Source organism: uncultured Zoogloea sp. (assembly GCF_937894855.1).
Taxonomy (GTDB): Bacteria; Pseudomonadota; Gammaproteobacteria; order Burkholderiales; family Rhodocyclaceae; genus Zoogloea; species Zoogloea oryzae.
This window is the reverse complement of the sequence record NZ_CALAYQ010000049.1, coordinates 1-53,862: the sequence shown is the minus strand read 5'-3', so window position 1 is coordinate 53,862 and position 53,862 is coordinate 1. Positions and strand designations below refer to the sequence as shown.

At 67.0% G+C, this 53,862-nt stretch carries 61 protein-coding genes (1 of these 61 only partly in view); 27 read left to right on the top strand and 34 right to left on the bottom strand.

Translation table 11 applies throughout. The features are described 5' to 3' along the window. The 6 genes from Q0672_RS06840 to Q0672_RS06815 all read right to left on the bottom strand — a co-directional run. Positions 1-616 carry the 5' portion of a GGDEF domain-containing protein gene (locus Q0672_RS06840; protein WP_194271221.1) on the bottom strand. 362 nt of this gene lie to the left of the window's left edge, so the window shows 616 of its 978 coding nt (coding positions 1-616); it begins with the start codon at positions 614-616; the stop codon falls past the left edge of the window. Between the two features lie 242 nt (positions 617-858). Further along, a complete protein-coding gene (locus Q0672_RS06835; RefSeq protein ID WP_298621021.1) occupies positions 859-2,139 on the bottom strand; it encodes a dihydroorotase in 1,281 nt (426 codons plus the stop codon). A gap of 17 nt (positions 2,140-2,156) precedes the next feature. After that, a complete protein-coding gene (locus Q0672_RS06830; protein WP_153161750.1) occupies positions 2,157-3,116 on the bottom strand; it encodes an aspartate carbamoyltransferase catalytic subunit in 960 nt (319 codons plus the stop codon). Continuing rightward, entirely contained in the window at positions 3,109-3,609 is a 501-nt protein-coding gene (pyrR, locus tag Q0672_RS06825; protein WP_153161749.1) for a bifunctional pyr operon transcriptional regulator/uracil phosphoribosyltransferase PyrR, read from the bottom strand. The genes Q0672_RS06830 and pyrR overlap by 8 nt, the downstream gene beginning before the upstream one ends. Further along, entirely contained in the window at positions 3,596-4,024 is a 429-nt protein-coding gene (gene ruvX, locus Q0672_RS06820) for a Holliday junction resolvase RuvX (protein WP_284186234.1), read from the bottom strand. Before ruvX ends, pyrR begins: the two co-directional genes overlap by 14 nt. Further along, entirely contained in the window at positions 4,021-4,587 is a 567-nt protein-coding gene (locus Q0672_RS06815) for a YqgE/AlgH family protein (protein ID WP_153161747.1), read from the bottom strand. The genes ruvX and Q0672_RS06815 overlap by 4 nt, the downstream gene beginning before the upstream one ends. A 79-nt stretch (positions 4,588-4,666) precedes the next feature. On the opposite strand from Q0672_RS06815, the gene Q0672_RS06810 reads away from it, so the two are divergent. Then, positions 4,667-6,103, top strand: coding sequence for a deoxyribodipyrimidine photo-lyase (locus tag Q0672_RS06810; RefSeq protein ID WP_298621017.1), 1,437 nt, complete (start codon positions 4,667-4,669; stop codon positions 6,101-6,103). On the opposite strand, the gene Q0672_RS06805 is transcribed toward Q0672_RS06810, so the two are convergent. From Q0672_RS06805 to Q0672_RS06790, 4 genes are read right to left on the bottom strand one after another with little or no spacing between them, the layout of a single operon-like run. Beyond that, positions 6,100-6,942: a class I SAM-dependent methyltransferase gene (locus tag Q0672_RS06805; protein ID WP_298621015.1), complete on the bottom strand. Its 843-nt coding sequence runs from the start codon at positions 6,940-6,942 to the stop codon at positions 6,100-6,102. The two genes, Q0672_RS06810 and Q0672_RS06805, sit on opposite strands and share 4 nt — an antisense overlap. Then, positions 6,939-7,514 (bottom strand): YqiA/YcfP family alpha/beta fold hydrolase, encoded by a 576-nt coding sequence (locus Q0672_RS06800; protein WP_298621013.1) that lies wholly within the window; start codon positions 7,512-7,514, stop codon positions 6,939-6,941. The genes Q0672_RS06805 and Q0672_RS06800 overlap by 4 nt, the downstream gene beginning before the upstream one ends. Then, positions 7,511-8,449, bottom strand: a complete 939-nt coding sequence (locus tag Q0672_RS06795) for a hypothetical protein (protein WP_298621011.1) — start codon at positions 8,447-8,449, stop codon at positions 7,511-7,513. Before Q0672_RS06795 ends, Q0672_RS06800 begins: the two co-directional genes overlap by 4 nt. Further along, complete coding sequence (locus tag Q0672_RS06790; protein WP_284186240.1) at positions 8,434-9,258, bottom strand: undecaprenyl-diphosphate phosphatase; 825 nt, start codon at positions 9,256-9,258, stop codon at positions 8,434-8,436. Before Q0672_RS06790 ends, Q0672_RS06795 begins: the two co-directional genes overlap by 16 nt. 158 nt (positions 9,259-9,416) lie before the next feature. Here Q0672_RS06790 and Q0672_RS06785 point away from each other — a divergent pair, with 158 nt between their 5' ends. Further along, the gene (locus tag Q0672_RS06785; RefSeq protein ID WP_298621008.1) at positions 9,417-10,640 is read left to right on the top strand and encodes an HD-GYP domain-containing protein; all 1,224 of its coding nucleotides are present in this window, start codon (positions 9,417-9,419) and stop codon (positions 10,638-10,640) included. Here the strand turns inward: Q0672_RS06785 and Q0672_RS06780 are convergent, their stop codons facing one another. Beyond that, positions 10,641-10,877 carry a DUF2789 domain-containing protein gene (locus Q0672_RS06780; RefSeq protein WP_298621006.1) on the bottom strand — a complete coding sequence of 79 codons (237 nt, stop codon included), beginning with the start codon at positions 10,875-10,877 and terminating at the stop codon, positions 10,641-10,643. It abuts the gene before it with no gap. Between the two features lie 189 nt (positions 10,878-11,066). On the opposite strand from Q0672_RS06780, the gene Q0672_RS06775 reads away from it, so the two are divergent. From Q0672_RS06775 to Q0672_RS06765, 3 genes are all read left to right on the top strand, one after another. Then, positions 11,067-11,660 (top strand): DedA family protein, encoded by a 594-nt coding sequence (locus Q0672_RS06775; RefSeq protein ID WP_298621004.1) that lies wholly within the window; start codon positions 11,067-11,069, stop codon positions 11,658-11,660. 15 nt (positions 11,661-11,675) lie between these two features. Continuing rightward, a complete protein-coding gene (locus Q0672_RS06770; RefSeq protein ID WP_284186244.1) occupies positions 11,676-12,251 on the top strand; it encodes a DUF3365 domain-containing protein in 576 nt (191 codons plus the stop codon). Positions 12,252-12,333: 82 nt separating this feature from the next. Next, the gene (locus Q0672_RS06765; RefSeq protein WP_298621001.1) at positions 12,334-12,801 is read left to right on the top strand and encodes a cytochrome c; all 468 of its coding nucleotides are present in this window, start codon (positions 12,334-12,336) and stop codon (positions 12,799-12,801) included. Positions 12,802-12,862: 61 nt separating this feature from the next. Here Q0672_RS06765 and Q0672_RS06760 read toward each other — a convergent pair whose 3' ends face one another. Further along, a complete protein-coding gene (locus Q0672_RS06760; RefSeq protein WP_298620999.1) occupies positions 12,863-13,552 on the bottom strand; it encodes a cytochrome b/b6 domain-containing protein in 690 nt (229 codons plus the stop codon). Positions 13,553-13,668: 116 nt separating this feature from the next. Between Q0672_RS06760 and Q0672_RS06755 the strand changes: the two genes are divergently transcribed. Genes Q0672_RS06755 through Q0672_RS06735 form a run of 5 tightly spaced genes read left to right on the top strand, consistent with a single transcriptional unit; the run spans position 13,669 to position 17,996 of the window. Continuing rightward, positions 13,669-14,010: a hypothetical protein gene (locus tag Q0672_RS06755; RefSeq protein WP_153161735.1), complete on the top strand. Its 342-nt coding sequence runs from the start codon at positions 13,669-13,671 to the stop codon at positions 14,008-14,010. Positions 14,011-14,014: 4 nt separating this feature from the next. Continuing rightward, positions 14,015-14,680 carry a response regulator gene (locus Q0672_RS06750; RefSeq protein ID WP_298620997.1) on the top strand — a complete coding sequence of 222 codons (666 nt, stop codon included), beginning with the start codon at positions 14,015-14,017 and terminating at the stop codon, positions 14,678-14,680. Next, positions 14,677-16,050, top strand: a complete 1,374-nt coding sequence (locus tag Q0672_RS06745) for an ATP-binding protein (protein ID WP_298620995.1) — start codon at positions 14,677-14,679, stop codon at positions 16,048-16,050. Before Q0672_RS06750 ends, Q0672_RS06745 begins: the two co-directional genes overlap by 4 nt. 36 nt (positions 16,051-16,086) lie before the next feature. Next, on the top strand, positions 16,087-17,292 hold the full coding sequence (locus Q0672_RS06740) for an efflux RND transporter periplasmic adaptor subunit (protein WP_298620993.1): 1,206 nt from the start codon (positions 16,087-16,089) through the stop codon (positions 17,290-17,292). Continuing rightward, complete coding sequence (locus tag Q0672_RS06735) at positions 17,289-17,996, top strand: ABC transporter ATP-binding protein (RefSeq protein ID WP_153161731.1); 708 nt, start codon at positions 17,289-17,291, stop codon at positions 17,994-17,996. Before Q0672_RS06740 ends, Q0672_RS06735 begins: the two co-directional genes overlap by 4 nt. A gap of 80 nt (positions 17,997-18,076) precedes the next feature. On the opposite strand, the gene Q0672_RS06730 is transcribed toward Q0672_RS06735, so the two are convergent. Beyond that, positions 18,077-18,520 carry a CBS domain-containing protein gene (locus tag Q0672_RS06730; RefSeq protein ID WP_153161730.1) on the bottom strand — a complete coding sequence of 148 codons (444 nt, stop codon included), beginning with the start codon at positions 18,518-18,520 and terminating at the stop codon, positions 18,077-18,079. 145 nt (positions 18,521-18,665) lie between these two features. Here Q0672_RS06730 and Q0672_RS06725 point away from each other — a divergent pair, with 145 nt between their 5' ends. The 3 genes from Q0672_RS06725 to Q0672_RS06715 all read left to right on the top strand — a co-directional run bounded on the left by Q0672_RS06725 (position 18,666) and on the right by Q0672_RS06715 (position 21,640). Beyond that, a complete protein-coding gene (locus Q0672_RS06725; RefSeq protein ID WP_298620990.1) occupies positions 18,666-19,829 on the top strand; it encodes an FtsX-like permease family protein in 1,164 nt (387 codons plus the stop codon). Further along, a complete protein-coding gene (locus tag Q0672_RS06720) occupies positions 19,826-20,995 on the top strand; it encodes an ABC transporter permease (RefSeq protein ID WP_298620988.1) in 1,170 nt (389 codons plus the stop codon). The genes Q0672_RS06725 and Q0672_RS06720 overlap by 4 nt, the downstream gene beginning before the upstream one ends. Before the next feature lie 165 nt (positions 20,996-21,160). Beyond that, the gene (locus Q0672_RS06715) at positions 21,161-21,640 is read left to right on the top strand and encodes a hypothetical protein (protein ID WP_153161727.1); all 480 of its coding nucleotides are present in this window, start codon (positions 21,161-21,163) and stop codon (positions 21,638-21,640) included. A 69-nt stretch (positions 21,641-21,709) separates the two neighbouring features. Here the strand turns inward: Q0672_RS06715 and Q0672_RS06710 are convergent, their stop codons facing one another. From Q0672_RS06710 to pcnB, 7 genes are all read right to left on the bottom strand, one after another. Then, positions 21,710-23,221, bottom strand: a complete 1,512-nt coding sequence (locus Q0672_RS06710) for a hypothetical protein (RefSeq protein WP_298620986.1) — start codon at positions 23,219-23,221, stop codon at positions 21,710-21,712. A 78-nt stretch (positions 23,222-23,299) separates the two neighbouring features. Further along, complete coding sequence (panC, locus tag Q0672_RS06705) at positions 23,300-24,136, bottom strand: pantoate--beta-alanine ligase (RefSeq protein WP_298620984.1); 837 nt, start codon at positions 24,134-24,136, stop codon at positions 23,300-23,302. 7 nt (positions 24,137-24,143) lie between these two features. Beyond that, entirely contained in the window at positions 24,144-24,962 is an 819-nt protein-coding gene (panB, locus tag Q0672_RS06700; RefSeq protein ID WP_298620982.1) for a 3-methyl-2-oxobutanoate hydroxymethyltransferase, read from the bottom strand. A 103-nt stretch (positions 24,963-25,065) separates the two neighbouring features. After that, entirely contained in the window at positions 25,066-25,704 is a 639-nt protein-coding gene (locus Q0672_RS06695; RefSeq protein WP_153161722.1) for a deoxynucleoside kinase, read from the bottom strand. A 16-nt stretch (positions 25,705-25,720) separates the two neighbouring features. Further along, a complete protein-coding gene (locus tag Q0672_RS06690) occupies positions 25,721-26,062 on the bottom strand; it encodes a DMT family protein (protein ID WP_153161721.1) in 342 nt (113 codons plus the stop codon). Continuing rightward, entirely contained in the window at positions 26,062-26,568 is a 507-nt protein-coding gene (gene folK / locus Q0672_RS06685; protein WP_298620979.1) for a 2-amino-4-hydroxy-6-hydroxymethyldihydropteridine diphosphokinase, read from the bottom strand. Before folK ends, Q0672_RS06690 begins: the two co-directional genes overlap by 1 nt. Next, positions 26,565-27,911, bottom strand: coding sequence for a polynucleotide adenylyltransferase PcnB (gene pcnB, locus Q0672_RS06680; protein ID WP_153161719.1), 1,347 nt, complete (start codon positions 27,909-27,911; stop codon positions 26,565-26,567). Before pcnB ends, folK begins: the two co-directional genes overlap by 4 nt. A 135-nt stretch (positions 27,912-28,046) precedes the next feature. Here pcnB and hyi point away from each other — a divergent pair, with 135 nt between their 5' ends. The 9 genes from hyi to Q0672_RS06635 all read left to right on the top strand — a co-directional run bounded on the left by hyi (position 28,047) and on the right by Q0672_RS06635 (position 37,157). Continuing rightward, complete coding sequence (gene hyi / locus Q0672_RS06675) at positions 28,047-28,814, top strand: hydroxypyruvate isomerase (RefSeq protein WP_298620976.1); 768 nt, start codon at positions 28,047-28,049, stop codon at positions 28,812-28,814. Continuing rightward, positions 28,802-29,668, top strand: coding sequence for a helix-turn-helix domain-containing protein (locus Q0672_RS06670; RefSeq protein ID WP_298620974.1), 867 nt, complete (start codon positions 28,802-28,804; stop codon positions 29,666-29,668). Before hyi ends, Q0672_RS06670 begins: the two co-directional genes overlap by 13 nt. Before the next feature lie 155 nt (positions 29,669-29,823). Beyond that, positions 29,824-31,302, top strand: coding sequence for an amidase (locus Q0672_RS06665; RefSeq protein ID WP_298620972.1), 1,479 nt, complete (start codon positions 29,824-29,826; stop codon positions 31,300-31,302). A 77-nt stretch (positions 31,303-31,379) separates the two neighbouring features. Further along, positions 31,380-32,141, top strand: coding sequence for a FadR/GntR family transcriptional regulator (locus Q0672_RS06660; RefSeq protein WP_298620970.1), 762 nt, complete (start codon positions 31,380-31,382; stop codon positions 32,139-32,141). Further along, positions 32,141-33,655: an FAD-linked oxidase C-terminal domain-containing protein gene (locus Q0672_RS06655; protein ID WP_298620968.1), complete on the top strand. Its 1,515-nt coding sequence runs from the start codon at positions 32,141-32,143 to the stop codon at positions 33,653-33,655. Before Q0672_RS06660 ends, Q0672_RS06655 begins: the two co-directional genes overlap by 1 nt. Beyond that, complete coding sequence (locus tag Q0672_RS06650) at positions 33,655-33,816, top strand: hypothetical protein (protein ID WP_153161713.1); 162 nt, start codon at positions 33,655-33,657, stop codon at positions 33,814-33,816. Before Q0672_RS06655 ends, Q0672_RS06650 begins: the two co-directional genes overlap by 1 nt. Further along, positions 33,788-34,852 (top strand): glycolate oxidase subunit GlcE, encoded by a 1,065-nt coding sequence (gene glcE / locus Q0672_RS06645; RefSeq protein ID WP_298620965.1) that lies wholly within the window; start codon positions 33,788-33,790, stop codon positions 34,850-34,852. Before Q0672_RS06650 ends, glcE begins: the two co-directional genes overlap by 29 nt. Positions 34,853-34,855: 3 nt before the next feature. After that, positions 34,856-36,103 carry a glycolate oxidase subunit GlcF gene (glcF, locus tag Q0672_RS06640; RefSeq protein WP_298620963.1) on the top strand — a complete coding sequence of 416 codons (1,248 nt, stop codon included), beginning with the start codon at positions 34,856-34,858 and terminating at the stop codon, positions 36,101-36,103. A gap of 250 nt (positions 36,104-36,353) precedes the next feature. Next, a complete protein-coding gene (locus tag Q0672_RS06635) occupies positions 36,354-37,157 on the top strand; it encodes a protein phosphatase 2C domain-containing protein (protein WP_228111887.1) in 804 nt (267 codons plus the stop codon). Between the two features lie 54 nt (positions 37,158-37,211). Here Q0672_RS06635 and corA read toward each other — a convergent pair whose 3' ends face one another. Next, a complete protein-coding gene (corA, locus tag Q0672_RS06630) occupies positions 37,212-38,294 on the bottom strand; it encodes a magnesium/cobalt transporter CorA (RefSeq protein ID WP_298620959.1) in 1,083 nt (360 codons plus the stop codon). A gap of 169 nt (positions 38,295-38,463) precedes the next feature. On the opposite strand from corA, the gene Q0672_RS06625 reads away from it, so the two are divergent. The 3 genes from Q0672_RS06625 to Q0672_RS06615 are packed head-to-tail and all read left to right on the top strand — an operon-like array spanning position 38,464 to position 41,259. Continuing rightward, complete coding sequence (locus Q0672_RS06625) at positions 38,464-39,588, top strand: NAD(P) transhydrogenase subunit alpha (RefSeq protein WP_298620957.1); 1,125 nt, start codon at positions 38,464-38,466, stop codon at positions 39,586-39,588. 13 nt (positions 39,589-39,601) lie between these two features. Beyond that, complete coding sequence (locus Q0672_RS06620) at positions 39,602-39,886, top strand: NAD(P) transhydrogenase subunit alpha (protein ID WP_153161707.1); 285 nt, start codon at positions 39,602-39,604, stop codon at positions 39,884-39,886. Continuing rightward, on the top strand, positions 39,886-41,259 hold the full coding sequence (locus Q0672_RS06615; RefSeq protein WP_153161706.1) for an NAD(P)(+) transhydrogenase (Re/Si-specific) subunit beta: 1,374 nt from the start codon (positions 39,886-39,888) through the stop codon (positions 41,257-41,259). The genes Q0672_RS06620 and Q0672_RS06615 overlap by 1 nt, the downstream gene beginning before the upstream one ends. A gap of 66 nt (positions 41,260-41,325) precedes the next feature. On the opposite strand, the gene sixA is transcribed toward Q0672_RS06615, so the two are convergent. The 5 genes from sixA to moaC form a co-directional block, all read right to left on the bottom strand. After that, on the bottom strand, positions 41,326-41,778 hold the full coding sequence (gene sixA / locus Q0672_RS06610; protein WP_153161705.1) for a phosphohistidine phosphatase SixA: 453 nt from the start codon (positions 41,776-41,778) through the stop codon (positions 41,326-41,328). A gap of 71 nt (positions 41,779-41,849) precedes the next feature. Continuing rightward, entirely contained in the window at positions 41,850-43,358 is a 1,509-nt protein-coding gene (locus Q0672_RS06605; protein ID WP_298620951.1) for a CYTH and CHAD domain-containing protein, read from the bottom strand. Positions 43,359-43,453: 95 nt separating this feature from the next. Continuing rightward, positions 43,454-43,771, bottom strand: coding sequence for a thiosulfate oxidation carrier complex protein SoxZ (gene soxZ / locus Q0672_RS06600; RefSeq protein ID WP_298620948.1), 318 nt, complete (start codon positions 43,769-43,771; stop codon positions 43,454-43,456). Between the two features lie 11 nt (positions 43,772-43,782). Further along, complete coding sequence (gene soxY / locus Q0672_RS06595; protein ID WP_298620946.1) at positions 43,783-44,253, bottom strand: thiosulfate oxidation carrier protein SoxY; 471 nt, start codon at positions 44,251-44,253, stop codon at positions 43,783-43,785. After that, complete coding sequence (gene moaC, locus Q0672_RS06590) at positions 44,250-44,732, bottom strand: cyclic pyranopterin monophosphate synthase MoaC (RefSeq protein ID WP_298620943.1); 483 nt, start codon at positions 44,730-44,732, stop codon at positions 44,250-44,252. The genes soxY and moaC overlap by 4 nt, the downstream gene beginning before the upstream one ends. A gap of 41 nt (positions 44,733-44,773) precedes the next feature. Between moaC and Q0672_RS06585 the strand changes: the two genes are divergently transcribed. Further along, positions 44,774-46,222, top strand: coding sequence for a M48 family metalloprotease (locus tag Q0672_RS06585; RefSeq protein WP_298620941.1), 1,449 nt, complete (start codon positions 44,774-44,776; stop codon positions 46,220-46,222). Positions 46,223-46,225: 3 nt separating this feature from the next. Here Q0672_RS06585 and Q0672_RS06580 read toward each other — a convergent pair whose 3' ends face one another. From Q0672_RS06580 to Q0672_RS06550, 7 genes are read right to left on the bottom strand one after another with little or no spacing between them, the layout of a single operon-like run. Further along, positions 46,226-46,858 carry a hypothetical protein gene (locus Q0672_RS06580; protein WP_153161699.1) on the bottom strand — a complete coding sequence of 211 codons (633 nt, stop codon included), beginning with the start codon at positions 46,856-46,858 and terminating at the stop codon, positions 46,226-46,228. After that, complete coding sequence (locus tag Q0672_RS06575; protein ID WP_284186278.1) at positions 46,851-47,411, bottom strand: ATP/GTP-binding protein; 561 nt, start codon at positions 47,409-47,411, stop codon at positions 46,851-46,853. The genes Q0672_RS06580 and Q0672_RS06575 overlap by 8 nt, the downstream gene beginning before the upstream one ends. Beyond that, positions 47,401-48,747 (bottom strand): hypothetical protein, encoded by a 1,347-nt coding sequence (locus Q0672_RS06570; RefSeq protein WP_298620937.1) that lies wholly within the window; start codon positions 48,745-48,747, stop codon positions 47,401-47,403. Before Q0672_RS06570 ends, Q0672_RS06575 begins: the two co-directional genes overlap by 11 nt. 28 nt (positions 48,748-48,775) lie before the next feature. After that, positions 48,776-49,252 carry a hypothetical protein gene (locus tag Q0672_RS06565; protein ID WP_298620935.1) on the bottom strand — a complete coding sequence of 159 codons (477 nt, stop codon included), beginning with the start codon at positions 49,250-49,252 and terminating at the stop codon, positions 48,776-48,778. After that, positions 49,249-49,995, bottom strand: coding sequence for a phosphate/phosphite/phosphonate ABC transporter substrate-binding protein (locus tag Q0672_RS06560; protein WP_298620933.1), 747 nt, complete (start codon positions 49,993-49,995; stop codon positions 49,249-49,251). The genes Q0672_RS06565 and Q0672_RS06560 overlap by 4 nt, the downstream gene beginning before the upstream one ends. Before the next feature lie 2 nt (positions 49,996-49,997). Further along, entirely contained in the window at positions 49,998-50,462 is a 465-nt protein-coding gene (locus tag Q0672_RS06555; protein WP_298620931.1) for a PAS domain-containing protein, read from the bottom strand. A 24-nt stretch (positions 50,463-50,486) separates the two neighbouring features. After that, a complete protein-coding gene (locus Q0672_RS06550; protein ID WP_228111886.1) occupies positions 50,487-50,840 on the bottom strand; it encodes a roadblock/LC7 domain-containing protein in 354 nt (117 codons plus the stop codon). A 258-nt stretch (positions 50,841-51,098) separates the two neighbouring features. On the opposite strand from Q0672_RS06550, the gene Q0672_RS06545 reads away from it, so the two are divergent. Beyond that, positions 51,099-51,329, top strand: a complete 231-nt coding sequence (locus tag Q0672_RS06545) for a sulfurtransferase TusA family protein (protein ID WP_298620929.1) — start codon at positions 51,099-51,101, stop codon at positions 51,327-51,329. Positions 51,330-51,409: 80 nt separating this feature from the next. On the opposite strand, the gene Q0672_RS06540 is transcribed toward Q0672_RS06545, so the two are convergent. Then, a partial coding sequence (locus Q0672_RS06540; RefSeq protein ID WP_298620927.1) for a valine--tRNA ligase occupies positions 51,410-53,862 on the bottom strand: 2,453 nt, incomplete at its 5' end.

The window sequence follows — 53,862 nt, the reverse complement described above, 5'->3', positions numbered from 1 at the left end:
GCTTGAAGTGGTCGATGTCGAGCAGCGCGAGGTGGATCACCGGGCCCCGGTCGCTTTGCTCGAGGAACTGCGCAAGTTCCATATCGAAGGCGCGGCGGTTGAAGACGCCGGTGAGCTCGTCGTTCATCGCGTTCTGGCGCAGGGTTTCGAGCTCGCTGCGCAGGCGCCGGATTTCCTCGTTGGCTGCGGACAAGCGCTGCTCGAAGCGCGAGGTATTCTGCTGCATCGCGGTGGAGCCCTGGAGCAGCTTGTCGAGAGTGCCGAAGATGTCATCGACGCTGCCGGCGCCGGCGGTGGTGTTGCCGCGCAGGTCGCGGTTGCATTCGTCGAGGAGCGTCGAGAACGAGCGCGTGCCGGCGAGGGTTGCGTTGAGGTCGTGGTCGATGCCGCTGACCATCTGCTCGAAGCTGTCCTTCATCCGGTGGAGGGCGGTTTCGATGTCGCCGGTGGACGAGACGTGTTCGCGGAAGAGGTCCTCGGCCTTGGTGAGGGGGATCATCCCGTAGGCCGAGACGATCTCGTCGATGCGCTGGTTGAGCGTCGGATCTTCGTTGGAGACGTAGGTGTACCAGAGGGCGTAGTTGATCGGCGTCACCGGGATCTGGTGCTTCACCATGATCGGCACTGCCTTGCGAAGTCGTTCCGCCGCTTGTTCAACTGAACCGCTAATCACTCTGATCCTCCTGAAGGGGGGCGGGTGGCTGCCCGGAGAGGTGTCCTCCGGCTTTCCAGTCCGGCCCGCGGCCTTTTTAGCCACACCTGAGCTTATCGGCGGGCGCGGCCAAAACTTCATGGCCGGGCGGAATGAACAACGGCGCCCGCAGGCGCCGTTGTGCTCAAAATGGGCAGTCTGCCCGTTTATGAGGCTTCGTACATCAGCGTGCCTTCGACCAGGGTGTAGCGCACCTTGCCCGGGAGTTCGAGGCCCAGGAAAGGCGTGTTCTTGCCCTGGCTCTTGAGCATCGAACGGTCGATGAGCTGGTAGGTGTCGGGATCGAACACGCACACGTCGGCGCGAGCGCCGACCGACAGGTGGCCACCCTTGGCGATGCCGGCAATTTTTGCCGCCTCGGAGGTGATTCGGGCAACGGCGTCGATCAGCGGCAGCTTGTGTTCGGCTGCCCACTTGAGGGTGAGCGGCAGCAGCAGTTCGAGCCCGGTGGTGCCGGGTTCGGATTCGCTGAACGGAGCTTGCTTGGCGTCGTCGTCTACCGGCGTGTGGTCGGAGCAGATCGCGTTGATCCGGCCGTCGGCCAGGGCCTTCGAGAGCGCGATGCGGTCGCGCTGGCTGCGCAGGGGCGGGATCACGTGGCAGTGGGGGTTGAAGTAGCCGATGTCCATGTCGCACAGGTGCAGATGGTGGGCGGCCACGTCGCAGGTCACATCGACACCGTCCTTGCGGGCCTGCTCGATGAGGTCGAGGCTTTCGGCGGACGACAGGCGGGTGATGTGCAGCCGCGCGCCGGTCTGGCGGGCGAGGCGCAGGTAGGTGAACAGCGCGACGATCTCGGCACTGGCCGGAATGCCGGGCAGGCCGAGGCGCGAGGCGACTTCGCCGTCGTGGGCAACGCCGCCCCGGGCGAGGTAGGGATCAACCGGCTGCAGCCAGACGCGGAAGCCGAAGGTCGCGGCGTACTGCATGGCGCGGCCGAGCACCCGGGTGTCGAGGATGGGCACATTGGCCTGGCTGAAGGCCACGCAGCCGGCTTCGACCAGCTCGGCCATCTCGGAGAGCTGTTCGCCCTTGAGACCGATGGTGAGTGCGCCGACCGGGTAGACGTGGGCGCGGTTGAGCTTCTTGGCGCGGTAGCACAGCATCTCGACGAGGCCGGGTTCGTCGAGCACCGGGTCGGTGTCGGGCGGAATCGCGAGGCTGGTGATGCCGCCGGCCATGGCCGCGTCCATCTCGGATTCGAGGGTGGCCTTGTATTCGAAGCCGGGCTCGCGCAGGCGGGCGGCGAGGTCGATCAGGCCCGGCGCGACGATCAGGCCGCTGGCGTCGATGGTGCGGGCGGCGCTGAAGCCGGCGGGCGCCTGGCCGACGCCGACGATCTTGCCGTCGGCGATGTAGAGATCCTGCTTCGCGTCGAGGCGGTTGGCCGGGTCGATGATCCGGCCATTCGTGATGTGGATGTTCATGGTCGAAAACCTGTTGATCAGTGACTGCCCAGCATGCTCATGACGGCCATGCGCACCGCGATGCCGAAGGTGACCTGCGGCAGGATCACCGCCTGACCGCCGTCGGCCACGGCGGAGTCGATCTCGACACCGCGGTTCATGGGGCCGGGGTGCATCACGATGGCGTCGGGCTTGGCGAGGGCGAGCTTGTCTGCGGTGAGGCCCCACACCTTGAAGAATTCCTGCGGGCTGGGCAGCAGGGCACCATTCATGCGCTCGTTCTGCAGGCGCAGCATCATCACCACGTCCACGTCCTTGAGGCCTTCCTGCATGGTGGCGCAGTAGCGCACGCCCATCTTCTCGACATCGGTGGGGAGCAGGGTCTTGGGGCCGATCACGCGCACTTCGGGCACGCCGAGGGTGGTGAGCGCGGCGATCTGCGAGCGGGCGACGCGGGAGTGGAGCACGTCACCGACGATGGCGACGGTGAGGTTGTGGAACTCTTTCTTGTAGTGCCGGATGGTGTACATGTCCAGCAGCCCCTGGGTGGGGTGGGCATGGCGGCCATCGCCGGCATTGACCACGTGGATGTGGTCGCGGCCGGTGTTCTGCAGGTGCTGGGCGATCAGGTGCGGGGCGCCGCTGGATTCGTGGCGCACCACGAACATGTCGGCCTGCATCGCGCAAAGGTTGTCCACGGTGTCGAGCAGCGTCTCGCCCTTCTTGGTGGACGAGGTGGACACGTTGAGGTTGATCACGTCGGCCGACAGGCGCTTGGCGGCGATCTCGAAGGTGGTGCGGGTGCGCGTGCTGTTCTCGAAGAACAGGTTGAAGACGCTCTTGCCGCGGAGCAGCGGGAGCTTCTTCACTTCGCGCTCGGCCATCTCGGTGAAGGGCGCGGCGGTGTCGAGGATCTGGGTGATGATGCTGCGCGGCAGTCCGTCGAGGGTCAGCAGGTGCTGGAGTTCGCCGTGCTTGTTGAGTTGAGGGTTATGCATGGATCAGCCTCATGGTGAGGGCGCCGGAGTCGTCGCGCTCGAGTTGCAGGTTTTGCCCGGCGGGCAGCGGTTCTGGCAGCGTGAGGGCGCAGAAGCGGGCGGCGATGGGCAGCTCGCGTCCGCCGCGGTCGATGAGCACGGCCAGGTCGACCCGGGCCGGGCGGCCGTAGTCGAAGAGTTCGTTGAGGGCGGCGCGGGTGGTGCGGCCGGTGTAGAGCACGTCGTCCACGATGACGATGTGGGCGTCTTCCACGTCGAAGGGGATCTTCGAGCCCTGGGGCTGCTGGTGCAGGCCCTTGGCGGCGTAGTCGTCCCGGTAGAAGCTCACGTCGACGCTGCCGAGGGGCTGGGTCAGGCCGAGGAGGGCGTGGAGGCGCTGGGCGAGCCACACGCCGCCGGTGTGGATGCCGACGAGCGCGGTGGCCGGCGTGACGTGGGGACGCATCGCGGCGGCCAGTTCGGCGATGAGGTGTTCGGCGTCAGGTAGCTGCATGTTTGGCACTTTCGAAGTACTGGAGCAGGATGATCTGGGCGGCGGCGGAATCGAGGCGGGGCTTCTGCTTGCGCCAGCCGTGGTGGCCGGCCTCGCTGAGACGGCCTTCGGCCTCGGCCGACGACAGGCGCTCGTCCACCAGCGACACGGGCAGCCCGTAGCGGCCGTGGAGCTGGTTGGCGAAGCGCCGGCAACGGACGGTCATGGCGTGCTCGGAGCCGTCGAGGTGCGTGGGCAGGCCGACGACCAGCGCCGAGGGCTTCCATTCGGCGAGCAGTTTTTCAATCGCGGCAAAGCGCGCTGCATTGGCTTCTTCGGCGATGGGCGCGAGGGGATGGGCGTGGCCGGTCTCGGTCTCGCCGACCGCCACCCCGATGCGCGCGAGGCCGAAGTCGAAGGACAGCAGGGTGCTCACGCGTGACCGGCGACGTCGGACAGTTTTGCGAAGTCGACGCCGATGAGTTGCATGGCCGCGGCGAGGCGCTCTTCCGGCGGCAGGTCGAAGACGATGGCAAGATCGGCGGGCACGGTGAGCCAGGCGTTCTGGGCCAGCTCGTGCTCGAGCTGGCCGGCAGACCAACCGGCGTAGCCGAGGGCGACCAGCACCTCGCCGGGTTCGCCCTTGTTGGCGAGGGACTGGAGCACGTCGCGGGAGCTGGTGAGGCCGACGGTGTCGCTCACCTTGAGGGTCGAATGCCAGTCGCCGGCCGGGCGATGGAGCACGAAGCCCCGATCGGCCTGGACCGGGCCACCGAAATACACCGGCAGATCGGCAAAATCAGGCTGCTCGAAGGGGATGTCGATGCGCTCGAAGAGCGTTGCCAGCCGCATGTCGGTCGGGCGGTTGACGATGACCCCCATGGCGCCGTTCTCGTTGTGCTCGGCGATGTAGGTGAGCGTGCGCGAAAAGTTCGGATCGGCCATGGCGGGCATGGCGATCAGGAAGTGATCGGTGAGGTTGATGGTGGTCGTAGTCACGGGTGGTATTCTAAGCCGAGGTCGCCGATTGTAGCGGCAACTTTTCAGTCCTGCGTTCCCTTCAAGAGCCCCTGTTTCCATGTCTTCTGCACTTGTCTGGTTTCGTCGTGACCTGCGCGACTTCGACCATGCGGCGCTGTATCACGCGCTCAAGCGATTTCCGCAGGTTTTCTGCGTTTTCGTGTTTGACACCGAGATTCTCGACGCGTTGCCCCGCCGGGCCGATCGGCGGGTGGAGTTCATCCACGCCAGCGTCGTCGAGCTCGACGGCGCACTGCGCGCGAAGGGCGGCGGGCTGATCGTCCGCCACGGGCCGGCGCGGGACGTGATCCCGGCGCTGGCGGCGTCGCTGGGCGCGACGGCGGTGCTGGCCAACGGCGATTACGAGCCCGCCGCCATCGCCCGGGACGAGGACGTGGCCGAGCGGCTGCGCGTGCAGGGCATTGCCTTCGAGCGTTTCAAGGATGAGGTGATCTTCGAAAAGAGTGAGGTGCTCACCAAGAGCGCGACGCCGTTCTCGGTCTTCACGCCCTACAAGCGGGCGTGGCTGGCGGCGCTCACTGATTTTCATCTGAAGGCCTATCCGGTCGAAAAGTACGCGGCAAACCTGGCGCCGCTGCCGGCGGGCGAATCGATCCCGTCGCTCGCCGAGATGGGCTTCGAGCCGACCAACCTGCTGGAGGTCGGCATCACGCCGGGCATGGCGGGCGGGCGCAAGCTGATCGACGATTTCGTGCGCCGCATCGACCGCTACAAGGCGCGGCGGGATTTCCCGGCCAGCAAGGGCGTGTCTTACCTTTCGGTGCATCTGCGCTTCGGCACGGTGTCGATCCGCGAGCTGGCCCGGCTCGCCCACGCCCGCGGCGGGGAGGGTGCCGACACCTGGCTCTCGGAGCTGATCTGGCGGGATTTCTATTTCCAGATCCTGTGGCACAACCCGCATGTGGTGGGTGCGAGTTTTCGGCCGGAGTACGACCGGGTGCGCTGGGATGACGCGCCCGAGCTCTTCGCCGCCTGGTGCGAGGCGCGTACCGGCTACCCGATCGTCGACGCGGCGATGCGCCAGATCGCCCACAGCGGCTACATGCACAACCGGCTGCGGATGGTGGTGGCGTCGTTTTTGACGAAGGATCTGGGCATCGACTGGCGACTGGGCGAAAAGTACTTTGCCGACGAGCTCAACGATTTCGATCTGTCGGCCAACAACGGCGGCTGGCAGTGGGCGGCGTCCACCGGCTGTGATGCCCAGCCGTATTTCCGCATCTTCAACCCGGTCAATCAGTCCGAGAAGTTCGACCCGGACGGCAGCTTCATCCGGCGCTACCTGCCGGAGCTGGCCAAGGTGCCGGACAAGTTCATCCACGCGCCGTGGACCATGCCGCCCATCGACCAGAAGCTGGCCGGCTGCGAGATCGGCAAGGATTACCCGGTGCCCATCGTCGATCACGCCAAGGCGCGGGAGCGCACCCTGGCGCGCTTTGGCGTGGTGAAGTCGGCGGAGCCGCCGGCGGACTAACGCCGGGCGGTGGCGACCAGCACTGTGTAGTCGAGCACGTAGCCGTCGCCGTCCCGGTGGCTGGCGAGGTCGTCGGCCACAGCGGCGCGCAGCTTGGCCTGCATCGCATCGGGCAGGCGCGAGAGGGATTCTGCCGCACCGCCGGCCAGATCAAGGAAGGCTTGCCAGTAATCGTGGGCGCTGTCGAAGCGGCAGGCGAAGGTGTGCGGCGTGATGCTCACGTCGCCAAAACCAGCCTCGCCCAGCAGCGTGGTGAGCACCTCGGGCTCGCCCAGCCGGAACACCGTAGGCCGCGTCACCTTGGGCGGCGGCAGCAGGCGGGCGATGCAATCCTGGGCGCGGGCGATGAGCGGCACGGCATCCCGCGGGCCCCACACCGACAGCGCGATGCGTCCGCCCGGACGGAGCACCCGGTGAAGCTCGGCCAGCGCCTTGGCTGGATCGGGAAAGATGAACAGGCCCAGGCCGATCAGCGCCACATCCACGCTGGCATCGGCAAAGGCCAGGTGCTCGGCGTCGCAGGCCGCGGCGAGGAGATCGGGCAGGCCTTCGGCGGTGGCCCGCTGCTGACCTTCGGCCAGCATGTTCTCGGCGATGTCGCTGGCGAGCACCCAGCCATCGGGCAGCACCTGGCGGGCGGCGTCGCGGGCCAGCAGGCCGGGGCCGGCGGCGAGATCGAGCACCTTTTCACCGGGGGCCAGACCGGCGGCCTCAAGCAGCGCGGCCTGCAGGCCGGCGCGCAGCGGGGCGCCGTCGGCGTAACGGGCGGCGATGCGGTTGAAGCCGCTGCGCTCCAGGGCCTTGAAGCGGCGGGCGTCGAAGTTGTCGGGTGTGGTCATGGCGTGGGCAGCAGTCCGGCGTAGGCCAGAATTAGGTCAAGATAGTTGTCCCATTGTGTAAAGCTGTGGTCGCCGCCGGGTAGCACCGTCTGCCGTGCGCCGGCATAGCGGGCCACGGCGTGACGGTAGTCGAGCACCTCGTCGCCGGTCTCGACCATCAGCCAGTAGCGTTCGGGCAGGGTGATGGCGGGCGGCTCGATGGCGCGCAATTGCTCCACGTGATCGAGGGTGAAGTCGAAGGCCTCGCCGGTGTACATGTGGGTCTGGGTGCCGATGTAGGCGGACAGCGACAGGGGCGCCAGCACGGCGGGATTGACCAGCACGGCCTTGAGCCCGTGGCGCTCGGCGAGGCAGGTGGCGTAGTAGCCGCCGAGGCTGCTGCCGACCAGCGTGGGCGGCGTGCTGCAGCGGGCGATCTGCGCTTCGGCAAGGGCCATAGCTTCGTGGGCCGAGACGGGCAGCTGCCGGCCCCAGAAGGCGTCGCCGATGCCGAGTTGATCCATGCGCGCCTTGAGACTGCGGGATTTCCAGCTTTGCGGGCCGGAGCGGAAGCCGTGGAGGTAGATGATCATTTGTGTTCGAAGCGGTCGTCGGGCCGCAGGCGGGCGGGGAAGTCGTCGGTGAGCCAGTGCCGGGCTGCGGCATCTCCGGCCAGGTGAGCGTGCCAGAAGGCGGTGCTGGCGGCGAGGATGTGCGGGCGGAAGGCGGCGGGTTCGCGGCGGATGCGGAACATCGCGCCTTCGGCGTCGCTGGCCTCGCCGGCGAAATCCAGGTGGTTGCCGCCCGCAAACACCAGCAGGTACTTGCCGCCATCGGCGGGCATGTGGCGGTAGGGCACTTCGCGGTTGGCGGCTGTGATGTCGGACAGGCCCATGCCGTCGTCGCGGCTGCCGGTGATGCTGAGGAATGGCAGATGGATCTGGCCGAAACGGTGGTCGAGGCTGGGGCCGGTATCGGCCTGACGAGCCGACGGGCTGAAAGCGAGCACGGCGCGGACGCGCGGGTCGAGCGGATGGGGCGGCTGGGTGGGACGCCGCTCGCCGGCCATCAGCTGCACCGTGACGGCGCCGAAGGAATGCCCCGCGAGGCCGATGGCGCTGGCGGCATTCACGGCGTCGGGCAGGCTGGCGTCGCGGCCGATGCGCTCGAGGACGAAACGGAAGTCATCCACCCGGTGGGTGAGCTCCTCCGGGTTCATCGCCGCCTTGAAGGCGCTGCGCAGCGACTGGGGCGAGTTGTTGCGAAGAATGGAACAATCAGAGCCCGGGTGTTGCATCGCCAGCAACAGATAGCCGTGGCTGGCCCAGTGGCCGAGCCACGCGCTACCCCCTTCGCGGGAGCCGCCCAGGCCGTGGGAGAACAGGATCAGCCCGCTGGGCGCGGGCGTGTCGGGCAGGTAGAGCTTGATCGGCAGGGTGCGCGCCCGCCGGGTGTCGTGCAGGTCGGCCAGGCGGGTGGTGACCCGCCACGGGCCGACGGCTGCGGGGTCGATCAGTGGGCCGTCCATTCCACGAGGCCGAAATGCCAGGTGGCGAGCACGACGATGCCGAAGGCGATGCGATACCAGGCGAAGGGCACGAAGTCGTGGCTGGAGATGTAGCGCAGCAGCCAGCGCACGCACAGGAAGGCGGAGATGAAGGCCGAGATGAAGCCGACGATCCACATGCCCAGGTCGTCGGCGTTGAGGAGGGCGCGCTCCTTGTACACCTGATAGACCGTGGCGACACCCAGGGTGGGGATGGCCAGGAAGAACGAGAACTCGGTGGCGGCCTTGCGGGACAGGCCGAACAGCATGCCGCCGATGATCGTCGAGCCCGAGCGGGAGGTGCCGGGGATCAGCGCGAAGGCCTGGGCGATGCCCATCTTGACGGCGTCCATCGGGCGCATTTCGTCCACCGTTTCGATCCGCACGGTGTGATTCTTGCGCTCGGCCCACAGGATGACGAAGGCGCCGACGATGAAGGCGGTGGCCACCGGGATCGGGGCGAACAGGTGGGCCTTGATGGCCTTGCCGAAGGCGAGGCCCAGCACGGCCAGGGGCAGGAAGGCGATGAACAGGTTGAGCACCAGCCGGTTGGCCTCACGCACGCGGCCAAGGCCGGCGAAGGTGGCGGCGAGGCGCGCGCGGTATTCCCACACCACTGCAAGGATCGCGCCGGACTGGATGACGATTTCGAACAGCTTGCCCCGGTCGTCGTTGAAGTTCAGCAGGTCGCCGGCGAGGATCAGGTGACCGGTGCTGGAGATCGGCAGGAATTCGGTCAGGCCTTCGACCACGCCGAGGATCAGCGCCTTGAGGAGCAGGATGATGTCCATGGAACGATAGAGTTTTCGATGCTAAAAGAGTCGGCATTATAGCCGGCGAATATTTACGCGCCGGTGGCGGGGTGTGGGAATCCGTCACGAACACCAGTTCAAGACGGGGCGTCCGGTGCCGATACATCCCGAGTAGCTATTCCAAATGTTCGCCCCTGATGCTGAAAAAAATTGCGGTAGCCCGGCTCCGGCCTGGCATGTTCATTCACGAGTTCTGCGGCGACTGGATGTCCCATCCGTTCTGGCGCTCACGTTTCAGGCTCGACGGCGACGACGACTTGCGGCGTATCGTCGAGTCCGGCGTCCAGCACGTCTATATCGATACCGAACGGGGCCTGGACGACCAGGACGCGGTGCCCGCCGCCGAAGTGCGGGCGGCGGTCGAGCAGGAGATCGTCGCCGCGCTGGCGACGCCCGTCGATGTGCCGATGCGGGTTTCGGTCCACGAGGAAATCCAGCGCGCCCGCAAGGTGCACGACCAGGCCCATCGGGTGGTGCGCTCGATGATGAGCGATGTGCGGCTGGGCAAGGCGGTGTCGCTGGAGGACGCCGAGCCGGTCGTCGAGGCGATCACGGGCTCGGTGCTGCGTAACGGCGGCGCGCTGATGGGGCTCATCGGCATCAAGAACAAGGACGACTACACCTTTCTGCACTCGGTAAGCGTGTGCACGCTGATGATCGCCTTCGGGCGGTCGCTCGGGCTGGAGGGGGACGACCTGCGTCAGGGCGGGATCGGCGGGCTGCTCCACGACATCGGCAAGATGAAGGTGCCGGACGAGGTGCTCAACAAGCCGGGCCGGCTGACCGATGCGGAGTTCGAGCTCATCAAGCGCCACCCGGGCGACGGCCACGCCACGCTGCTGGAGACGCCGGGCATCGGCCCGGTGCCGCTGGACATCACCCGCCACCACCACGAGCGCCTGGACGGCAGCGGCTACCCCGATCGTCTGGCCGGCGATGCGATCTCGTCCATGTCGCGGATGGCGGCCATCGTGGATGTGTACGACGCCATCACCGCCGACCGTTGCTATCACAAGGGCATGCCGGCCGCCGAGGGCCTGCGCAAGATGTGGGAATGGAGCGCCGCGCACTTCGACCAGAAGCTGCTGCAGGCCTTCATGCGCTGCGTGGGGATCTACCCGGTGGGCAGCCTGGTGCGGCTGGAATCCGGACGGCTCGGGGTGGTGATCGAGCAGAACGAATCCAACCTGCTCACGCCGCGACTGCGGGTGTTCTTCAGCACCCGCTCGAACGCTTACATCAAACCTGAGGTCGTGGACCTCTCGCGGCGACTCGGCAGCGGCGGCGGTGACCGCATCGTGTCGGCCGAGGCGCCGGACCGCTGGGGTGTCGATCCCGGCCGCTTTCTGCTGGTGGCCTGATCAGCCGTGGCGCAGGCGGGCGTCGAGGGTATCCACCACGGCGCTCCAGTCTGCGTCTTCGGCCAGCTCGGTGCGCAGGAAGGCCGCCTGGGTGGGCGTCCAGAAATCGGCGTCGGCCAGACGCTTGTCGTGGGGAAGGGGCGCATGGGCCGTGATGAACGCGTCGATCGAGGCCGTGTCGTCGGGCAGACCGAGCTGGGCGAAGAGATTGGTCATGGTGTGGGTCTGGGATTCCATCTGGGGGCTCCTGGGTGGTGTTGCACTGGATCTGCCCGAAGGCGGCAGGGAAATGTCGGCCCGGGCCACGTGGTGTACCTTATGAACCCGGGTAAACTCTTTGTGGCCCCGGGGCCGCGATAAGTTTCCTTGCGCGGCACCCTGATCTGGCCGTTGCCCACTTGGCGCCAGTGCCTTTCTCGATATCTCATGACACTCAGTGATCTTGTTGCCCACTACGGCTATCTGGCGGTGGCGGTCGGGTGTGTGCTCGAAGGTGAAACCGTGCTGCTGATGGCGGGCTATGCCGCCCATCGCGGGATGCTCGACCTGCCGTGGGTGATGGCGGTCGCGCTGGCGTCGAGCTTTGCGGGCGATCAGTTCTGGTTCTGGCTGGGGCGGCGGCATGGGGCGACGCTGATCGATCGGTTTGCGTCGATCCGCCGGTTTGTGCCGCGCGTCCAGACGATGATCCGGGCCCATCAGGACGCGCTCGTGCTGGGCGTGCGCTTCATGATCGGCGTGCGGGTTGCCGGCCCGGTGCTGATGGGCTGGAGCGGCGTGCCGACGTACCGTTTCCTTGCGCTCAATTTCCTGGGCGCCGGCATCTGGGCGGGTGCAGTCGGCGGGGCGGGCTATGCCTTTGGTGAGGTGCTCGAGCGGATGCTGCCGGCGTTCAAGGAGGTGGAGGAGGGGGGGGCTCGTTGTGCTGGTGGCGGGTGGCCTGGTTGTCCACGCGCTACGGATGTGGCGAAATCATCGTGGCTGAAACGCGCACATATCCTGTATATTAGAGAATTCTGATTCAAGGAGTCGCCCATGTTCCGTCGCTCGTTCGTCGTTGCCTCGACCCTCGCTGTCCTTGCTGGTGCCGTCCACGCCCAGGATCTCGACGCCCTGAAGGCCGATACCCGCAAGAACGCCTTGCCCGTGCTGCCCAAGGTGGTGGCGATGATGCAGGAAACCGTGGCCGAGAAAGGCGCCATCGAGGCCATCCCGGTCTGCAAGGAAAAGGCCCCGCTGCTCCTGAAGGAGCAATCCGCCAAGACCGGCTGGGACATGCGCCGCGTGAGCCTGCGCACCCGCAACCCCGAGCGTGGCACGCCGGACGTGTGGGAAGCCCGTCAGCTGGCCGATTTCAACATCCGCGCGGCCAATGGCGAAAAGATCGAAACCCTTGAAGCCGGCGAGATCGTCACCGAGAACGGCAAGCAGATCTACCGCTACATTCGCGCGGTGCCCGTGGGCGATGTGTGCCTGAAGTGCCACGGCGCGCCTGACAAGATCGAGGCCAGCCTGAAGAGCCAGCTCGCGAAGAGCTACCCCCACGATACGGCCTTCGGCTACGAGAAGGGCCAGATCCGCGGCGGGCTGACGGTCAAGCGTCCGCTGTGAGCTGCAGGCGGCTATGACCACGGCTTTCTTGTGAAATAATCCGCCGACCCCGTTCACCTCAACTTACAAAGGGAGTAGCCAGATGAAGATCAACAAACTGGTGTTTGCCGTTGTCGCCATGGGCCTTGCCGCGGGTGCCAGCGCCCAGATGAAGCCGGAAGACCAGATCAAGTACCGCAAGGCCGGCTACAGCTTCATGTCCTGGAACATGGGCAAGATCAAGGCCCAGACCATCGACAACCCGGGCAGCTTCAACAAGGATCAGGTGGCCGGCGCCGCCAACGCCATCGCCGCGATCGCCAACTCCGGCATGGGCGCGCTGTATGGCCCGGGCACCGACAAGGATGTGGGCAACCAGAAGACCCGCGTGAAGCCGGAGTTCTTCCAGCAGCAGGACGAAGTGCGCAAGCTTGCCGTGGCCTTCGTGAAGGAAGCCAACGAGCTGCAGAAGGTGGCCGCCACCGGCGACGCCGCCGCGATCAAGGCCCAGTTCGGCAAGACCGGCGAATCCTGCAAGGCCTGTCACGACAAGTTCCGCAAGGACGAATGAGCGTTTTCCGCTAGCCGGAAAGCAGAAGGGGCAGCTTGCGGGCTGCCCCTTTTTACATCCGTCACCAGGCTGGCGCGGCCGCTGGCGCAGGCGGCGGAGGTGGCTGCCAGACGCCACTGGCGAGCCACGCTGCGGCGCATCCCACGGCCAGCGCGAAGATCAGCGCGACGGGGCCGCCACCGGTGGGCTCGGTATCACGTTCGTGGGGGCCGACTTCCTTCCGGCCGGTGAGCATCGGCGCCACGAGCGATTCCTTCTTCACCCGCGTGTAGAACGCGATCGCCGCCAGATGCAGGGCCACCAGCAGGCCGACGAGCCAGAAGCCCTTGCGGTGCAGTCCGGTGATCCAGTCGCTGGTTTCCTTGGAAACGAGGTTGTAGAGCGGCCCCTGGAAGGCGATGTCGTCGTTGCCGAACAAGCCGCCGGCGGTCTGCAGCCCGACCACGCCGATCAGCCCCAGCACCGACAGGGCGCCGAGGGGATTGTGGCCCAGACCGCGCCAGTCGCCGCGCAGGTAGGCGAGGACCGCGCCGGGACCGCGCACGAAGCTGGCAAAGCGCGAATGGGTCGAGCCCACCAGGCCCCAGGCGAGGCGAAAGCCGATGAGGCCGGCGATCAGGATGCCGAGCCGCCCGTGCCAGGTCATCAGGTTGCCGCCGATCTGGCCGCTGACCACCGCGGCGGCCACGGCCGCGGCCAGCAGCCAGTGGAAGATCCGCAGCGGCAGATCCCAGACGCGAACGCTTTTCATGAGGTGTTCTCCAAGCCATCAATTTTCCGAATTCTGACACGAGCCGCCCGAAGCGCGACCACGGCGGCGCCGGCTTACGTATCATTCGCGCGATGCATAACTTTCGGAGCACCTCCTTGAAGAACCTGTCCTGCCTTGCGCTGCTTGCCAGCCTTGCCGCGCCGGCCCATGCCTGCGGCCCCTATCACGACAGCTGGAGCGGCAGCGACAAGGCCGCCCATTTCGGCGTGTCGGCCGCCCTTGGCGTTGGTGCCTCGCGGCTCACCGACGACACCGCGACGGCCGTCGGCCTCGCCTTGATCCCCGGCCTTGCCAAGGAGCTCTACGACGCCGGGCAGGATTGCAACCGCTTCTCCTGGAAGGACATGGGCTGGAACGCCGTGGGCGCCTACGTGGGCGTGCGCACCGGCAACTGGCTGCTCGGGCCCACCGGCGTGAGCTACATCAAGGCCTTCTGAACCGATGCGCATCCTGCTGGTTGAGGACGACCGTCTGCTGGGCGACGGCGTGAAGGCCGGCCTGTGCGGGGCCGGCTTCGCTGTCGATTGGGTGCGGGACGGCGAGGCGGCGCTGGCTGCGGTTGCCGCGGAGAGCTTCGCCGCCATCGTGCTCGATCTGGGCCTGCCGCGGCGCGATGGCCTGTCGGTGCTGTCGGCCCTGCGTGCTGCGGGCAATCCGGTGCCGGTGCTGGTGCTCACCGCCCGGGATCAGGTGGCCGACAAGGTGCGTTGCCTCGATCTGGGTGCCGATGATTACGTCGTCAAACCCTTCGATCTGGACGAGCTGGCTGCCCGCCTGCGGGCGCTGGCGCGTCGCGCCCGGGGCCGGGCCGAGGCCAGCCTGCGCCACGGCGAGGTGGTGCTCGACCCGGCGGCGCGCAGCGTCACGCTGCGGGGTGAGCCGGTGGTGCTGACCGGCCGGGAGTTCGACCTCCTCCAGATGCTCCTCGAGGCCGCCGGCCGGGTGCTCACCCGCCGGGGGCTCGACGAGCAGCTCTACGCCTGGGGCGAGGCGGTGGGCAGCAACGCGCTGGAGGTGCACATCCATCACCTGCGCAAGAAGCTCGGCGCCGACCTGATCCGCACCGTGCGCGGGGTGGGCTACATGGTGGATGAGGCGCCCAGGTGAGCGCGACGCGGGCGGTCTATTCGCTGCGCCGGCGCCTGGTGGCGCTGCTGATCGGCGTGCTGGCGCTGTTCTGGGGGCTGACGGCGATGCTGGCCTTCCGCACCGCCCACGCCGAGGCCGACTCGCTGTTCGACGCGCAGATGGTGCAGGTGGCCGAAACCCTGCTCGCCATCGTCGCCACCGGCAACCCGCTGGTGGCCGGCGAGATGGCCGAGCACCAGCACGCCTACCAGCTGCCGGTGGCCTTTCAGGCCTGGAAGCGGGACGAGGCGGGGGCCTGGCAGCTGCTGGTGCGCTCGTCGGAGATGCCGTTCGAGCCGGTGGCCTCCACGCCGGGTTTTGACGAGCACGATCTGGAAGGCGAGCTGTGGCGCTTCTTCACCATCGACCACGACCACAGCGGCTATCGGGTGATCGTCGGTCAGAACCACGGCGCCCGTTACCGGCTGGCTGGCACCTTTGCGCTGCATCTGCTGCTGTCGATCTGCATCGGCCTGCCGCTGATGGCGCTGGGGATGTGGGCGGTGGTCGGGCGGGCGCTGCGGCCGGTCAGCGCCACCGCCGAAGCCGTGGGCGGGCTGGACCCGCGGCGGCTGGCGCCGGTGCAGGTGCCGGGCCCGCTGCCGGCGGAGATCGCGCCACTGGTCACGTCCATCGACGCCCTGGTGGGGCGGGTCAGCGAGGTGCTCGACAACGAGCGACGCTTTACCGCCGACGCCGCCCACGAGCTGCGCACGCCGCTGGCCGCGCTGAAGATCCAGGCCCAGGTGGCCGCCCGGGCCGGTGATGAGGCGACCCGCAAGCACGCGCTGGAACAGGTGGCCACGGGCGTGGACCGGATGAGCCATCTGGTCGAGCAGCTGCTCACGCTGGCCCGGCTCGATCCGGACGCGGGGCAGGGGGCGATGGATCGGTTCGATCTGGCTGAACTCGCCGAAGGCGTGTGCTCGGTGCTCACGCCCCAGGCCCTGCGTCGTGGCCAGACCCTGGCGCTGGAGGCGCCGGCATCCTTCGCGCTCAGTGGCAATCGCTGGTGGCTGGAGGTGCTGCTGCGCAATCTGGTGGATAACGCCCTGCGTTACTCGCCTGAAGGTGGCAGGGTGGTGGTGTCCCTGGATGCGACCGCGCGCAGCCTGCAGGTGGCCGACGACGGGCCGGGCATTCCGCCGGCCGAGCGGGCGCAGATGCTCACCCGTTTCGCCCGGGGCTCGGCGGTCGAGGCCGAAGGTTGCGGGCTGGGCCTGTCCATCGTCGGCCGGATTGCGGAGATCACTGGCGCCACGCTGGCCTTCGAAGATGGTCTGCGCCGGGCCGACGGCGGGGCGGGGCTCGCGGTCGTGGTGCGCTTTGCGCCCGATGCGGCGGGTTAGAATGCGCGGGTCATTCATTCTGCCGACTGCCTCGCCATGAGCGAAACCGATCTCTCCCGTCTGCGCATCGACCGTCAGGCCTCTCGACCGCCCCGGCGGCGCCTCAGCAAGCGCTGGCTGCTGGGCGGGCTCGCCATCGTGCTGGCGGGTGGGCTGGCGGTGTTCGGGCGGATGAACGCGCCGGTTGCCGTCGAGACCGTGACAGTGGGTGAAGCCTGGCCCTACCAGGGCGTGACGCTGCTCAACGCCACCGGTTACGTGGTGGCCCAGCGCAAGGCGGCGGTGGGTTCCAAGGCTACCGGCCGGCTCGAATGGCTGGGCGTGCGGGAAGGCTCGGTGGTCAAGGCCGGCGAACTCATCGCCCGGCTTGAACAGCGCGATGTGGCCGCCCAGCTGCAGCAGGCCGACGCCAATGTGGGCGTGGCCCGGGCCAACATCGGGCAGGCGCGGGCGGAACTCGGCGATGCCGAGCTGGCCCTGGGCCGGGCGCGGGATCTCAAGGCGCGCAACTTCATCGCCCAGGCCCAGGTGGATCAGGCCGAGGCGCGGGCGCTCAAGGCCCGGGCGGCGCTGGGTTCGGCCCAGGCGGCCGAGCGGGCGGCCGAAGCCGGCCGGCTGGCGGCCAGCGTGGCGGTGGGGCAGACCGAGATCCGCGCGCCTTTCGATGGCGTGGTGCTGGTCAAGAACGCCAACGTGGGCGATCTGATCACCAATCTCTCGGCCGCCGCCGACAGCAAGGGCGCGGTGGTGAGCATGGCCGACATGAGCACGCTGGAAGTCGAGGCCGACGTGTCGGAATCCAACATCGCCCGCATCAAGCCCGGCCAGCCCTGCGAGATCCAGCTCGACGCCTTTCCCGAGCTGCGCTTCCGGGGCGAGGTGTCGCGGCTGGTGCCCACCGTCGATCGGACCAAGGCCAGCGTGATGACCAAGATCCGCTTCCTCGACCCCGATCCGCGGGTGCTGCCGGAGATGAGCGCCAAGGTGGCGTTTCTGGCCGAGGCGCTGTCGCCCGAGGAGCGCAAGGCGCGCACGGCGGTGCACGGCGAGGCTATCGTCCAGGCAGATGGAAGTGCGGCGGTGTTCCGGGTGACGGATGGCGTGGCCACGCGGGTTGCGGTGAAGACCGGCGCGAAGATCGGCGATCTGGTCGAGGTGAGCGGGGTGAAGCCGGGCGAGCGGCTGGTGCTGCGTCCACCGGCGTCGCTGCGGGATGGCGCGGCGGTGAGTGTTGGCAAATGAGCGTTTCACCTGATCCGCTGGTGCGCCTGCGCGACGTGCACAAGCGCTATCGCCGGGGCAACCAGCTGGTGCCTGTGCTGGCCGGGATCAGCTTCGACATCGCGGCGGGGGAGTTCCTGGCCTTGATGGGGCCGTCCGGCTCGGGCAAGAGCACGCTGCTCAACCTGATCGCAGGCATCGATCGGGCGGATGGTGGCGAGCTGATCGTGGCCGGCGAGGACATCACGCGCCTCGACGAGGCCGATCTGGCCGACTGGCGGGCGAAGAACATCGGCTTCATCTTCCAGTTCTACAACCTGATGCCGGTGCTCGATGCCCGCGAAAACGTGGAGCTGCCGCTGCTCCTGACCGGCCTCAGCGGCCGCGAGCGGCGTGCCCGGGCCGAATTTGCGCTGGAGATGGTGGGCCTGGCCGACAGGATGGATCACACGCCCAACGAGCTTTCAGGCGGCCAGCAGCAGCGGGTTGCGATTGCCCGGGCGCTCGTATCGGACCCGACCTTGATCGTCGCCGACGAGCCCACGGGGGATCTGGATCGCGATTCGGCCAACGACGTGCTGAAGCTCCTGCAACGTCTCAACGACGAGGTCGGCAAGACCATCGTGATGGTGACCCACGACCAGCGGGCGGCCGAGGCCGCCCACGCGATCATGCACCTGGAAAAGGGCGAACTGTCGGCGCGCGAGGTCGTCCGTCCGCGATGAGTGGCTGCGCCGGCGTCAATGGCAAGAGCCCCGTCGTGCCGGGGCAGGACGGGGCTCTTGCTGGCCGGGGCCAGGCGGTGTCAGGTGCTCATGCCGCCGGAGATGTAGCCAGCCAGCTGGTCGATGGTGGCCTGCTGCTGCTCCATCACCGACTTGACCGCGTCGCCGATGCTGATGAGGCCGACGAGCTTGCCGTGGTCGACCACCGGCAGGTGGCGGACGTGGTTCTTGGTCATGATGCCCATGCAGTCGTCGATGGTGTGGGAGGGCGAGACGGTGAGGACGTTCGCGGTCATCAGATCGCCGACCCGGGTGTCCTTCGAGGCGAGGCCCTTGAGCACCACCTTGCGGGCGTAATCGCGCTCGGTGAAGATCCCGGCGAGGCGCTCGCCTTCCATGACCAGCACGGCGCTGATGTTGCGCTCGGCCATCAGTTGCAGGGCCTGCAGCACGGTGGTGTCAGGGGTGACGGCGTAGCTCGCGTTGCCTTTGGTCTGGAGAATTTGTTGAACCGTTGCAGCCATTGTCTGAGTCCCTCCTCGTTATTGGTTTCCAGGCGCAGGACGGCGCTGCGTCGCCGCCCGTTGAAAGTGTATAGCTTGGGGGCTGGATCGCAAGAGCGCAATAGGGCGTCCGGGTTTTCATGCAATCCGATGTCAGGCCGCCGGCATGTCGGGTAGCTTTTTCAGGCTGATCTTCCGCAACGCCTGGCGGCATCGGCTGCGCTCCGGGCTGACGGTGCTGGGCATGGTGGTGGCGATCCTCGCCTTCGGCCTGCTCGGCACGGTGGTGGACGCGTGGTACGCGGGGGCGGAAGGGGCCGCCGCCAATCGGCTGATCACCCGCAGCTCGATCTCGCTGGTGTTTCCGCTGCCGCTCACCTACAAGGACAACATCCGCGCCGTGGACGGTGTGCGCGACCTGAGCTGGGCGAACTGGTTCGGTGGCATCTACAAGGAGCCGAAGAACTTCTTTGCCCAGTTTGCGGTGGATGGGGAGAGCTATTTCCGGCTGTACCCGGAGTTTGTGGTGCCCGAGGCGCAGATGCGGGATTTCCTGCGCGATCGCAAGGGCTGCATCGTCGGGCGCAAGCTGGCCGACACCTACGGTTTCAAGGTCGGCGACACGCTTACGCTGAAGGGCACGATCTACGCCGGCAACTGGGATTTCGTGGTGCGCGGCATCTACGACGGCGCGAAGAAGGGCACCGATCAATCCCAGATGTTCCTCCATTGGGCCTACCTCAACGAGGTGGTCAAGGCGAAGATGCCCGGCCGGGCCAACAACGTGGGGGTGTTCATCGCCGAAGTGACCGGGGCCGACCAGGTGGCGGCGGTGTCCCGCGCCATCGACGCGGAGTTCGTCAATTCCCGCGCCGAGACGCTCACCGAGACCGAGAAGGCCTTTCAGCTGGGTTTTGTGGCGATGACCGAGGCCATCGTGGTGGCGATCCGCATCGTGTCGTATCTGGTGATCTTCATCATCATGGCGGTGATGGCCAACACCATGGCGATGACCGCCCGGGAGCGCACCGCCGAGTACGCCACCCTGAAGGCGCTGGGGTTCTCGCCGGGCTTCGTGGCGGCGATGATCTGCGGCGAGAGCCTGATGCTGGCGGGCGCCGGCGGGCTGATCGGGATCGGGCTGACCTTTCCGGTGGCCACGGCCTTTGCAGCAAAGATGGGCACGCTGTTTCCCGTCTTCAACGTCTCCGAGGCCACTGTGCTGCTCCAGGCCGGCTGTGCGCTCACGGTGGGCGTGGTGGCTGCGCTGCTGCCCATGCGGCGGGTCGCCCGACTGGCGATCGTGGACGGCTTGAGGGCGGTGGCATGAAGGTGATCCCGTTCTCCTACAGCCTGCGCAACCTGTGGGCGCGGCGGCTCACCACGGCGCTGACGGCCGGCGGCATGGCGCTGGTGGTGTTCGTGTTTGCGGCGGTGCTGATGCTCGATCAGGGTCTCAAGGAGACGCTGGTGGAGACCGGCCAGTCGGACAACGTGGTGGTGATCCGCAAGGGGTCGGAGACTGAAGTCCAGAGCGTGATCGAGCGCGGCCAGGCAGCGCTGATCGAGAGCCTGCCGCAGATCGCCCGCGGCGGCGGTGGCGTGCCGCTGGTGTCGAAGGAGACGGTGGTGCTCATCACGCTCGCCAAGCGCGATTCGGAGAAGCCGGCCAATGTCATCATCCGCGGCGTGGGGCCGGCGGGGGCGCTGCTCCGGCCGCAGTTGCGGATTGCCGAGGGGCGGATGTTTGCGCCGGGTTCCAACGAGATCATCGTCGGCAGCAGCATCGCGACGCGCTTCCGGGGCCTGGGCCTGGGCGATCCGGTGCGTTTTGGTGGGCGCGACTGGCGGGTGGTGGGCGTGTTCGATGCCGGCAAGAGCGGTTTCGATTCCGAGATCTGGGGCGACGCCGACCAGCTGCTGCAGACCTTCCGCCGCAATGCGTTCTCGTCGGTGGTGTTCCGGCTGGCGGATGCGTCGGCATTTGCCGATGCCCGGCGGACGCTGGAGGACGACCCGCGGCTGACTCTCGAAGCCAAGCTGGAGCGAACCTTCTACGCCGACCAGTCGGCGATGCTGGCGAACTTCATCAACATCCTGGGGCTCACCCTGTCGGTGATCTTCTCGATCGGGGCGGTGATCGGCGCGGCGATCACCATGTACGCGGCGGTGGCCAGCCGCACCGGCGAGATTGGCACGCTGCGCGCGCTGGGCTTTCGCAAATCGAGCGTGCTGCTCGCCTTCATGGTCGAGAGCCTGCTGCTGTCGCTGCTGGGCGGGCTCGCGGGCCTGGCGGCGGCGTCGCTGATGCAGGTGTTCACCATCTCGACGATGAACTGGCAGTCGTTTTCGGAGCTGGCCTTCAGCTTCAGGCTGACCTTGCCCATCGCCGTCAAGACGCTGCTCTTCGCCCTGGGGATGGGGCTGGTGGGTGGTTTCATGCCGGCGGCGCGGGCGGCCCGGATGAACATCGTCAGCGCGCTGCGGGAGTCCTGATCCGCGCTGCGGATGCGTAGATGAGAATGTGACCGATTTCTCAGCCGCGTGATTTTCACCCCTTGCCGTTGGGATGTCCTCGGGGGAGCGTGAAGTAATCGGCAACGGCGGCCTCGGACGCCTTCTAACCTTTGAGCGTAAGAACTCATTTGTAGGAGGCTCATCATGGACACCACGCTGATCACGTGTACCGGGCTGCTGGTGCTGATGCTGGCCGCCTGGCAGTTTGTGCGTTCCCGTTCGGGGGCAGATAAATCGATTCCGACCGAGTGGATGGTCTCGATCGGCCGCATCGCCAACGACCAGGCGCTAGGTCATCACCGGGATGCCCGTCGCGGTGCGCTGCAGGTCATCCACGCCCTCAAACGGTCGCCTGCGGGCTCGCCTGTCGCGCACCATGTGCGCATCCGGCTGGCCGGGCTGCTGGCGAAGGACCCGGTCTATCCGGAAGTCGTCCATGCGATCCGCACGGCCTGTGTGGTCGAGCCGGCGGTGAGCGAGCTGGCGCTGTGCGTGCGCCTGCGGCACTTCCTTATCGAGGACATCCGCCAGTGCGAAGAGCTGGCCGAGAATTTCGGGCAGATCCGGCGGCGGGAAACCGGCGCCGAGGCGCTGCTGATCGCGCGATTCCATCACGCAGCCTGAGGCGGGGGTGGATAGCAGTCGGGGCCGGTCCGCTGGGCGGATCGGCCCCGATTCATTTTCGGCGTCGGGTCAGAGCAGGTGGATGCGGCAGTCGGCAACCACGGCCGTCCGGGCCTGCGGGTAGCGCTCGGCGATGCCCCGGGCGAGCTCGGCATCGTGCCGCGGCGTGGGGCAAAGCACGATGGCCGATGGTGCGCTGCGCAGGAAGCGGCCGGGGTTTTCGAGCACGTCGAGTTCGAGCCGATCCCAGTCGGGCACGGTGAGGGAGCGCCGCCCGGAATAAAAGGCAGCTTCGCTGGACCAGTCGAAGCCGTACCAGATCACCGGCCGGTCGGCGGGCGTGTGGGCCTTGACGTAGCTGGCCACCGCGAGGGTACGCTCGGCGCCGGTGAAGCGCATGGCCTTGAGATCGAAATAGTTGTTGTGGAAGAACACGGCGTTCGACACGACGAAAGCGACGAGCACGCCGACGCCTGCCGCCCCACGGCCCAGCCGGCGCTCGCGCAGGACGTGGATGACCGCCACGCCAACCGCCACCGACAGGAACACCGAGTTGGCCGTCTGGTAGTAGTTGTGGATGGCGTGCAGGTTGGTGAACAGCAGGAAGGGCAGCACGAAAAGCGCCAGGCTGGCGGCGATGATCCGCCGGGCGATACGGTCGCGGACCACGAAGAATGCGGCGATCACGAACAGCAGGCCGATGACGTTGAAGGCGGCCTTCTTGATGTTGCGGTTGAACACCACCTTGCCCCAGAAGTCGCCGGACAGGCGTTGTTCAAGGGTGCCGTAGTTCCAGGCGGAGAGCTTGGCCGAGGTAAGTAGTGCGCCGATGGGGTTGTCGAGCTTCACTGCATCCGAGAACTTTACCCACGCCACGCCGAGGATCACCGGAATCAGCACGCTCACCGCCAGCTTGACCACGAAGCCGGGGGTCGGCGCGGCCTGCCGGCGGATCAGCGCGAGATAGCCGGCGGCGAGGCCGAAGAGGGCCAGCACGGGCGCGGGGGTGGTGATCTTCTGGAGCAGCGCGAGGCCAAGAAAGAGGCTGAGGAAGACGAAATCCCGGTTGCTCACGTCGCGCTGGAAAACCTTGAGCGCGTAGTACAGGAAGGCCAGCGTGAAGCACAGGGCCGCGCCTTCGATCATGAAGGTGCCGGCCCAGAAGAGGTAGATGGGTGAGGTGAGGAAGAGCGCGAGGGAGAAGTCGATGGCGGCCGGATCGATCCGTAGCCGGCGCAGGCTGCAGCGCAGCGGGATGCAGCACAGCAGCACGAAGATCAGGTTGATGACCCGGCCGGTGGCGGTGAGCGGCGTGCCGAGGGTGCTGGCGGCGGTGGCGACGAGCTGCTGGTAGATCGGGAACTCGAAGGGGATCGACCAGGGCTCGCCGACCACCGGCGTTGGGTAGCGCAGCGAGAAGCCCTCGAGCTGCAGGTAATGGGCGGTGAGGGCGGTCTGGGTCTGGCGGAAACCGTGCTGTTCGAGGATCGGCTGGCCGACGTTGAACAGGTTGAGCCCGACGATCGCCACCAGCGCCAGCCAGAACAGCACGCGTGCAGTGCGGGTCAGCCCGTCTGGCATGCGGGCTCCAAAGTCGGCGTGTCCCGGGATGTGCATGGTCGGGCGGGCGGCCGGCGGTGCGTGCCGCCGGCGCAGGGGTCAGATTTCGAGGTTGTCGATGAGCCGGGTGGCGCCGAGCTTGGCTGCACCCAGCACGACCAGCGGGCCGTCGGCTGCGTCCTTGGGCGGGTGCAGGTCGCTGCGGCGGCGGATCGAGATGTAGTCGGGCTGCCAGCCGTGGGCGGCGAGCTCGGCCACGGCCTCGGTTTCGAGGCGCAGGAAGTCGTGCTCGCCGGCGGTGATGCGCTCGCGGATCCACTTGAGCTGGCGCTGCAGGCGCGGCGCTTCGGCACGCTGCTCGGGCGTCAGGTAGCCGTTGCGGGACGAGAGCGCGAGGCCGTCGTCGGCGCGGCTGGTTTCGCCGCGGATGATCTCGATGGGCAGGGCGAACTCCCGGACCATGTTGGTGATGATCATCAGCTGCTGGTAATCCTTCTTGCCGAACAGCGCCACGTGGGGGCGGACGATGTTGAACAGCTTGAGCACCACCGTGGCCATGCCGCGGAAGTGGCCGGGCCGGGCGGCGCCGTCGAGGATGTCGGTGTGGGCCGGGTTGGGTTCGACGTGGTAGCGCTGGGGTTCGGGGTACATCTCCTTCTCGTCGGGCGCGAAGAGGTGGTCGACGCCGGCTTCGGTGAGGCGCGCGCAGTCGTTCTGGAAGGTGCGCGGGTACTTGTCGAAGTCTTCGTTGGGGCCGAACTGCAGGCGGTTCACGAAGATGCTCGCCACCACGATGTCGGCGTGTTCGCGCGCCTGGCGCATCAGCGCGATGTGGCCGTCGTGGAGGTTGCCCATGGTGGGCACGAAGGCGACGCGGGCGGTCGGGTTGGCGGCAAGGGCGGCGCGCAGGCCGGAGATGGTCGGGTGGATCTGCATGGCGGGATCAGTAGCTGTGTTCGGGGCCGGGGAAGCGGGACTCGCGCACGTCGGTCACATAGCGGGTGACGGCTTCGTCGATGCTCGACGCGCCTTCCATGAAGTTCTTGGCGAAGCGCGGGCGCTTGCCGGGGAAGACGCCGATGAGATCATGCAGCACCAGCACCTGGCCGTGGCAATCCACGCCGGCGCCGATGCCGATGGTCGCCATGGTGTTGAGGCTGTTGGTGATGTCAGCGGCGAGCTGCGAGGGCACCATCTCCATCACGACGAGGGCCGCGCCGGCCTGCTCGAGGGCGAGGGCGTCGGCCTTCAGCACGGCGGCGCCGGCGTCGCTCTTGCCCTGGACCCGGTAGCCGCCCAGCTGATGCACCGACTGGGGGGTGAGGCCGATGTGGGCGCACACCGGCACGCCGCGCTCGACGAGGAAGCGCACCGTCTCGGCCATGAAGGCGCCGCCTTCGAGCTTGACCATCTGGGCGCCGGCAGCCATCAGGCGGACGGCGTTGCGCATGGCCTGCTCGGGGCTTTCGGCGTAGCTGCCGAAGGGCATGTCGGTGACGACGAAGGCGCGGTTGGCGCCGCGGCAGACGCATTCGGTGTGATAGGCCATCTGCTCGACGGTGACCGGCAGGGTGGTCTTCTGGCCCTGCAGCACGTTGCCCAGGGAATCACCCACCAGGATCACATCGACGCCGCAGCGTTCGAGCAGCGCGGCAAAGCTGGCGTCGTAGCCGGTGAGCATGACGATCTTGCGGCCTTCGGCGCGCATCTTGCCGAGCTCGAAAAGGGTGACGGGTTTGGTGTTGTCCTGCAGGTAGCTCATGACGGTTCCTCCTCGCGGCGGCAGTTAACCCCAAACTTGTGCAGGGCACAAGCGGGCGTCGGGTGCGAAAGGTCGGGAGATGGCGGGTGGTGGCGTCGGGGTGTCAGCCGGCGTAGCCGAAGAATTCCCGGTAGCTGCGCATGGCCAGCAGGCGGGAATACAGCAGCTCGAAATCCTCGTCCTTGTCGACGGGATTAAGGGATTCGGCATTGACGATGAACAGCGGCGCCGCATCGTAATGGTGGAAGAACGTGGCGTAGCGCTCGGCCACCCGCTGCAGGTAGGCTTCGCTGATCTTGCGCTCGGATTCGACGCCGCGGCGGCGCACCCGGTCGATCAGGATGTCGGGCTGGGCCTGCAGGTAGATCACCAGATCGGGTTTGCGCACGCTGGGCTTCAGGCGGTCGTAGAGCTGGCGGTAGAGCTGGAGCTCGTCTTCAGCGAGGTTGAGCTCGGCGAAGAGCGGGTCCTTGTCGATCAGGAAATCGGAGACGATGCGCCGGAAGGGATCGTGGGCGTGATCGAAGGCGGCGAGCTGTTCGCTGCGCTGGAACAGGAAGGCGATCTGGGTGGGCAGGCCCCAGCGTTCCATGTTCTGGTAGAAGCGGCCGAGAAACGGATTGGCTGCCGGGTTTTCGAGCAGCAGATCGGCGTTGATGCGCGCAGCGAGACGCTTCGCGAGAGTCGTCTTGCCAGCACCGATGGGGCCTTCGACGACGATGTAGCGCGCTTTTTCGAGCATGGGGTGTCTCCGCCTTTCAGGCGCGGAAGATGAAGTACACGGCGCCTAGGATACACAGGGCCGCCCACAGATAGTCAAGCTTGAGGGGTTGCTGCATGTAGAAAACGGCGAAGGGGACGAACACCGTGAGGGTGATCACCTCCTGCATGATCTTCAGCTGAGCGAGGTTGAGCTCCTGGGCGCCGATGCGGTTGGCCGGCACCTGCAGGAGGTACTCGAACAGCGCGATACCCCAGCTGACGAAAGCCGCGATGTACCACGGATAGGTGGCGAGGTTCTTCAGGTGGCCGTACCACGCGAAGGTCATGAAGACATTCGAGGCGGCCAGCAGCAGGCTGGTCTGGGCCCAGATCGGCATTACATCGGCTCGCTGCGGGCGATTTCCTGGCTGGCCACCGCGGGGAGGAAACCGTGCGCCAGGCCGAGGCCGGGGAGGACGACGTCCGGGGCGATCTCGACGAGGGGCAGCAGCACGAAGGCGCGTTCGTGCATGCGCGGGTGGGGCAGGGTGAGCTCCGGGCTGGTCATCGTCGTATCGCCGTGGAGCAGCAGATCGAGATCCAGCGTGCGCGGGGCATTGGGCACGCTGCGCACGCGGCCGTGACGGGCTTCGATGGCGAGGAGGGCGTGGAGCAGTTCGAGCGGCGCCAGGGTGGTGTCGACGGACACCACCGCGTTGATGAAATCAGGCTGATCCAGCAGCCCGACCGGCGCGCTGCGATACAGGGACGAGCGGGCGACGACGGTGGTGCCCGGCAGGGTGTTGAGGTCGACGACGGCGGCCCGCAGATGGCGGACCGGCTCGCCGATGTTGGCGCCCAGCGCCACGTAGGCGCGGGTGCGCGCAGGCACTGCGCTGCTCATGCGTCGGCCGGCGGATTGCTGCCTGCGCCCGAGGGCTTGCGACGACGACGGCGTTTCTTGGCGGTGCCGGCCTTGTCGGGGACGAGCATGGACTCGCGGGAATCCGGGTTGGCGTCGGCGAAGGCGTCCCACCAGTCGGGAAGCTCCATCGGAATCTCGCCGGACTGGGCGCGCAGGCGCAGGAAATCCCAGCCAGCGCGATAACGCGGTTGCTCGAGCAGGCGGTAGGGCGTCTTGCCGGCGCGTTTTTCGAAGCGCGGCTGGAGGGCCCAGATCTCCTTGATGTCGCCGGCGATGCGGCGGGTGATGGCGAGCTTGCCCGACTGCTTGTCGAGCACCGCGTCCATCGCATCGAAGAGCGCGGGCTGCGAATGGGCGCCGTCGGCCTTGCGGGCTTCCCAGTCGGCCAGCACCTCGTGCCACAGCAGGGTGGCGAACAGGAAGCCGGGCGATACCGGCTTGCCCTGGCGGACGCGATCGTCGGTGTTTTCGAGCGACAGCCACACGAAGCGTTCGCCCAGCGGCTGTTCGAGGATCACATCGAGCAGCGGCAGCAGGCCGTGGTGCAGGCCTTCCTCGCGCAACTGGCGCAGGCACTTGACCGCGTGGCCGGACATCAGCAGCTTGAGCATCTCGTCGAAGAGACGCGCCGGCGGCACGTTTTCGAGGAGCTCGGCCATCTCGCGGATCGGGGCGCGGGCGGCGGGGTCGATGGTCAGGCCCAGCTTGGCGCCCAGGCGGGCGGCGCGGAGCATGCGCACCGGGTCTTCACGGTAGCGCACGCGCGGGTCGCCGATCATGCGCAGCGTTTTTTGCTGGAGATCGGCCACGCCGTGGTGGTAGTCGATGACGGTTTCGTCGGACGGGTTGTAGTACAGCGCGTTGACGGTGAAATCGCGGCGGGTGGCGTCTTCGGCCATGCTGCCAAAGACGTTGTCGCGCAGCACCCGGCCGTGCTCGTCGGTTTCGGTGGATTCCGCGTCCTGCATGGCGCGGAAGGTGGAGACTTCGATGGTCTCCGGGCCGCTCATCACGTGGACGATCTTGAAGCGGCGGCCGATGATCCGCGAGCGGCGGAACAGGGCGCGGACTTCTTCGGGCGTGGCGCTGGTGGCCACGTCGAAATCCTTCGGGGTCTGGCCGACGATGATGTCGCGCACCGCGCCGCCGACGACGTAGGCCTTGTGGCCGGCTTCCTGCAGCACCGTGCAGACCTTGTTGGCGGCGGGGGAAATCTGCTCCCGGCGGACGCCATGGCGGCTGACGGGAATCACGGCAGGATCGGGAAGGGCGTTGGCGGGTGCGGCGCGGCGGAAAACCCGGCGCAGCAGTTTGCGGATCATTGGTGGGGCTTGGATTATCGGGTTCGAGTCGCGCATGATAACCCAACGAATGGCCGGCTTTTCGTGATGTGGTCGTTTTGGGCCGCTCCGGGCTGGTATTTCCCCTGTTTGGACGCTGATCCAGGAGGTTTTCCGATGCTGCGCTTCTCTGCCAACCTGTCTTTCCTGTTCCTCGACCGGCCTTTCCTTGATCGTTTTGCCGCGGCGGCGGCCAATGGTTTCAAGGCGGTCGAGTTTCACTTTCCCTACGCCTTCCCCGTGGATGAGGTCGTCGATGCGGCGCACCGGGCGGCGGTCGAGGTGGTCCTGTTCAACTTTCCGGCTGGCGACTGGGCCGCGGGCGAGCGGGGCATCGCCTGTCTGCCGGATCGGGTCGCCGAGTTTCGCGAGGGCGTCGAGCTGGCGGCTCGCTACGCCGAGGCGCTGGCCTGCCCACGCGTCAATTGCCTTGCCGGGCGGCGCCCCGATGGTGTGGACGAGGCGCTGCTCACCGCCACGCTGGTGGATAACCTGCGCCATGCCGCCGACGCCTTCGCGCCCGCCGAGCGGCTGGTGCTGATGGAACCCCTCAACACCCGCGACATGCCGGGCTTCCTGGTCGACCGCACCGCGCCGGCGCTGGCCGTGCTCGACGCGGCCGATCGGCCGAACCTGGGTCTCCAGTACGACATCTACCACGCCCAGGTGATGGAGGGCGACCTGGCCCGCACGCTCGAATCGGCGCTGCCGCGTATCGGCCACATCCAGCTGGCAGACAACCCCGGCCGCCATCAGCCGGGCACCGGCGAGATCAATTTCCCCTTCCTGTTCCGGCACCTCAAGGCCATCGGATACGGAGGCTGGATCGGCTGCGAATACGTGCCAACCGGGCCGACCGAGGATTCCTTCGAGTGGATGGTCTGAGCGGCGGAAGGATGCTGCCGGACGGGATCCATCTTCCGTCGCCGGGGCTTGCCGACTGCGTGCGCAGCGCGTTGGTCACGCATCTGCCCGGCGGTCGTTACATCCTGCCGGCTGCGCTGCATCCGGTGCTGCTGGTCATCGTGCGGGGTGGCATCGTGGTGCTGCGCGATGGCGCGGAGGTGCCGCTTCCTCGGTTAGCGTTGTGTGGCGGGACGCGCGGCCCCCGCGACGCCCGGGCCGAGGCGGGCACCCGGATCGTCACCCTGTCGCTCCTGCCCGGCGGGGTGGGCGCGCTGTTCGGCGTGCCGGCGGGGGCGCTGATGGAAGAGGCGGTCGACCTGGCTGAGGTGACGGATGGCACAGTCCGGGGGCTGTTGGCGGGGTTTGTCGACGGCTTGGCGGCCGCGATGGAGGACTCGCTCTCCCGGTTGTGGGTGCTGCTGGAAGCGCTGCGACGCGACACTGCAGGGCAGTCCGACCTGTGGGTGCCGCTGTCGCTGCTGTCCCTTCCCGGCGCGGCGCTGGCGGCGCAGTTCGGCCTTGGTCAGCGGCAGTTCGAACGGCGCTTTCGGGAAAGTTATGGCCAGCCGCTGCGGAGTTATCGCCAGCAATTGCGCTGCAGCCGCCTGCTGCAGGCACTGGGTGCGGCGACGAGTCCAGCCGACGGCTGGGCGGCGATCGCCGCGGCCGCGGGATACGCGGATCAGGCCCATCTGTGTCGGGACGTGCGTCGTTTCACGGGACATTCGCCCGCCGGCCTGCTGGCGGGCGTGGCGGGCGACGATCCGGCGTTCTGGCCCTATCGCATCGATCCGCTGATGCGGGCACGGCATTTCGGGCCTTCCGGTTTCTGATTCCTCGGGCTGGCGTGTCGTCTGGGTTCAATACTGCCGGGCGGCGCGCGGGCAGGCTGACGTCTTCCATCCACTCAGCCTGCCCACGCCATGACTCGATCACGCCTGCCGTCTTTGCCTGATTGTCCTGTCGCGTCTGCCAGCGAGGGGGCGTGATGTCCGAGATCCAGCTCGATACGCTCACCGCGTCAGAGGCCGCCCGTGACATCCGTGAAGGGCGCCTGTCGGCCGAAACCTTGCTGGATGCCTGTCTGGCGCGGGTTGCCCGCTTCAATCCCAGCCTCAACGCGCTGGTGACCCTCGATGAGGCTGGCGCGCGGGCCGCCGCGAAGGCCGCCGATCGGAAGCGCGCCGCGGGTGGGAATCTGCCGCCGCTGCTGGGTGTGCCAGTGTCGATCAAGGACGCGTTCGAGACGCGTGGCCTGCGGACGACGGCGAGCTTCAAGCCGCTCAAGGATTACGTGCCGGACCGGGACGCGACCGTGGTGGCTCGCCTGCGGGCGGCCGGGGCGGTGATCGTCGGCAAGAGCAATCTGCCGGAGCTGGCCGGCGCGCCCCATTGCTGGAGCCCGCTCTTCGGGCTGACGCGCAATCCCTGGAATCCGGCCCTGACGCCGGGCGGCAGCTCGGGCGGCGCGGCAGTCGCCGTGGCCGCGGGCTTCTCGCTGCTGGAGGCCGGCAGCGATCTGGCCGGGTCGATCCGGATTCCGGCGGCCTACTGCGGCGTGACCGGTTTCAAGGCCACCGAGAACCGCATTCCACGCACCGGCCACATCCCGCACCTGCCGGAACATCTGGGCGGCGTGCGCAGCGTGCGGCGGATGTTGTCGTTTGGCGCGCTGGGGCGCTCGGTGGCCGATCTTCAGCTTGGCCTTGCGGTGATGGCCGGGCCCGATGGGATCGACAGCGAAGTGCCGGCGCTTCCGGTGGCCGGAGCGTCGCTCCGCGATGATGGCCGTCCGCTGCGTCTGTTGCTGCGGGACGACTGGGGGCTGCCCCTGTGCGAGCGGACCCGGGCGGTGTTCGCGCGGCTGCCGGAGAAACTGTCTGCCGCCGGCCATGTGCTTCGTCGCGGCCCCGTGGCGGGAATCGAACCGGCGGAACTGCGAGAGGTTTTCGGGCTCATCGCTGGCGTGGAGATCGGGCTGGGCATGCCGGGCTGGCAGCGGCACGCGTTTCTGATGCTGCGGCACCTGCTGCCCCCTTCGGAACAGTTGATGCGCGCGATCGCCCGCGGCTTGCGCTTCGACATGCGGGCGTACAACCGGGCGCTTGATCGACGGGAGCAATGGATCCGGCAACTGGAGGCCGAACTGGCCGATGTGGATGCGCTGCTGTGCCCGGTGGTGAGCACCGTTGCCTATCCCGGCCAGCCCCTCGGGCCTTTCGACCGGCCGCCCCGGCTTACGGTGGCGGGCCAGCGGCTGCCCTACCTGGAGGCGACCATCGGGCTGACGGTGCCGTTCTCCCTCAGCGGCAGCCCGGTAGTGGCGCTTCCGGCGGGTGTCGAGGACGGGCTTCCGGTGGGTGTGCAGCTGGTCGGCCGGCGCTGGGGTGATGACGCGTTGCTGGCTGCGGCGGCACGGCTTGAGCCCGCGCTGGGTGGTTTTTTGATGCCGCCAGCCCTGCGTTGATCGACACGGCCCGCGCCCCTTTACAGGGGCGTCCTGGCTCTCTTAGACTGCGTCGAACTTGTCAGACAAGTTGACCAATGGCCGCGACCCGCTTCCATCAGATCAACCGCCCCCAGCGCCTATCCGATGCCGTCGGATCGGCGCTGGAAAAGCGCATCCGCAGTGGGGCGCTGACGCCAGGCGAACGCTTGCCGACGGAAGCCCAGCTGGGTGCCCAGTTTGCGGTGAGCCGGGCCGTGGTGCGCGAGGCGGTGGCACGGCTGAAGGCCGAGGGGCTGGTGGAGAGCCGTCAGGGTTCGGGGGTGTTTGTTGCCACGCGCCCTGGTGCGGCGGCCTTCCGGATGAACGCCGGCTTGCCGGCAAGCGCCCACGACGCCCGGGATGTGTTCGAGCTGCGCCTGATCGTTGAAGCGGCCGCGGCCGAGCGGGCCGCCGTGCGGCATACCCCGCAAAGCCTCACGCAGATTGGCGAGGCGCTGGCCGCGATGGACGCGGCCATGGAGAGCGTGGCGGACTCGGGCGACGGGGCCGGCGCCGACGACGCCTTTCACTGCGCCGTGGCGGCGGCAAGCGGCAACCCGCTGATCCATCGTTTCATCGAATTCGTGAGCCAGGAGTTCTCCGGCTCCCGCCAGCCCACCTGGAGCCGCGACGGCCGGGATGGGGGGCTGGCGCAGGCATCCCAGAACGAACACCGGGCGCTGTTCGAGGCCATCGCGGCGGGCGATCCCGTCGCGGCCCGGGCGGCGGCCGAAAGGCACATCGTCAGCGCCGCGGGGCGCCTGGGCGTGACGCTGTCGCCCCGCGTGAGCGGACCGAACAACGAGGAGGAGACCTGATGGGCGAGCCGGCCGATCTACCCGATTTCAGCGTCGCCGAGCGCGACTTTTCAACGGTGGACAAGGCGCGGCTGGTCTCATCGCTGTCGCGCGTGCTGCCCGCAGCCAGCCTGCTCCACGATCTGGAAGACCTGCGGCCCTACGAATGCGACGGCATGTCGGCGCTGCGTCAGGTGCCGATGGTGGTGGCGCTGCCCGAAACCGAGACGCAGGTGGTGGAGATCCTGAAGATCTGCGCCGCCCTGGGCGTGCCGGTGGTGGCGCGGGGCGCGGGCACGGGGCTTTCGGGTGGTGCGCAGCCGCACAAGTTCGGGTTGGTGCTGTCGCTGGCGCGATTCAAGAAGATCATCCGGATCGATGCTCACGCCCGCCGGGCAGTGGTGCAGCCGGGCGTGCGCAACCTGGCGATCTCGGAAGCGGCGGCGCCCTTCGGCCTTTATTACGCGCCCGATCCGTCGTCGCAGATCGCCTGCACTATCGGCGGCAACGTGGCCGAGAACTCGGGCGGCGTGCATTGCCTCAAGTACGGGCTGACGATCCACAACCTGCTCAAGGTGCGCGGCGTGACCATCGCCGGTGAGATCGTCGAGTTTGGCAGCCTCGCGCTGGATACGCCGGGCTACGATCTGCTGCCGCTGGTCACTGGCTCAGAGGGCATGCTGGCGGTGGTGACGGAGGTGACCGTCAAGCTCACCCCCAAGCCGCAGCTCGCTCAGTGCGTGCTGGCCGCCTTCGACGACGTGGTGAAGGCCGGCGAAGCGGTGGCGGCGGTGATCGCTGCGGGCATCATCCCGGCCGGGCTGGAGATGATGGACCAGCCGGCCACGGCGGCCGTCGAGGAGTTCGTGCATGCAGGCTATCCGCTGGATGCCGAGGCGATCCTGCTGTGCGAATCCGACGGCACGCCGGAGGAAGTCGCCGAAGAGATCGCCCGGGTGCGTGCGATCCTTGAAGCGAGTGGCGCCACCGAGCTTCGCGTGTCCCGAGACGAGGGCGAGCGGCTGCGCTTCTGGGCCGGTCGCAAGGCGGCGTTTCCGGCGGCGGGACGGATCTCGCCGGACTATTACTGCATGGACGGCACCATCCCCCGCAAGCGCCTGGGCGAGATGCTGAAGGCCATCCAGCAGATGGAAAAAAAGTATTCGATGCGCTGCATCAATGTGTTTCATGCGGGCGACGGCAACCTGCACCCGCTGATCCTCTTCGACGCCAACAAGCCCGGCGACCAGCACACCGCCGAAGCCTTCGGGGCGGAGATTCTGGAACTCTCCGTGGCGCTGGGCGGCACGATCACCGGCGAGCACGGCGTGGGCATCGAGAAGATCAACCAGATGTGCAGCCAGTTCGCCACCCCGACGATCAACGCCTTCCACCGCGTGAAGGCGGCGTTCGATCCGCAGGGGCTGCTCAACCCGGGCAAGGCCATCCCGACCCTCAACCGCTGCGCCGAATATGGCCGTGAGCGGATGGGCGCGAATGTGGCTCAGACTCATCCCGATCTGCCGCGCTTCTGATGGAAACGATTTCCGAAGGATGGCTGCAGTTTCTGTTCGTCGCCGTTCCGGTGCTGTCGCTGATCGGCACCTGGATGGGGCTGCGCACCGCGGGCCGGCTGGCCGAGCGGCGCAACAAGGAGGAAGGCAAGCGTGAGCGAGCTGATTCAGGCGTGGAGTGAGCGCATCCGCGCGGCGGCGGCGAACCGCCAGCCCCTGTGCATCCGCGGCGGCGGCACCAAGGCGTTTTACGGCGGGCCGGAGGTGGGCGAGCCCATTCTCACCGGTGCGCACCGGGGCATCGTCAATTACGCGCCGAGCGAATTGGTGGTGAGCGTCCGCGCAGGCACGCCGCTGGCCGATCTGGAAGCCGCACTGGCGGCCGAGAACCAGATGCTGGCCTTCGAGCCGCCGCATTTTGCCGACGGCGGCACCGTGGGCGGCTGCGTGGCGGCGGGCCTTGCCGGGCCGCGGCGGGCTGCCGTGGGCGGCGTGCGGGATTTCGTGCTCGGCGCCACCCTCATCGACGGGCGCGGCGACGTGCTGCGCTTTGGTGGTGAGGTGATGAAGAACGTGGCGGGCTACGACGTCTCGCGCTTCCTGGCGGGCAGCCTTGGCACCCTTGGGTTGATCGCCGAGGTGACGCTGAAGGTGCTGCCCCGGCCGGTGGCCGAGGCGACCTTGCGCTTTGAGATGGACGAAGCCGCGGCACTACACCAGCTCAACGTGTGGGCCGGCCAGCCGCTGCCGGTGTCGGCCAGCGTCTGGCGGGGTGGTGTGCTCCATCTGCGGCTCTCCGGCGCCGGTGCAGCGGTGGATGCGGCGATCGCACGCCTTGGCGGCGAGCGGCTGGCGGACGCCGCTGCGGCGGTGCTTTGGCGCGGCCTGCGGGATCATCGGGATGACTTTTTTGCCGGCACACTGCCCCTGTGGCGGCTCTCGGTGCCCAGCGACGCGCTGGCCGTGGCGTTGCCCGGAGAGCAGCTGGTGGAGTGGGGCGGTGCCCAGCGCTGGTTGCGCTCGGATGCGCCGGTAGCGGAAATCCGCGCCCGCGCGGCAGCCCTCGGCGGCCATTCCACGCTGTTTCGCGGCGGCGCGGGATGCAGCGATGTCTTCCATCCGCTGCCCGCGCCGATGCAGGCCCTGCAGCGCAATCTCAAGCAGGCCTTCGACCCGGCAGGGATCTTCAACCCCGGTCGCCTTTATCCGGAGTTCTGAGCGATGCAGACCCATCTCGCCGATTTCATCCGCGACACGCCCGAAGGCCGCGAGGCCGAGGAGATTCTGCGCAAGTGCGTGCATTGCGGGTTCTGCACCGCCACCTGCCCGACTTACCAACTGCTGGGCGACGAACTGGATGGCCCGCGGGGGCGCATCTACCTCATCAAGCAGGTGCTCGAAGGCGAGCGCGCCACCGAGAAGACCCGCCTGCATCTGGATCGCTGCCTTACCTGCCGCTCCTGCGAGACGACCTGCCCCTCTGGCGTGCAGTACGGCCGGCTGGCCGACATCGGCCGCCACATCGTCGAACAGCAGGTGCCGCGGACCGGTGCCGACAAGCTGAAGCGCGCCGCGCTGCGGGAGTTTGTGCCAAACACCGGCCTGTTCGGCTCGGCGCTGGGGCTTGGGCGGATGTTCAAGCCGCTGCTGCCGCGGGTGATCGCCGAGAAGGTGCCGGCGGCCGAAGCTGCCGGGCCGTGGCCGGCGCCGCGTCACGTCCGGCGGATGATTGCGCTGGCGGGTTGCGTCCAGCCGTCCATGCGCCCGGTGATCAACGCAGCCACCGCCCGGGTGCTCGACCGGCTGGGGATTTCGCTGGTCGAGGCAAAGAGCGCGGGATGTTGCGGCGCCGTCCGCTATCACCTCCACGATCAGGCCGGCGGGCGCGACGAGGCGCGGCGAAACATCGACGCCTGGTGGCCGGCCATCGAGTCCGGTCAGGTCGAGGCGATCGTCGTCACCGCGTCGGGCTGCGGCGTGCAGGTGAAGGAGTACGGATACCTGCTCCGGCACGATCCGGCCTATGCCGCCAGGGCCGAGAAGGTGGCCGCGATGAGCCGTGACGTCGCCGAGGTGCTCGCCGCCGAGATGAAGACGCTGACATCCTTGCTCGAGTCATCCCGGACGCAGGGCAAGGCCGGCCGGCTGGCTTTTCATGCGCCATGCAGTTTGCAACACGGTTTGAAGGTCCGCGGGGTGGTCGAAAGCCTGCTTTCCGCAGCAGGCTTTGAGCTCGTCCCGGTGCGGGATTCTCATTTGTGCTGCGGTTCGGCGGGCACGTATTCGCTGCTGCAACCCAAATTGGCCAGTGAACTGCGTGACGGGAAGGTGTCAGCCTTGCAAGAATACGGTGCCGACTGCATCGTTTCCGCCAATGTCGGCTGCATCGAGCACCTGGCAACAGCGGTCTCGCTGCCCATACGACATTGGATTGAATTGATCGATGAAAAAGTCACACCGATAGTCTGAAAGCGAAACGTCGCCTTTATTACTAAAGAGATAAACGGTTAAACTTCGTGAATGTCAGTTGTCTGCCTGTTGGGCTGAGTGATCTTGTGAGTCAGTGCGGAGTCTTGTTTGCCCGGTTTTCGTCGTCGGTGTTCGCCCGAGCCGTGCCGATGTGCAGGCGCGTGGCGTGTTTTCGATGAGTTCGTCTCGTGCTGATCGTTCGAGTTACATGCTGAATCCAACGTTATCGTCCCTTTCCGCTCCCGATTCGGTGAGCTCCAAGAAGCGCTATCAGGCCGAGGCCTGCGTGGCGAAGCATACGGGCGACCGTACCGAGCAGCAGGATCGGGCGGCCGTCTTCGCGCATCCGACCCGCAAGGGCACGCTGATGGCCGTGCTGGCCGACGGCATGGGCGGGCACTCTGGCGGTGCCATGGCGGCCGAGCAGGTCGTGCTGAAGGCCAAGCAGAACTTCGAAGCCTACGCGCCGGCATCGGAAAGCGCCCCCGATCTGCTGCGCAGCGTCATCGACGAAGCGCATATCGTCATCAAGCTGACCCGCTTCACCAGCGAGCAGGACCCCCACAGCACTGCGGTGGTCTTCATGATGCAGCCCGATCGGGCGGACTGGGCCCATTGCGGGGATTCCCGTTTCTATCATTTCCGTCGCGGTGAGCTGGTGACGCGCAGTGTCGACCACTCCCTGGTCGAAGAGCTTGTCCGCAAAGGCCGGCTCGACGCCGACGGCGCGCTGCGCCACCCCAACCGCAACGTGCTGCTGTCGTGCCTGGGGTCCGAGCGGGAGCCTCGGGTCGACATCGGCCATGCGTCGCCGCTGGTGGGCGGCGATGCTTTCCTGCTGTGCTCGGATGGTCTGTGGGCCTACATCCCCGAAGACGAGATGGGTCAGATCCTCGACTCCCAATCCCCGCGGGACGCGGCCTCGACGCTGATCGAGCTCGCCCGCCAGCGGGCAAAGGGTGGCGGCGACAACATCTCGCTGGCCATCGTCAAGCTCGTAGAGGTTGTCCAGAAGCCACCGGCGCGCGGTGATTTCCCCCGGCTGGGCGGATGATGAGAGGGGCCGTTGGCCCCTTTTCTTTTTGTGGCGGCGGATGCGTGCCGGGCGTCAGCGGGTTCTCAGCCAGTTGCGGCGCCAGAACGACGCGGCCATCAGCGCCGCGGCGCCCACCATCATGCTGAGCGCGACCCAGAAGCCATCGGGCTTGTCGAGTAGCGGCATCTCGTGGAAGTTCATCCCGAAGATGCCGGCGATCAGCGTGGCGGGCATGAAGAGCGTGGTAAGCACGGTGAGGATCCGCACTTCGGTGTTGAGCCGGTTGCTGACGCTGGAGAGATAGATGTCCAGCAGGTCGGCGAGGAGATCGCGGACGGATTCGAGCGATTCGAGCACGTGCACCGTGTGGTCGTAGATGTCGCGAAGGTAGAGCCGGGTGTCGGCGCTGAAAAAACCGTTGTCGGCGCGGGCCAGGGTGTTGAGGATCTCCCGCAGCGGCCAGACGGCCCGTCGCAGCGTCAGCGCCTCGTGCTTGACCCGGTTGATCTCGGCGAGAAGCGCAGGGGTGGGGCGGGTTAGCGCGGCGTCCTCGAGGTCTTCGGCCATGTCGCTCAGGTTGTCGAGCATCACGAAATAGCGGTCCACCAGCGTGTCGAGGATGGCGTAGGCGAGGTAGTCGGTGCCGTGGGCGCGCATGGCGCCGTGCTCCGCGCGCAGGCGCTCCCGCACGGCCTCGAAGGCGCCGGTGGCCCGTTCCTGGAAGGTGAGCACGAAGTTGCGCCCGAGCACGATGCTCACCTGGTCGGAATTCAGGCTGCGGGTTTCGGCGTCGAAGTCGAAGCAGCGGCCGACGATGAAGAGGTAATCGGCGTATTCGTCGCTCTTGGGGCGCTGCTGGGTGTTGAGGATGTCTTCCTGGACGAGCGGGTGCAGCTTGAAGCGGCGGCCGATCTCGGCCATCACGGCGGGGTCGTGCAGGCCATAGACGTTCAGCCACATCTTTTCGCGGGTGGCGTGATGGGCTCGGGATAGCTCGATGTCCTCGAAACGAGTCTCGGTGATGCCGTGGGAATCGTATTCGATGAGCGTAATGCTGGGTTTTTCGGTCTTGATTTCGCCAATATGGACAAGAGACCCTGGGGGTAACCCTAACTTACGGGTTGGGCGGGCACGTTTCTTGTTAGACTTTCTCATCGTGATCTTGCTCAATGGCCGAAAATTGCGACTTCTTTCACGAGAATCCCGTGGTTTTCCCGATTTTTCAGGGCTGGCTGGGGCGTTTCATGGTTGAACAGCGCGCTGTCGTTGTCGATACCCTCTCACGACGATAGCAGAAACCTAACAATTCTTATAAGGAGGTTCCATGCCTCTGGTCATCGGTGTGACCAAAGAGTTTACGCCGGGCGAGCGCCGCGTTGCGCTGGTTCCGGACGTGGCCAAAAAGTATCAGGGGCTTGGGGCGGCGTTGCTGCTCCAGGCGGGTGCCGGTGCATCGGCGTACTACCGCGACGAGGATTATGGCGCGGCCGAGCTGGTGGCGGATGCCTCGGCGGTGCTCAAGAAGGCCGACGTCTTGCTGCAGGTCCAGCCGCTCAGCATGGATGACCTGAACGAGCTCAAGCCGGGTTCGGTGCTGGTCGGGCTGCAGCAGCCGTGGTCGAGCAAGGAGCGCATCGAACTGTTGCGCCAAAAAGGGATCACCTGTTTCGCTTTGGAACTGTTGCCCCGTATCAGCCGTGCGCAAAGCATGGACGTGCTCTCCAGCCAGGCTGCCGTTGCCGGTTACGAGTGCGCCCTGATCGCTGCCGATCATTCCCCCAAGTTCTTCCCGATGCTCACCTACGCGGCCGGCACGATCCGTCCGGCCAAGGTGCTGGTGATCGGCGCCGGCGTTGCGGGCCTGCAGGCGATCGCGACCGCCAAGCGGCTGGGCGCGATGGTCTCGGGCTACGACGTGCGGCCGGAAACCAAAGAGCAGATCGAGTCGCTGGGTGCAAAGTTTGTTGACACCGGCGTGTCGGCTGCGGGCACCGGCGGCTACGCCCGTGAGCTCACCGACGACGAGAAGCGCCAGCAGGCCGAGAAGCTCGGCAAGGCCATCGCCGAGTGCGACGCGCTGATCACCACCGCGGCCATCCCGGGCAAGAAGGCGCCGGTGATCGTCTCCGCCGAGATGGTGGCGCGCATGAAGCCGGGTTCGGTGGTCGTCGACATGGCGGCCGAGACCGGCGGCAACGTGGCCGGCACGATGGCGGGCGAGAAGACCTGGGTTGGCGAAACCCTGATCATCGGCCCGACCAACATCCCGAGCCGCATGCCGGTACATGCCTCCGAGATGTACGCCAAAAACCTCTTCAACTTCATCTCGCCCTTCATCAAGGACGGGGCCCTGGCCCTGGACTGGGAAGACGAGGTGCTGGCGGGCGCGTGCCTGACCCACGCGGGCGAAGTGCGCCACGCCGGCGTCAAGCAGGCCCTTGGCCTGTAACCGGGAGACGATCATGGACGGATTTGTCGCACTCTATATCTTCATGCTCGCCGCCTTCACGGGTTACGAGGTCATCTCCCGTGTGCCGGTGATCCTGCACACCCCGCTGATGTCGGGTTCCAACTTCGTGCACGGCGTGGTGCTGGTGGGCGGCATGATCGCCCTCGGCCAGGCCGAGACGCCGCTGGAGCAGGCCATCGGCTTCGTCGCCGTGCTGCTGGGCGCCGCCAACGCGGCCGGTGGCTACGTGGTGACCGAACGCATGCTCGCCATGTTCAAGTCGAAGGAGAAGAACTGATGGCGATCAAGTGGCTGATTGACGCGAGCTACTTTGTGGCCGCGGTGCTCTTCATCCTCGGTTTGAAGGGCATGAGTTCGCCGGTTTCGGCGCGCAAGGGGATCATCTGGGCGGGCGTCGGCATGGTGCTCGCCACGGTGGTCACGTTCCTCACCCCGGGCATGAACAACTTTGCCCTGATGGTCATCGCCATCGCCATCGGCGGTGCGCTGGCCTGGATCTCCGGCAAGAAGGTCGCCATGACCGACATGCCGCAGATGGTGGCGATTTACAACGGCATGGGCGGCGGCGCTGCGGCGGCCATCGCGGCGGTCGAGTTTGCCCGCGGCGAGATGCACGGCACCGTGGTCACGCTGCTGGCCACGCTGGGTGCGCTGATCGGCGCGGTTTCGTTCTCCGGCTCCGTGATCGCTTGGGCGAAGCTCCAGGGCGTGATGAAGAAGGCCTTCCGGCTGCCGGCCCAGAACGCGGTGAACGTCGTGCTGGCCCTGGCAACCCTGGGTCTTGGCGCGGCGATCGTGATCGCCCCGGCCATCGACCCGATGCTGGTGGGCGCGTTCTTCATCCTGGCGCTGGTGCTCGGCGTGATCATCACGCTGCCGATCGGCGGCGCCGACATGCCGGTGGTGATCTCGCTCTTCAACGCCTTCACCGGCCTGGCCGTGGGCTTTGAAGGTTTCGTGATGGGCATTCCGGCGTTGATCATCGCCGGTATCGTCGTTGGTGCGGCCGGTACGCTGCTCACCCAACTGATGGCCAAGGCGATGAACCGCCCGATCTCCAACATCCTCTTCGTGCCGATGGCTGCGGCCGGTGCCGGCGAGGCGGTGGAAGGCGAGCAGAAGGAAGTCGGCGCGATGGATGCGGCGGCGATGATGCGCTATGCCTCCAAGGTCATCATCGTTCCTGGCTACGGCATGGCGGTCGCCGGCGCCCAGCACAAGGTGTGGGAGATGTCCGAGTTGCTGGAGGAGGCCGGCGTTGAGGTGGTGTTCGCGATCCACCCGGTGGCGGGGCGGATGCCTGGTCACATGAACGTGCTGCTGGCCGAGGCCGGCGTGCCCTACGAGAAGATCTTCGACCTCGAAGAGATCAACGGTGACTTCGCCCAGGCCGATGTGGCCCTGGTGATCGGTGCGAACGACGTGGTGAACCCCTCGGCGCGTACCGACAAGTCCAGCCCGATCTACGGCATGCCGATCCTCAACGCCGATCTCGCCCAGAACGTGATCGTCGTGAAGCGCGGCAAGGGCACGGGCTACTCGGGTATCGAGAACGCCCTGTTCTACAAGGACAACACCCGGCTGCTGTATGGCTCTGCCCAGCAGGCCATCGGCGAGGTGATCCAGCATGTGAAGGCAATGTCGGTCTGACCGGCAGCCTTCTCGGCAACGAAAAAGCCACCCTCGGGTGGCTTTTTCGTTATTGGGGTAGCCGGATCAGACCAGATCGGCGGGCATCACGGTGCGCAGCACGGTCTGGGTCTCGCCTTCACGGACCCGGTTGGTGAACCACCACAGGGCGCCTTTCTTGATCGTCCAGTCGGCCTCCTGGCCGGATAGCAGCAGGGCGGCCAGGCGGCCGAGTTCGGGCTGATGACCGACGACCAGCACCGAGCCGCCGGCGTCGGGCCAGCCGCAGGCGGCGAGGATCGCCGAGATGTCGTTGCCCGGGCCGAGGGCCGGCACGATCTCGAAGTTGTTGGTGAAGGCGCTGGCCGTCTGGCGCGTGCGGGTGGTCGGGCTCACCAGCACACGCAGCTTCTTGGGGCGGCGGCTCTCCAACCATTCGGCCACCTTGTGGGCCTGGCGGATGCCCCGCTCGGTGAGTTCGCGGGTGCTGTCGGGCACGCCGTCCACGGCTTCTGCGTGACGCCACAGCAGCAGATCCATTCTTGTCGTCTCCTCGTTCTTTGAATTAGCCGACAAGTCTGCGATGTCCAGGTTACGTCCTGATGAAACCATCATCGCCGCCACGGGGCCTTGCCCCACAGGATGTCTTCGAGGGAAGGGAGCACGCTCTTGCGCAGCCGGGCGATGCGCGGGGCGTGCCAGCCCGCGACGAAGGCCGCGCCGCTGCGCAGCTCCGGGTCCTTTCCAGCCCAGCCCTTCAGACGGTTGCGGGCGACGGTCTCGTCGTTGAGATAACCGAGGATTTCCTGGGCTTCGGCCAGGTCGTTGGCGAAGCGGACGGTGGCTTTTTCGGGCAGCAGCGGCAGCAGGAACTCGATGGCGTAGCGCAGGCGCTTGAGGGATACGCGCAGCTCGTGGAGCTTGTCGGCGTGCAGGTCGGTCGCGGCGGCGGCGTAGCGCTTGCGGGCGCGCTTGCGCAGCTGGGTGAGCTGCAGGCGAGCGAAGGTAGTGAGGTTGGCGGACTTGACCAGCGAGTCGCTCTGCAGGGCCATCAGATCGGCGGCCAGGGCCAGCATCTGGCGGCCGTGGCTGGCGGCGAGGAGCTGTTCGCGGGCGGCGGCCTTCTCGCGATCGCGTCGATCCACGGCCATTGCGATGAGGCGCTGGGTGGCTTCGTCGGCGAGCCCGGATTCGGCCACCGGGCCAAGCACTTCGGCCAGCATCACGTCGAGATCACGGGCAGCACCGAGCCCGTCCGCGGCGTCCTTGAGGCCCTGGGACCAGCGCTCGACAAACGCCTGGGGCAGGGCCGGGCCGAACAGCCGCAGCGCAGAGCGCAGGCGGCGCAGGGCCACGCGCAGCTGGTGGATGAACTCGGGGTCGTCGCTCTCGCGGGCGCCGGATTCGTTGGTCTGCCACGGGGCGAGGCAGTCGAAGGCGATGATGCGGAAGGCGTCCACCGGCGATTGCTCGGCGGCGAGACGCGACGGGCGGGCCTTGGCGGGGCGCAGGGCGTGGTTGGAGAACAGGCGGTAGCCGCGCTCGGCCTTGCTGACGTTCTCGGGGGTGAGCGGCAGGGATTCGGCGAGCTCCAGCGCGATGGCGTAGAGGGCCTGGGGATCGCCTTCGACCAGTTCGAGCTCCAGCTCGCACAAGGGCCGGCTGTGCTCGCCCACCTCGATGGCGCCGTTGTCGATCATCGCCAGTACCTTGACGCCGTCACGGGGCGTGAGGATGCAGGTTTCGCGCTTGAAGCGGGTGCTGAACACCGGCACCAGCCGGGGGTGGTAATCCTCGAGCCGGTTGCGCACGTCGGCGTTGTCGATGGCGGAGAAGTCGAACACGCCACCCACATAGGGCTGCTCCCATTCGGGGCGAGATGAGAGGCCGCCGATGGATTCGGCTGCGCATTTCACCGTCTGCAGCCAGCGGGTGCCGGCCTTGCGGGTGCGCACGGCCATCCGGCGCTCGCGCAGTTCGAGCTCGGGCGTGTCGAAGTAGGTGTTTTCGAGGGTGACGCTGCGGCCGTCGCGGGGGGCTTCGGCGATCAGTGGGTGGCGGCGCAGGGCGGGGAGGGCCTTCTGGGGGAGCGTCAGCTTGAGTTCGATTTCGTGGCTCATGGTCGTGCCATCGGTAGTCAGGGGGCAGCCTGTTTCAAGGCGCGGGCCATTCTAGTCCGATGGCGGCGCGCTGTCTTGCGCGCCAGGGTTACAACTCAGCCCGCTGTGAAACTGCCTTCGGCGCTTCCCCGCTGGCCTTTGTTGTCGACCCACGCCACGCCGAGCCGATCACCCGCCTTGACGCCGGCAAGCTGGAAGGCGAACAGCGGATTGGCCGACACGGCGGTGCCGAGGGCGCCTTCGATCACCGGCTTGCCGTTCAGGCTGACGATGACCGACGTGATGTAGTGGGCAGGGATGAGCTGGCTGGCGGCGTCGCGGCGCTGGCCGGATTCCATGGGATGCGGCAGCAGCACCCGGACTTCGCCTTCGTCGCCCTTGACGGTGGCGCGGATCTTGATCGGATCGGGCATTGCATTGACTCCTATTCGCCGCAGCCGCCGACGGTGACCTTCACCTCGCGGAACACGGTGTAATGCTTGCCGCCGGCAAGGGCGACGATGCGCAGGCGCGAGCTCTCGGCCATCTTCAGCTTGGCCTGGAAGCGCGCGGCGGCGCCGGGCGCGAAGTTGAACTGCAGCGCCAGCGGAAAGGGGTTCTTGTCCACCAGCACCGACAGGCGTGTGGTGCCCGGGATCTGGCTGATGACCTCGATCGGTACCGCCGAGCCGTTCTCGGCGATCTCCGGTGCCTTGAGGACGATGTCGCGGCTGGCCTCGGCAGCGGTGGCGCCGATCAGCCGCAGGGCGTCGGCGAGGTTTTTGCTGTCGAAGGCGCTGCGGTTGAAGTCCACTGCGAGGGCGCGGGTGGGCTTCAGCACCCCGGCGCCTACCAGCACGGAAAGGGCTGCGGTGCTGCCAAAGCCGTGAAGAAAGCTGCGACGGCCGGTGTTCATGCTGCGTCTGCCCTCCAGTGCCCGGACTTGCCGCCCTCCTTTTCGAGCAGGCGGACGCCTTCCATGGTCATGCCGCGATCGACGGCCTTGCACATGTCGTAGATGGTGAGCAGGCCCACCTGGACTGCGGTCAGGGCTTCCATTTCGACGCCGGTGCGGCCGACGGTTTCGGCGGTGACGGTGCAGCGGATGGTGTCATCGCCTTCGACCACGAAATCGGCGGCGACGCGGGTGAGGGGGATCGGGTGGCACAGGGGGATCAGGTCGGCGGTGCGCTTGGCGCCCTGGATCGCGGCGATCCGGGCGATGCCGATCACGTCGCCTTTCTTGTTGTCACCGGCGAGGATGCGGGCGAGGGTGGACGGCTGCATCACGATCCTGCCCTCGGCTCGGGCGACCCGGCGGGTTTCGGATTTGGCAGAGACATCCACCATGTGGGCCTGGCCCTGGGCGTCGAAATGGGTGAAGGTGTCGCTCATCAGGCGGGAAACCAAAATAGGGGGTCGGTTATCATAGCATCGTGAAAAAACGTCTGATTGCCGCCCTGCTGTGTGTGGTGATGATCCCCCAGGGAATCGCCCACGATCTGCCCGACCTGGGTGATTCTGCATCCTCCGAACTCTCGCCCCTGGCGGAGCAGCGCCTGGGCGCGCAGATCATGCGCGACATCCGCTGGAAGGATGCAGCCTATCTGCGTGATCCCGAGGTCGAGGACTACCTCAACTGGCTGGGCGACCGGCTGGTGGCGGCGGGGCCGGGCGCGGGGCTGCCGTTCCAGTTTTTCGGGGTGAATGACCCGACCCTCAACGCGTTCGCGATGCCCGGCGGCAACATCGGTGTGCTCACCGGGCTGATTCTTGCGGCCCAGAGCGAATCGGAGCTGGCGGGCGTGCTGGGCCACGAGGTGTCCCACGTCACCCAGCGCCACATTGCACGGATGCTCGGCAAGCAGAGTCAGACCGGGATGCTGATGCTGGCGTCGCTGCTGGTGGCGGTGCTGGCGGCCAAGTCCAGCGCCCAGGTGAGTCAGGCGGCGATTTCGGCGGGGATGGCGGCGGGGATGAGTACCCAGCTTTCCTATTCGCGGGATTTCGAGAACGAGGCGGACCGGCTCGGGGTGCAGAACCTGGCCGCGGCGGGCTTTGACGTGCGGGGGATGGTGGGCTTTTTCGAGCGCCTGCAGAAGAACGCCCGGCTGTATGAGAACAACGCGCCGGCCTACATGCGCACCCACCCGCTGACCAGCGACCGGATCACCGAGATGGAGAACCGGGTCGCCCAGATGCCCTACCGGCAGGTGCCGGATTCGCTGGATTTTCAGCTGGTGCGGGCCAAGCTCAAGGTGGGCCGGCAGCCGTCGCGGGAGGTGATTGCCGAGTTCGAGGCGGCCGCCCGGGGCAGCAGCCCGTCGGTGGCGGCCCAGTACGGCCTGGTGCGGGCTTACCTCCAGACCCGGCGGCTCGCTGACGCCGATCGGGAGATGGTCGAGCTGCGCAAGCGTCACGCCTTGTCGGCGATGATCGACGGGCTGGAGGGCGATCTTCGCATTGCTCATGGCGATCCGGCGGGGGCGGCGCGGCTGTTCCGCGAGGCGCGGGCGCGTTTTCCCCAGTCGCACCGGCTGATGTACGGGGAGATCGAGGCCCTGATCGACTCCGGTAAGGCGGCCGATGCGCTGACGGCGGTGAAGGCCGAGCTGCAGACCACCGCGGGTGACGCGACCCTGTGGGAATTCCGCGCCCGGGCCGAGGCAGCGCTGGGCAAGCGTCTGGGGCAGCACCGCGCGTTGGGTGAAGTGTACGCGATCCAGGGCAACTACGCGGCGTCGGCCGAGCAGTTTGCGCTGGCGCAGACGGCCGGCGACGGGGATTTTTTCGAGCAGTCAGCGGTGGACTCGCGCCTGCGGGAGGTGCGGGCGCTGCTGGCCGAGCAGATGCGCGAGATGCGTGAATCGCGCGGCCAGCGCTGAGGGCTAGATGGTGCCGTAGCGAACGTAGAGCGCCCAGACCAGGTCGGCAAAGGTGTTCTGGTTGAAGCGCGGGCGCCCGCTGACAGTGAGGGCGAGGCGGGTCCGGCCGATGTGCATCGGCCAGAAGCTGAGGCCGCTGATGCCAGCGGCGTCCACGTTGCCCCAGCCATCGAGCAGGTGGTCGCCGAGCTTCGAGAGCGCGGCCGACTGGCGTTCGGCGACGGACAGGATGTCGGCGCCCACGGCAGCCAGCGCTTCGCCGGTCTCGCCGGGGTAGCCGGCCATCGCGAGGCAGAAGCCCATGTTGTCGGCGAGCACGGCCTGGCCGGTATCGCTGAGGGTTTCGAGCAGATGCGGCAGGGTCGATTCGAGGGTGCCGACCGGCGCCATGCGCGGTGCGGACCACGCCTCGAGGCAGGCCGTTTCCTGGAGTTTGAGCAGCGGAGTGAGGGCGCGTTCGGTGCTGGTCTCGCCGGTCCAGGTGCGGGCCAGTTCGGCGCTGAGGGCCGGGCTCGTGGCTTCGCGAAGGATGGCCAGCAGGATGCGCCGCTCGATGCTGTCGTCGGCGCGGGCAACGGCCCGCCAGGCACCGTAAGGCGTTACGGTGAGGTAGGAGCCGGGGATTATCTCAAGCATCGATCAATCCGGGATTAAGGGTGTAGAGAAGGGCCTTGACGAGCATCGCCACGTCGTCGCGGCTTCGCGCATCGACCCGGAAGATGGCCGGGACGGGGTGATGGCCGAGCTCGGCGAGCTTGGCCCGGTAGTTTTCGAGATTCGGGGTCTCGGAACTGTCCATGTGGGTGACGCCGATCGCCACGGCGGTGCTCGAGATGAAGTCCTTGAAGGCGCTGAGGTAGCCTTGAAGATCGGCGAGGGGATCGGGGTTGGCGTTGTTGATGAGCAGCACCAGGCCGATGCCACCTTCGGAGAGGATGTCCCACATGAAGCTGAAGCGTTCCTGCCCCGGCGTGCCGTAGAGCATGACCTTCTCGCCGTCCGGCAGGTTGAGGACGCCGTAGTCCATCGCGACCGTGGTGGTCCGCTTGAGCTTGGCGGTTTCGTCGCTGGCGACCGCTTCGGTGCTGACCGGCGGGATGTCACTGAGGGCCGCGATGGCCGTGCTCTTGCCGGCGCCGACGGTGCCCGAGAAGATGATCTTGTTGTGGCGGGCGCGTTCAGACCGCATTGAGGAGTTTCCTGAGAATTCGGGACAAAATCGAAGGGCGTTGTTGTTGCTGTTGCTGTGCAGGGGGCGCCGCGTTCGTCGTGGGTTGTGCTGGTGTGGCGGTGCGCGCCTCCACCGTGGCGGCCCGCGGCTTCCTTGCGTCGATCAGCCCGGCAAAGCGGGCCGAGGCATAGACCGAGAAGACGTAGCGCTGGGGAATCCCGAGGCGTGCGGCGACGTCGATGGGGCTGGCCCAGGTGCGCACCCACAGGGCGACGATGCGCAGGGCGTGGGGCGACATGAAGACCTTGGTGAAGTTGGGCCACGCCCGCAGCCGCACCGGCTGGTAGGGGTCGGTGCCTTCCGGCAGCCGGCCTCGCGCCGCCCAGGCGGCGACGTTCCAGAAGAAGTCCTCGGTCGTCCAGGTGGTGCCGTGGTTGGAGATGTGGGACAGGGTCGACGCGCTGACGATGCGCGCGGTGGTCTGGGGCAGCTGGGCCATCGACAGGGGGCGCAGCTGGTTGTCCCGGAAATCAGTGACGCAGATCGAGGCCGGCTGGAGCCGCACGCCGATGAGCCGGGGCAGGCCGGCGATCAGGTGAGGGCGGCCGGTGCTCGAGGCCTGATCGAAGGCGCGCTGCAGGTGGCCGATCAGGTAGTTGTCCGGGTTGAAGAAGATCTTGTCGGGCAGGGGATGGACCGGGTGCGCCGGGAGATCCTCAAGGGCTCCGCAGAGATCGCGTTCGTCGTCGGTCTGCACGCCGTGCCCGAGGGAACCCGGTGGATCGGCCTGGGGGGCGCTGACGGGTGGTGCGGCAGTCGTGCCGGACTGGGGCTGCAGCTCGGCCTGGACGATGGGCGCGGCGGCCACGACCACCGCGGGAACCGGGGAGGCCGGCGTGACGATGGGGACCCGCGGCGGTTCCTCGGATCCGGGCTGGATGGTCGGCGGTGCAGGCTGGGTCAGCGGCGCGACGCGGCGCAGGGATGGTGCGGCGATGGTCCGGGCGCTGTCGTGAGCCGCCTTGGCGAGGATGCTGGGCAGCGCCTCGAGATTGAGGGGCTTGCCGAGGATCACCCGGTTGGGAAAACGCTGGGCGTGATCCTTGGGGTGAAATGCGTAGCAGACCACGCCGATCCTCGGGTGGGGCGAGAGCCTTTCGAATGCGGCTTCGACGCCTGGCCGATCGCAATCGACCAGGACGACCCGGGCGCTTTCCAGCTCGCTCGCCAGACGTACCGAGTGCTTCCAGTGACGTTCTACGGAAAGTCCGATCAGCCGGGCGTCCATGCTGCCCACGTGGAGCAGGAAGAGGGCGGTGACGGGCTGGCCCGGTAGGATGGAATGGCGGCTCATTGGGATGTAAAGCGGATGGAGGTCGGGATCAGGAGGTTACTCCCGACAGCGTCGCGGAATCCTGTAAAAATATGCGATTGCCTTCCACTGGGCGGGCGAGTACGACACCGGGCAGGGCCAGCCGTGGGTCGTGGCGGTCGAGGCCAGCTTCGATGCGGGCGCTGAGGTAAAGCCCCAGATCGTGTTCTTCGAGGGCGTCGTAGTGCTCGCGCAGCATGCGCATCCGAAGTTCGGCGCCGTAACTGCCAAGGACGATCCATAGGTCGACAATGGCCGCGACCGTTGCCGCGGTGTCTTCCAGGTTGCTCCACAGGGAAATACGCTGGACGTGCAGGTGCAGGTTGGCTGGCTTGCGCCCGATCTCGCCGGCCAGCAGTGCGCCTGTGGCCGGCGAGCGCCAGCGGGACGCGATCCGCAGCGTCCGGACGGGCAGGCCGAAGACGGCCGGCGGTGCTGGACGGCGGATGCGTTCCGGGTTGGACGGATCGGTGACAAACAGCTTCACTGGGTCAGCGTCGAGATGATGTCGATCATGAATTCCACGTCCTCGTGCTGAACAGCTTGCCAGCTACGGGCTCCGAGGGCTTCGAGGATACCGCGGCCCTTGTCGGTGTCGTGCATGGAAAGAAGCAGTTGCGTGATCTGTTCGGCATGGGGAGACAAAGCGGGGCCGATCAGGAAGACGTGATGGATTACGTGCACCTGGCTGGTGACGAGCACGCGCAGGTCGCGGCGCACGATGGACGACAGGGCCTCGAAGGCTTCGACCGGCAGGAAGCCGACATCGGCTTCGCCGCGGAGGATCTCGCGGGCGACCTGGATGTAGGTTTCGCGGCGGTGCTCGACGGTGTTGGCTGCGTTCAGATCGGCGGGTTCGAGGAGAATCCGGCCGACGGTGTTGACGCTCGGGTCATCGCTGCACGCGACGCGGGCGCCGGGCTTGAGATTGGGGATCTCCTTGAAAGGGCTCTCGGCGGCGGTGATGACGACCATCTCGTCAGGCTGTCCTTCGGGCCGGGCGATGGCACGGAAGCCTTTCTCGCGCACCAGCAGGGAGGCGTCGAAGGGGTTGGCGTAGATGATGTCCACCTTGCCCTCGGCGATCGCGGCGCGCTGGGTGCCGAAGCTGTCGTAGAGCTCGAGATGGATCGGAAGGGACAGCGCGCGTTGCAGCCAGGTGTTGAAGATGTACCAGTCGGAAATGCGCTCGTTGGGGAAGCTGGGGCTAACCGTGAAATTGAAAGTCATGATCAGTTCATGCTCCGGTACTGGGCTTCGGCGGCGAGAATCTTTTCTTGCGAGGCCTCCCGCCGGACCGAGGTGAAACCGACGATTTCGCCGTTGCGCACATTGGGTACCACCGTGGCGTACACCCAATAGTGGCCGCCGTCCTTGCGCAGATTCTTGACGTAGCCGTGCCACTGGCGCCCAGCCTGGACTGTCTTCCACAGGTCGGCGAAGGCGGCCGCGGGCATGTCAGGATGCCGGAGGATGCAATGGGGCTGGCCGATCAGTTCGGCTTCGGTGTAGCCGGACATGTCGACGAAGGATTTATTGCACTGGGTGATGACGCCCGACTTGTCCGTCCGAGAGACGATCAGCTTGCCATGGGGGTAGGGCGTTTCGACTGACGTGACAAATACCCGCCGACAGGTGCCATCGGCAAACGTCAGCGTATGTTCGACTGCTTCGCCCGGAACCTGGGCACGATCCATATCCTTCACCACCAGCCCTCCCGATTATCCGAGGATCCGGCCGATGGCGTCGGCGGCGCGGCGGACGTCCAGGAAGACCAGGCCCAGCTTGGCGTTCGGCTTGGCCATCACCGTGAGCACGGCATCGGCGCCAGCCTGAACCATGAGGACATATCCCTTTTCACCCTTGATGAGCACCTGGTCGAGGGTGCCGCGGGCGAGTTCGCGGGCGGTGCGGTCGCCGAGGGAGAGCATCGCGGCACTCATCGCGCCGACGCGGTCTTCGTCAACGGTGTTGGGGAGCAGGGCGGCCATCATCAGACCGTCGGAGGAGATGATGGCGGAGGCCTCGATGTCCGCGGAGGTGCCGTTCAGGTCATTGAGAACCGTTTGGAGCATGTTTGAGCGCATCGTGGTGTACCTTCAAGAAAAAAGCGTTAATGTTGTCGGGAAGAGCGAATCCGGCATGCTTTGGCGCATGGTGCCGCAATGCAGGGTATCGCCTCGTTTATGACGTTATTTTGAGTTGTCATTATTTCACAATTCGCTGGTGATTCTCCGGGCGGGAGTGAGACGGGCTGTGACGTTGTTATCGGGTTGGGGTGCATAGCAGGTTAAAATCCGGCCTGGATTGTCCTAGGAAGCTGGAGTCGTAAGATGGATTTTGACAAGGAACTGGATGCACGCGGCCTGAACTGCCCCTTACCCATTTTGCGCGCCAAGAAAGCGCTCACAGAAATGCAGGCGGCACAGGTTCTGCGGGTTGTGGCAACCGATCCCGGTTCGGTGAAGGACTTCGCGGCATTTGCCAAGCAGACCGGGAACGAGCTGATCGGCCAGAGTGAGTTGCCGGATAACGCCTACGAGTTTTTCCTGCGCCGCAAGTAAGTAAGGCTGACGCGGATCTCGCTGTAACACAAAAAAATGGCCACGCAGTTGCGTGGCCATTTTGCTTGCCGAAGCCTTCGTCAGGCTGGCGGCAGTTTGGCCAACTGCGGGCGCAGTTTCTCGAGCGTCGCGGTGAAGCCCGCCAGGCGTTCCTTCTCCTGGGCGACGACGGCCGCCGGTGCGCGGGCGACGAAGCTCTCGTTGGCCAGCTTGGCGTTGGCCTTGACGATCTCGCCTTCGATGCGGGCGATCTCCCTCGACAGGCGCTCGCGCTCGGCGGCGATGTCGATCTCCACCTTCAGCATCAGGCGCTGCTCGCCGACGATGGCCACCGGGGCGAGTTCGTCACCGCTGATCTCGTCGACCACCTGCACTTCGGAGAGCTTGGCGAGGCCGGCGATGTAGGGCGCGAACTTGCGCAGGCGATCGCCGTTGCCGCTCGCCACCAGCGGCATGCGCTGGGCCGGGGAGATGTTCATCTCGCCACGCAGGTTGCGGCAGGCGTAGATGAGGCCCTTGAGCTCGGCCACGTCGGCTTCGCTCTTCTCGTCGCAGCGGCCCAGGTCGGCCTGCGGGTAGCGGGCGAGACACAGGCTGTCCACGTCCTTGCGGCCGGCGAGAGGGGCGACGGTCTGCCACAGCTCTTCGGTGACGAAGGGGATCAGCGGGTGGGCGAGGCGCAGGATCGTCTCGAGAACGCGGATTAGCGTGCGGCGGGTGCCGCGCTGCTGGGCTTCGTTGCCGGTGTTGATCTGGACCTTGGCGAGCTCGAGATACCAGTCACAGTACTCGTCCCAGACGAATTCATAGATCGTCTTGGAGACGAGGTCGAAGCGGTAGTCGGCGAAGAGTTCCTCGATCTCCTTCTCGACGCGCTGCAGGCGGCTGACGATCCAGCGGTCGGCAAAGGAGAAGTCGAGCGGGCCGTTGCCACCGCAGCTGGGGCCGTCCTGCTTGTGCTCGAGGCCCAGGTCGTGGCCCTGGACGTTCATCAGCACGAAGCGGGTGGCGTTCCACAGCTTGTTGCAGAAGTTGCGGTAGCCCTCGCAACGGCTCATGTCGAACTTGATGTCGCGGCCGGGGCTGGCGAGGCTGGCGAAGGTGAAGCGCAGGGCGTCGGTGCCGAAGGCGGGGATGCCGTCGGGGAACTCCTTGCGGGTCTTCTTCTCGATGCTGGCGGCCTGCTTGGGGTTCATCAGGCCGGTGGTGCGCTTGGCCACCAGCGCATCCACGCCGATGCCGTCGATCAGGTCGATCGGGTCGAGGACGTTGCCCTTCGACTTGGACATCTTGGCGCCTTCGGCGTCGCGGATCAGGCCGTGCACGTAGACGTGCTTGAACGGGATCTTGCCGGTGATGTGCTTGGTCATCATGACCATGCGCGCCACCCAGAAGAAGATGATGTCGAAGCCGGTGACGAGCACCGTAGACGGCAGGTAGAGATCCAGCGCGTCGTTGGACTTGGCCGGGTATTCCGAGGTCCAGTCGAGGGTCGAGAACGGCCACAGGGCGGACGAATACCAGGTGTCGAGCACGTCCGGATCGCGCGTCAGCGGGCCGGGGTAGCCGGCCTTGTCGGCCAGGGCGCGGGCTTCTTCTTCGGAATGGGCGACGAAGCACTCGCCGTCGATGCCGTACCACGCCGGAATCTGGTGGCCCCACCACAGCTGACGCGAGATGCACCAGTCCTGGATGTTGTTGAGCCACTGGTTGTAGGTGTTGACCCAGTTGCCGGGGACGAACTCGATCTCGCCGGAGGAGACGACTTCGAGCGCCTTCTCGGTGATCGACTTTCCGTCGGCGCCAGGCTTGCTCATCGCCACGAACCACTGGTCGGTGAGCATCGGCTCGATGACGACACCGGTACGATCGCCGCGGGGCACCTGCAGCTTGTGGGGCTTGGTGTCCACCAGCACGCCTTCGGCTTCGAGGTCGGCCACGATCGCCTTGCGGGCGTCGAAGCGGTCGAGGCCCTGGTACTTGGCGGGGGCGTGTTCGTTGATCTTGGCGTCCAGGGTAAGGATGCTGATCTGCGGCAGGCCGTGGCGCTGGCCGACCGCGTAGTCGTTGAAGTCGTGGGCCGGGGTGACCTTGACGACGCCGGTGCCAAACTCGCGATCCACGTAGTCGTCGGCGATGATCGGGATGTTGCGGTCGCACAGGGGCAGACGGACGCTCTTGCCGATCAGGTGGGCGTAGCGCTCGTCTTCCGGATGCACCATCACGGCCACGTCGCCGAGCATGGTTTCGGGACGGGTGGTGGCGACGGTGAGGCCGGTGAGCTCACCGATCGGGCCGTCGGCAAACGGATAGTTGATGTGCCACATGAAGCCGTCTTCTTCTTCCTGGACGACTTCCAGGTCGGAGACGGCGGTGTGCAGCTTCGGATCCCAGTTGACCAGCCGCTTGCCGCGGTAGATCAGGCCTTCGTTGTAGAGGCGGACGAAGGTTTCGGTGACGACCTTGTTGAGGCCGGCGTCCATCGTGAAGCGCTCGCGCGACCAGTCGGGGCTGGTGCCCATGCGGCGCATCT

Excerpts from the sequence above, each read along its gene's own strand:
- pyrR (WP_153161749.1), bottom strand. The coding sequence starts at position 3,609 with ATGCAGCTACCTGACGCCGAACACCTCATCGCCGAACTGGCCGCCGCG.
- panC (WP_298620984.1), bottom strand. The coding sequence starts at position 24,136 with ATGCAGATCCACCCGACCATCTCCGGCCTGCGCGCCGCCCTTGCCGCC.
- Q0672_RS06800 (WP_298621013.1), bottom strand. The coding sequence starts at position 7,514 with ATGATCATCTACCTCCACGGCTTCCGCTCCGGCCCGCAAAGCTGGAAA.
- Q0672_RS06765 (WP_298621001.1), top strand. The coding sequence starts at position 12,334 with ATGAAGATCAACAAACTGGTGTTTGCCGTTGTCGCCATGGGCCTTGCC.
- Q0672_RS06555 (WP_298620931.1), bottom strand. The coding sequence starts at position 50,462 with ATGGATCGTGCCCAGGTTCCGGGCGAAGCAGTCGAACATACGCTGACG.
- soxZ (WP_298620948.1), bottom strand. The coding sequence starts at position 43,771 with ATGCCCGATCCGATCAAGATCCGCGCCACCGTCAAGGGCGACGAAGGC.
- Q0672_RS06730 (WP_153161730.1), bottom strand. The coding sequence starts at position 18,520 with ATGGCTGCAACGGTTCAACAAATTCTCCAGACCAAAGGCAACGCGAGC.
- Q0672_RS06805 (WP_298621015.1), bottom strand. The coding sequence starts at position 6,942 with ATGACCACACCCGACAACTTCGACGCCCGCCGCTTCAAGGCCCTGGAG.
- Q0672_RS06780 (WP_298621006.1), bottom strand. The coding sequence starts at position 10,877 with ATGGAATCCCAGACCCACACCATGACCAATCTCTTCGCCCAGCTCGGT.
- soxY (WP_298620946.1), bottom strand. The coding sequence starts at position 44,253 with ATGAACACCGGCCGTCGCAGCTTTCTTCACGGCTTTGGCAGCACCGCA.
- Q0672_RS06605 (WP_298620951.1), bottom strand. The coding sequence starts at position 43,358 with ATGAGCCACGAAATCGAACTCAAGCTGACGCTCCCCCAGAAGGCCCTC.
- Q0672_RS06690 (WP_153161721.1), bottom strand. The coding sequence starts at position 26,062 with ATGCCGATCTGGGCCCAGACCAGCCTGCTGCTGGCCGCCTCGAATGTC.
- Q0672_RS06665 (WP_298620972.1), top strand. The coding sequence starts at position 29,824 with ATGTCCGAGATCCAGCTCGATACGCTCACCGCGTCAGAGGCCGCCCGT.
- Q0672_RS06695 (WP_153161722.1), bottom strand. The coding sequence starts at position 25,704 with ATGCTCGAAAAAGCGCGCTACATCGTCGTCGAAGGCCCCATCGGTGCT.
- Q0672_RS06550 (WP_228111886.1), bottom strand. The coding sequence starts at position 50,840 with ATGCTCCAAACGGTTCTCAATGACCTGAACGGCACCTCCGCGGACATC.
- hyi (WP_298620976.1), top strand. The coding sequence starts at position 28,047 with ATGCTGCGCTTCTCTGCCAACCTGTCTTTCCTGTTCCTCGACCGGCCT.
- Q0672_RS06650 (WP_153161713.1), top strand. The coding sequence starts at position 33,655 with ATGGAAACGATTTCCGAAGGATGGCTGCAGTTTCTGTTCGTCGCCGTT.
- Q0672_RS06655 (WP_298620968.1), top strand. The coding sequence starts at position 32,141 with ATGGGCGAGCCGGCCGATCTACCCGATTTCAGCGTCGCCGAGCGCGAC.
- Q0672_RS06570 (WP_298620937.1), bottom strand. The coding sequence starts at position 48,747 with ATGAGCCGCCATTCCATCCTACCGGGCCAGCCCGTCACCGCCCTCTTC.
- Q0672_RS06625 (WP_298620957.1), top strand. The coding sequence starts at position 38,464 with ATGCCTCTGGTCATCGGTGTGACCAAAGAGTTTACGCCGGGCGAGCGC.
- Q0672_RS06720 (WP_298620988.1), top strand. The coding sequence starts at position 19,826 with ATGAAGGTGATCCCGTTCTCCTACAGCCTGCGCAACCTGTGGGCGCGG.
- Q0672_RS06560 (WP_298620933.1), bottom strand. The coding sequence starts at position 49,995 with ATGACTTTCAATTTCACGGTTAGCCCCAGCTTCCCCAACGAGCGCATT.
- Q0672_RS06575 (WP_284186278.1), bottom strand. The coding sequence starts at position 47,411 with ATGCGGTCTGAACGCGCCCGCCACAACAAGATCATCTTCTCGGGCACC.
- glcF (WP_298620963.1), top strand. The coding sequence starts at position 34,856 with ATGCAGACCCATCTCGCCGATTTCATCCGCGACACGCCCGAAGGCCGC.
- Q0672_RS06735 (WP_153161731.1), top strand. The coding sequence starts at position 17,289 with ATGAGCGTTTCACCTGATCCGCTGGTGCGCCTGCGCGACGTGCACAAG.
- Q0672_RS06725 (WP_298620990.1), top strand. The coding sequence starts at position 18,666 with ATGTCGGGTAGCTTTTTCAGGCTGATCTTCCGCAACGCCTGGCGGCAT.
- Q0672_RS06795 (WP_298621011.1), bottom strand. The coding sequence starts at position 8,449 with ATGGACGGCCCACTGATCGACCCCGCAGCCGTCGGCCCGTGGCGGGTC.
- moaC (WP_298620943.1), bottom strand. The coding sequence starts at position 44,732 with ATGAGCGACACCTTCACCCATTTCGACGCCCAGGGCCAGGCCCACATG.
- Q0672_RS06615 (WP_153161706.1), top strand. The coding sequence starts at position 39,886 with ATGGCGATCAAGTGGCTGATTGACGCGAGCTACTTTGTGGCCGCGGTG.
- Q0672_RS06785 (WP_298621008.1), top strand. The coding sequence starts at position 9,417 with ATGCTGAAAAAAATTGCGGTAGCCCGGCTCCGGCCTGGCATGTTCATT.
- sixA (WP_153161705.1), bottom strand. The coding sequence starts at position 41,778 with ATGGATCTGCTGCTGTGGCGTCACGCAGAAGCCGTGGACGGCGTGCCC.
- Q0672_RS06790 (WP_284186240.1), bottom strand. The coding sequence starts at position 9,258 with ATGGACATCATCCTGCTCCTCAAGGCGCTGATCCTCGGCGTGGTCGAA.
- folK (WP_298620979.1), bottom strand. The coding sequence starts at position 26,568 with ATGAGCAGCGCAGTGCCTGCGCGCACCCGCGCCTACGTGGCGCTGGGC.
- Q0672_RS06715 (WP_153161727.1), top strand. The coding sequence starts at position 21,161 with ATGGACACCACGCTGATCACGTGTACCGGGCTGCTGGTGCTGATGCTG.
- corA (WP_298620959.1), bottom strand. The coding sequence starts at position 38,294 with ATGAGAAAGTCTAACAAGAAACGTGCCCGCCCAACCCGTAAGTTAGGG.
- Q0672_RS06750 (WP_298620997.1), top strand. The coding sequence starts at position 14,015 with ATGCGCATCCTGCTGGTTGAGGACGACCGTCTGCTGGGCGACGGCGTG.
- pcnB (WP_153161719.1), bottom strand. The coding sequence starts at position 27,911 with ATGATCCGCAAACTGCTGCGCCGGGTTTTCCGCCGCGCCGCACCCGCC.
- panB (WP_298620982.1), bottom strand. The coding sequence starts at position 24,962 with ATGAGCTACCTGCAGGACAACACCAAACCCGTCACCCTTTTCGAGCTC.
- Q0672_RS06710 (WP_298620986.1), bottom strand. The coding sequence starts at position 23,221 with ATGCCAGACGGGCTGACCCGCACTGCACGCGTGCTGTTCTGGCTGGCG.
- Q0672_RS06835 (WP_298621021.1), bottom strand. The coding sequence starts at position 2,139 with ATGAACATCCACATCACGAATGGCCGGATCATCGACCCGGCCAACCGC.
- Q0672_RS06810 (WP_298621017.1), top strand. The coding sequence starts at position 4,667 with ATGTCTTCTGCACTTGTCTGGTTTCGTCGTGACCTGCGCGACTTCGAC.
- Q0672_RS06620 (WP_153161707.1), top strand. The coding sequence starts at position 39,602 with ATGGACGGATTTGTCGCACTCTATATCTTCATGCTCGCCGCCTTCACG.
- Q0672_RS06545 (WP_298620929.1), top strand. The coding sequence starts at position 51,099 with ATGGATTTTGACAAGGAACTGGATGCACGCGGCCTGAACTGCCCCTTA.
- Q0672_RS06660 (WP_298620970.1), top strand. The coding sequence starts at position 31,380 with ATGGCCGCGACCCGCTTCCATCAGATCAACCGCCCCCAGCGCCTATCC.
- Q0672_RS06775 (WP_298621004.1), top strand. The coding sequence starts at position 11,067 with ATGACACTCAGTGATCTTGTTGCCCACTACGGCTATCTGGCGGTGGCG.
- Q0672_RS06760 (WP_298620999.1), bottom strand. The coding sequence starts at position 13,552 with ATGAAAAGCGTTCGCGTCTGGGATCTGCCGCTGCGGATCTTCCACTGG.
- Q0672_RS06740 (WP_298620993.1), top strand. The coding sequence starts at position 16,087 with ATGAGCGAAACCGATCTCTCCCGTCTGCGCATCGACCGTCAGGCCTCT.
- Q0672_RS06770 (WP_284186244.1), top strand. The coding sequence starts at position 11,676 with ATGTTCCGTCGCTCGTTCGTCGTTGCCTCGACCCTCGCTGTCCTTGCT.
- Q0672_RS06580 (WP_153161699.1), bottom strand. The coding sequence starts at position 46,858 with ATGCTTGAGATAATCCCCGGCTCCTACCTCACCGTAACGCCTTACGGT.
- Q0672_RS06830 (WP_153161750.1), bottom strand. The coding sequence starts at position 3,116 with ATGCATAACCCTCAACTCAACAAGCACGGCGAACTCCAGCACCTGCTG.